At 65.4% G+C, this 57,671-nt stretch carries 45 protein-coding genes and 2 tRNA genes (2 of these 47 running past the window's edge); 22 read left to right on the plus strand and 25 right to left on the minus strand.

The genetic code is table 11. The features are described 5' to 3' along the window. A protein-coding gene (gene pknB / locus AC1D1W_RS01800) for a Stk1 family PASTA domain-containing Ser/Thr kinase (RefSeq protein WP_476942779.1) crosses the window boundary here: on the plus strand, positions 1–1,486 show its 3' portion. 500 nt of this gene lie to the left of the window's left edge; the window shows 1,486 of its 1,986 coding nt (coding positions 501–1,986); its start codon lies beyond the left edge, outside the window; the stop codon is at positions 1,484–1,486. 63 nt (positions 1,487–1,549) lie between these two features. Here pknB and AC1D1W_RS01805 read toward each other — a convergent pair whose 3' ends face one another. Together AC1D1W_RS01805 and AC1D1W_RS01810 are read right to left on the minus strand one after the other, a co-directional pair. Continuing rightward, positions 1,550–2,191 carry an anthranilate synthase component II gene (locus AC1D1W_RS01805; RefSeq protein ID WP_028278232.1) on the minus strand — a complete coding sequence of 214 codons (642 nt, stop codon included), beginning with the start codon at positions 2,189–2,191 and terminating at the stop codon, positions 1,550–1,552. Positions 2,192–2,361: 170 nt separating this feature from the next. Further along, on the minus strand, positions 2,362–3,111 hold the full coding sequence (locus tag AC1D1W_RS01810; RefSeq protein ID WP_476942818.1) for a class E sortase: 750 nt from the start codon (positions 3,109–3,111) through the stop codon (positions 2,362–2,364). Between the two features lie 197 nt (positions 3,112–3,308). Here AC1D1W_RS01810 and AC1D1W_RS01815 point away from each other — a divergent pair, with 197 nt between their 5' ends. Continuing rightward, the gene (locus AC1D1W_RS01815; protein ID WP_243178163.1) at positions 3,309–3,563 is read left to right on the plus strand and encodes a cell division protein CrgA; all 255 of its coding nucleotides are present in this window, start codon (positions 3,309–3,311) and stop codon (positions 3,561–3,563) included. 105 nt (positions 3,564–3,668) lie between these two features. After that, positions 3,669–4,274 (plus strand): DNA-3-methyladenine glycosylase I, encoded by a 606-nt coding sequence (locus AC1D1W_RS01820; protein ID WP_243178162.1) that lies wholly within the window; start codon positions 3,669–3,671, stop codon positions 4,272–4,274. Positions 4,275–5,422: 1,148 nt separating this feature from the next. Here the strand turns inward: AC1D1W_RS01820 and AC1D1W_RS01825 are convergent. Both AC1D1W_RS01825 and AC1D1W_RS01830 read right to left on the minus strand, forming a co-directional pair. Continuing rightward, positions 5,423–6,292, minus strand: coding sequence for a rhomboid family intramembrane serine protease (locus AC1D1W_RS01825; RefSeq protein ID WP_243178161.1), 870 nt, complete (start codon positions 6,290–6,292; stop codon positions 5,423–5,425). A gap of 9 nt (positions 6,293–6,301) precedes the next feature. Further along, complete coding sequence (locus tag AC1D1W_RS01830) at positions 6,302–6,847, minus strand: peptidylprolyl isomerase (protein WP_026538031.1); 546 nt, start codon at positions 6,845–6,847, stop codon at positions 6,302–6,304. Positions 6,848–7,002: 155 nt separating this feature from the next. On the opposite strand from AC1D1W_RS01830, the gene AC1D1W_RS01835 reads away from it, so the two are divergent. Both AC1D1W_RS01835 and AC1D1W_RS01840 read left to right on the plus strand, forming a co-directional pair. Further along, the gene (locus AC1D1W_RS01835; protein WP_476942780.1) at positions 7,003–8,001 is read left to right on the plus strand and encodes a hypothetical protein; all 999 of its coding nucleotides are present in this window, start codon (positions 7,003–7,005) and stop codon (positions 7,999–8,001) included. A 188-nt stretch (positions 8,002–8,189) separates the two neighbouring features. Continuing rightward, a complete protein-coding gene (locus AC1D1W_RS01840; RefSeq protein WP_243178159.1) occupies positions 8,190–9,062 on the plus strand; it encodes a glycosyltransferase family 2 protein in 873 nt (290 codons plus the stop codon). A gap of 54 nt (positions 9,063–9,116) precedes the next feature. Here the strand turns inward: AC1D1W_RS01840 and AC1D1W_RS01845 are convergent, their stop codons facing one another. Then, on the minus strand, positions 9,117–10,046 hold the full coding sequence (locus tag AC1D1W_RS01845; RefSeq protein WP_028275347.1) for a DMT family transporter: 930 nt from the start codon (positions 10,044–10,046) through the stop codon (positions 9,117–9,119). A gap of 131 nt (positions 10,047–10,177) precedes the next feature. Between AC1D1W_RS01845 and AC1D1W_RS01850 the strand changes: the two genes are divergently transcribed. Beyond that, complete coding sequence (locus tag AC1D1W_RS01850; RefSeq protein ID WP_243178158.1) at positions 10,178–10,546, plus strand: cupin domain-containing protein; 369 nt, start codon at positions 10,178–10,180, stop codon at positions 10,544–10,546. 58 nt (positions 10,547–10,604) lie between these two features. Here AC1D1W_RS01850 and AC1D1W_RS01855 read toward each other — a convergent pair. From AC1D1W_RS01855 to dnaA, 11 genes are all read right to left on the minus strand, one after another. Continuing rightward, positions 10,605–10,680, minus strand: a tRNA-Ala gene (locus AC1D1W_RS01855). 72 nt (positions 10,681–10,752) lie between these two features. Next, positions 10,753–10,875 carry a DLW-39 family protein gene (locus tag AC1D1W_RS01860; protein ID WP_306292825.1) on the minus strand — a complete coding sequence of 41 codons (123 nt, stop codon included), beginning with the start codon at positions 10,873–10,875 and terminating at the stop codon, positions 10,753–10,755. Between the two features lie 63 nt (positions 10,876–10,938). Next, positions 10,939–11,012, minus strand: a tRNA-Ile gene (locus AC1D1W_RS01865). Positions 11,013–11,110: 98 nt separating this feature from the next. Continuing rightward, entirely contained in the window at positions 11,111–11,743 is a 633-nt protein-coding gene (locus tag AC1D1W_RS01870; RefSeq protein ID WP_243178157.1) for a DUF3566 domain-containing protein, read from the minus strand. Next, on the minus strand, positions 11,740–14,478 hold the full coding sequence (gene gyrA, locus AC1D1W_RS01875; protein WP_476942781.1) for a DNA gyrase subunit A: 2,739 nt from the start codon (positions 14,476–14,478) through the stop codon (positions 11,740–11,742). The genes AC1D1W_RS01870 and gyrA overlap by 4 nt, the downstream gene beginning before the upstream one ends. A gap of 61 nt (positions 14,479–14,539) precedes the next feature. Continuing rightward, complete coding sequence (gyrB, locus tag AC1D1W_RS01880) at positions 14,540–16,639, minus strand: DNA topoisomerase (ATP-hydrolyzing) subunit B (protein ID WP_439954088.1); 2,100 nt, start codon at positions 16,637–16,639, stop codon at positions 14,540–14,542. Between the two features lie 413 nt (positions 16,640–17,052). Further along, the gene (locus AC1D1W_RS01885; RefSeq protein WP_476942782.1) at positions 17,053–17,613 is read right to left on the minus strand and encodes a DciA family protein; all 561 of its coding nucleotides are present in this window, start codon (positions 17,611–17,613) and stop codon (positions 17,053–17,055) included. Beyond that, on the minus strand, positions 17,610–18,836 hold the full coding sequence (gene recF / locus AC1D1W_RS01890) for a DNA replication/repair protein RecF (RefSeq protein ID WP_476942783.1): 1,227 nt from the start codon (positions 18,834–18,836) through the stop codon (positions 17,610–17,612). The genes AC1D1W_RS01885 and recF overlap by 4 nt, the downstream gene beginning before the upstream one ends. 46 nt (positions 18,837–18,882) lie before the next feature. Then, positions 18,883–19,767 (minus strand): phosphogluconate dehydrogenase (NAD(+)-dependent, decarboxylating), encoded by an 885-nt coding sequence (gene gnd / locus AC1D1W_RS01895; protein WP_476942784.1) that lies wholly within the window; start codon positions 19,765–19,767, stop codon positions 18,883–18,885. A gap of 99 nt (positions 19,768–19,866) precedes the next feature. After that, on the minus strand, positions 19,867–20,991 hold the full coding sequence (gene dnaN / locus AC1D1W_RS01900; protein ID WP_018775670.1) for a DNA polymerase III subunit beta: 1,125 nt from the start codon (positions 20,989–20,991) through the stop codon (positions 19,867–19,869). A 585-nt stretch (positions 20,992–21,576) separates the two neighbouring features. After that, entirely contained in the window at positions 21,577–22,998 is a 1,422-nt protein-coding gene (gene dnaA / locus AC1D1W_RS01905; RefSeq protein WP_018775671.1) for a chromosomal replication initiator protein DnaA, read from the minus strand. A 463-nt stretch (positions 22,999–23,461) separates the two neighbouring features. On the opposite strand from dnaA, the gene rpmH reads away from it, so the two are divergent. The 8 genes from rpmH to AC1D1W_RS01945 all read left to right on the plus strand — a co-directional run bounded on the left by rpmH (position 23,462) and on the right by AC1D1W_RS01945 (position 29,141). Next, entirely contained in the window at positions 23,462–23,599 is a 138-nt protein-coding gene (rpmH, locus tag AC1D1W_RS01910) for a 50S ribosomal protein L34 (protein ID WP_003800212.1), read from the plus strand. 41 nt (positions 23,600–23,640) lie between these two features. Then, positions 23,641–24,051, plus strand: a complete 411-nt coding sequence (gene rnpA, locus AC1D1W_RS01915; RefSeq protein WP_028275301.1) for a ribonuclease P protein component — start codon at positions 23,641–23,643, stop codon at positions 24,049–24,051. Beyond that, entirely contained in the window at positions 24,044–24,439 is a 396-nt protein-coding gene (gene yidD, locus AC1D1W_RS01920) for a membrane protein insertion efficiency factor YidD (protein WP_439954087.1), read from the plus strand. The genes rnpA and yidD overlap by 8 nt, the downstream gene beginning before the upstream one ends. Before the next feature lie 15 nt (positions 24,440–24,454). Beyond that, on the plus strand, positions 24,455–25,429 hold the full coding sequence (yidC, locus tag AC1D1W_RS01925) for a membrane protein insertase YidC (RefSeq protein WP_243178152.1): 975 nt from the start codon (positions 24,455–24,457) through the stop codon (positions 25,427–25,429). Next, the gene (locus tag AC1D1W_RS01930) at positions 25,429–26,019 is read left to right on the plus strand and encodes a Jag family protein (RefSeq protein ID WP_028277976.1); all 591 of its coding nucleotides are present in this window, start codon (positions 25,429–25,431) and stop codon (positions 26,017–26,019) included. The genes yidC and AC1D1W_RS01930 overlap by 1 nt, the downstream gene beginning before the upstream one ends. Positions 26,020–26,035: 16 nt before the next feature. Beyond that, a complete protein-coding gene (gene rsmG, locus AC1D1W_RS01935; protein ID WP_018775676.1) occupies positions 26,036–26,686 on the plus strand; it encodes a 16S rRNA (guanine(527)-N(7))-methyltransferase RsmG in 651 nt (216 codons plus the stop codon). An 87-nt stretch (positions 26,687–26,773) separates the two neighbouring features. After that, positions 26,774–27,841, plus strand: coding sequence for a ParA family protein (locus tag AC1D1W_RS01940; RefSeq protein WP_476942785.1), 1,068 nt, complete (start codon positions 26,774–26,776; stop codon positions 27,839–27,841). Positions 27,842–27,908: 67 nt separating this feature from the next. Further along, on the plus strand, positions 27,909–29,141 hold the full coding sequence (locus AC1D1W_RS01945) for a ParB/RepB/Spo0J family partition protein (protein WP_476942786.1): 1,233 nt from the start codon (positions 27,909–27,911) through the stop codon (positions 29,139–29,141). A gap of 6,319 nt (positions 29,142–35,460) precedes the next feature. Here AC1D1W_RS01945 and trxA read toward each other — a convergent pair. The 5 genes from trxA to AC1D1W_RS01970 form a co-directional block, all read right to left on the minus strand. Next, positions 35,461–35,787: a thioredoxin gene (trxA, locus tag AC1D1W_RS01950; protein WP_476942787.1), complete on the minus strand. Its 327-nt coding sequence runs from the start codon at positions 35,785–35,787 to the stop codon at positions 35,461–35,463. Between the two features lie 37 nt (positions 35,788–35,824). After that, positions 35,825–36,781 (minus strand): thioredoxin-disulfide reductase, encoded by a 957-nt coding sequence (gene trxB / locus AC1D1W_RS01955; protein WP_243178148.1) that lies wholly within the window; start codon positions 36,779–36,781, stop codon positions 35,825–35,827. 292 nt (positions 36,782–37,073) lie between these two features. Continuing rightward, complete coding sequence (locus tag AC1D1W_RS01960) at positions 37,074–38,633, minus strand: protein kinase family protein (protein ID WP_243178147.1); 1,560 nt, start codon at positions 38,631–38,633, stop codon at positions 37,074–37,076. A gap of 171 nt (positions 38,634–38,804) precedes the next feature. Next, complete coding sequence (gene murJ / locus AC1D1W_RS01965) at positions 38,805–40,871, minus strand: murein biosynthesis integral membrane protein MurJ (protein WP_243178146.1); 2,067 nt, start codon at positions 40,869–40,871, stop codon at positions 38,805–38,807. 62 nt (positions 40,872–40,933) lie between these two features. After that, complete coding sequence (locus tag AC1D1W_RS01970) at positions 40,934–41,482, minus strand: NUDIX hydrolase (RefSeq protein WP_243178145.1); 549 nt, start codon at positions 41,480–41,482, stop codon at positions 40,934–40,936. 171 nt (positions 41,483–41,653) lie between these two features. Here AC1D1W_RS01970 and AC1D1W_RS01975 point away from each other — a divergent pair, with 171 nt between their 5' ends. The 4 genes from AC1D1W_RS01975 (at position 41,654) to AC1D1W_RS01990 (ending at position 47,804) form a co-directional block, all read left to right on the plus strand. Further along, positions 41,654–43,132, plus strand: a complete 1,479-nt coding sequence (locus AC1D1W_RS01975; protein ID WP_476942788.1) for a CCA tRNA nucleotidyltransferase — start codon at positions 41,654–41,656, stop codon at positions 43,130–43,132. Continuing rightward, on the plus strand, positions 43,133–43,717 hold the full coding sequence (locus tag AC1D1W_RS01980) for a histidine phosphatase family protein (RefSeq protein ID WP_028277661.1): 585 nt from the start codon (positions 43,133–43,135) through the stop codon (positions 43,715–43,717). A 1,163-nt stretch (positions 43,718–44,880) separates the two neighbouring features. Further along, positions 44,881–46,359: a glycosyltransferase family 87 protein gene (locus AC1D1W_RS01985; RefSeq protein WP_476942789.1), complete on the plus strand. Its 1,479-nt coding sequence runs from the start codon at positions 44,881–44,883 to the stop codon at positions 46,357–46,359. Next, positions 46,356–47,804 carry a phytoene desaturase family protein gene (locus tag AC1D1W_RS01990; RefSeq protein WP_476942790.1) on the plus strand — a complete coding sequence of 483 codons (1,449 nt, stop codon included), beginning with the start codon at positions 46,356–46,358 and terminating at the stop codon, positions 47,802–47,804. The genes AC1D1W_RS01985 and AC1D1W_RS01990 overlap by 4 nt, the downstream gene beginning before the upstream one ends. A 3-nt stretch (positions 47,805–47,807) precedes the next feature. On the opposite strand, the gene AC1D1W_RS01995 is transcribed toward AC1D1W_RS01990, so the two are convergent. Both AC1D1W_RS01995 and AC1D1W_RS02000 read right to left on the minus strand, forming a co-directional pair. Beyond that, complete coding sequence (locus tag AC1D1W_RS01995) at positions 47,808–48,536, minus strand: ABC transporter ATP-binding protein (RefSeq protein WP_243178141.1); 729 nt, start codon at positions 48,534–48,536, stop codon at positions 47,808–47,810. Positions 48,537–48,579: 43 nt separating this feature from the next. Continuing rightward, positions 48,580–49,680 (minus strand): FtsX-like permease family protein, encoded by a 1,101-nt coding sequence (locus tag AC1D1W_RS02000; RefSeq protein ID WP_476942819.1) that lies wholly within the window; start codon positions 49,678–49,680, stop codon positions 48,580–48,582. Positions 49,681–49,876: 196 nt separating this feature from the next. Here AC1D1W_RS02000 and AC1D1W_RS02005 point away from each other — a divergent pair, with 196 nt between their 5' ends. The 3 genes from AC1D1W_RS02005 (at position 49,877) to AC1D1W_RS02015 (ending at position 54,061) form a co-directional block, all read left to right on the plus strand. Further along, positions 49,877–51,286 carry a sensor histidine kinase gene (locus tag AC1D1W_RS02005; protein WP_476942791.1) on the plus strand — a complete coding sequence of 470 codons (1,410 nt, stop codon included), beginning with the start codon at positions 49,877–49,879 and terminating at the stop codon, positions 51,284–51,286. After that, on the plus strand, positions 51,283–51,939 hold the full coding sequence (locus AC1D1W_RS02010) for a response regulator (protein WP_243178139.1): 657 nt from the start codon (positions 51,283–51,285) through the stop codon (positions 51,937–51,939). Before AC1D1W_RS02005 ends, AC1D1W_RS02010 begins: the two co-directional genes overlap by 4 nt. A gap of 103 nt (positions 51,940–52,042) precedes the next feature. After that, positions 52,043–54,061, plus strand: a complete 2,019-nt coding sequence (locus tag AC1D1W_RS02015; protein WP_476942792.1) for a penicillin-binding transpeptidase domain-containing protein — start codon at positions 52,043–52,045, stop codon at positions 54,059–54,061. A gap of 110 nt (positions 54,062–54,171) precedes the next feature. On the opposite strand, the gene AC1D1W_RS02020 is transcribed toward AC1D1W_RS02015, so the two are convergent. Both AC1D1W_RS02020 and AC1D1W_RS02025 read right to left on the minus strand, forming a co-directional pair. Then, positions 54,172–55,545, minus strand: coding sequence for an aminotransferase class III-fold pyridoxal phosphate-dependent enzyme (locus AC1D1W_RS02020; RefSeq protein WP_476942793.1), 1,374 nt, complete (start codon positions 55,543–55,545; stop codon positions 54,172–54,174). Between the two features lie 27 nt (positions 55,546–55,572). Further along, the gene (locus tag AC1D1W_RS02025) at positions 55,573–57,060 is read right to left on the minus strand and encodes a CoA-acylating methylmalonate-semialdehyde dehydrogenase (RefSeq protein WP_476942794.1); all 1,488 of its coding nucleotides are present in this window, start codon (positions 57,058–57,060) and stop codon (positions 55,573–55,575) included. Between the two features lie 113 nt (positions 57,061–57,173). On the opposite strand from AC1D1W_RS02025, the gene AC1D1W_RS02030 reads away from it, so the two are divergent. Beyond that, positions 57,174–57,671, plus strand: partial view of a PucR family transcriptional regulator gene (locus AC1D1W_RS02030; RefSeq protein WP_476942795.1) — the start only. It continues 1,182 nt past the right edge of the window; 498 of the gene's 1,680 nt are visible here — the first part of the coding sequence; its start codon is at positions 57,174–57,176; its stop codon lies beyond the right edge, outside the window.

Genomic DNA, 57,671 nt, shown 5'->3' on the forward strand with positions numbered 1-57,671 from the left:
CGATTCAAACAGCGTCAAGGTCATGGACTTCGGAATCGCCCGCGCCATTGCGGATTCGTCCGCCACCATGACGCAGACGCAGGCCGTCGTCGGCACGGCGCAGTACCTGTCCCCGGAACAGGCCCGGGGCGAAGCCGTCGACGCGCGCAGCGACCTGTACTCCGCCGGATGCCTTCTCTACGAGATGCTGACCGGCCGGCCGCCGTTCATCGGCGACAGCCCCGTCTCCGTGGCCTACCAGCACGTTCGTGAGATCCCCGAGCCCGCCAGCAGCCTCAATCCCGACGTCTCCGCCGCGCTGGACAGCGTGTTGATGAAGGCCCTGCAGAAGAACCGCGCCGACCGTTTCCAGGACGCCGCCGCCTTCCGCCGCGCCCTGCGGGCCGCGCGCAGCGGCGTTCCGGTCACGGCGCCTTCCGCCAGCGAGGCCCCCACCGACCCCACCAACGAGGTTCCCCGGCACGACCCCCTGGCGGCCACGGCAGCTTTCTCCCTGACCGGTGCCAAGTTCCTCGACGATTCCCCCGGGGGCCGGCTGCGGCCCGCCGAAGAAGCACCCGACGACGAGGAAGTGCTGCAGCCGGCGGGCACCGAACTCTATGGCATTGCGGACACCGGCAGCCTGCCGCTGGCGCTGCCGGTCGAACGCGAGCACACCCCGCGCCAGAAGACGCGCCGCCGCACCTGGATCGCAACGCTCGTAGTCCTCACACTGCTGGTGCTGGCCGGCGGCGGCCTCTGGCTGTACAACCTCATGAATCAGGCCCCGCCACAGGCAACCAAGGTACTGGTTCCCACTGTCACGTCCCTGACGGAATCAGAGGCCCTGCAAAGGCTGTACAACGCAGGTTTCAAGCCACAGCTCCAACGGCTGCAGCACGAGAGCATTCCCAAAGGCACCGCGATTGGCACCGTGCCGACGTCGGGGAGTTCCATGGCCGCCAACTCGGACATCATCCTCAACATCTCCGAGGGCCCCAGCGCGATTACCATCCCGACGGACCTGCCCGGCCGGACCGAGGCGGCAGCCCGCGATCTTCTCCACCAAACGGGGCTGACTGGCGCCCTCACCACCAAGATGTCCAACAACCCCACGGTTCCGGTCGGCATTGTCATCACCACCAACCCGGCCCCGGGCCAGGTTGTGGCCGTGGCGGACGCGGTCGAAATCGTCGTCTCCACCGGCAAGGTGGCTGTGCCGCAGCTGATCGGGCTGCCGCTGGCGGAGGCGGAGGCGAGACTGAAGGAACAGGGCCTGGTGCTCAAGGCCACCGAAGTGGAGAACACCCAGGTGGCTCCGGGCAAGGTGACAGGCCAGGCCGATGCCGCGGATTCGCTCGTCGAACAGGGCAAGACCATCACCGTGACCGTGGCGAAGGCACCGGCTCCGCCGCCGCCCCCGCCGTCGCCCACGCCCACGCCGACGCCGACGCCGACCAAGAGCGCGTCCAAAGAGGACGCGGCCCTGGGCGGCCTGTTCCCCTAACCCGGTCGGGAAAAACCTAGGGTGCCGGCTGCCGCCGCGCCGGCGCATTCAACGCCTGGCGGGTCAGTGCTTGATGAGCGGGCTCAGGTCTGCTGCCCGTTCGGCAGCGCCCGCCATGCCCAGTGACTCCAGCCAGTTGCCTAGCATCTGGTAGCCGCCTTCGGTCAGGACGGATTCCGGGTGGAACTGGACGCCGCACAGCGGGGCGGTACGGTGCTGCAGGCCCATCACCACACCGGTGCCCGTCTCCGCGGTGATCTCCAATACCTCCGGGATGCTCTCGCGGACAGCGGCCAGCGAATGGTAGCGGGTGGCCGTGAGGGGCGAGGGGAGCCCCGCAAAGACGCTGGTTCCATGGTGTTCGACGAGGGAAGTCTTGCCGTGCATCAGTTCGGGAGCGTGCGTCACGGTTCCGCCGTAGGCCTCCGCCAGCGCCTGGTGCCCCAGGCAGACACCCAGCATGGGCTTGTCGTGGCTGCCGCACCACTTGATCAGCTCAATGCAGACGCCGGCCCCGGCTGGATTCCCCGGACCGGGAGAGATGAGGACCCCGTCCCTCGCCTCGGCCATTTCGATCGCCTCGGCAAGCGTGACGTCGTCGTTGCGGACTACGGTGGTCTCCGCACCGAGCTCCTGGAGATAGCCGACCAGGGTGTAGACAAAGCTGTCGTAGTTGTCTACGACCAGGATCTTGGTTGTGCTCATGGGTGCCTTGCTGAACCAATCGTTGAATCTGTTAACTGGGTGAATTGCGCCAGCCAGGGAAAAAGGAACTGAACCATCAATACCAGTGCTCCGGCCGCCAGCACCAGCGCGGTCGCAATCCTGAGCCACAAGGGCCCGGGAAGGCGGCGGAAAAGCCAGCCATACATTCGTCAGCTTTCCCCGGCCGCGCGGGCCGCCCGGGAAATTTCAGCCGGCGGTCCAGCCGAAAGAGACTGCCACCGCTCCAGCAGGGCGTAGGCCACAAAGCGTTCCTCGGAGCCAAACCGCGGGTTGCAGCTCGTCATGGTCAGGTAGCTCTGCGTCGGCGCGGCGCCCGGCAGCATCGGCACCGGCAACAGCACATCGGTCCGCGAGGGAAGGACTGTCTGGCTGTTCCGGAACACGTAGACATAGTAGCCCTCACGGGTCTGGACGTAGATCCGGTCCCCGGGCACCAGGGCGTCGATATGGTCCACGACGGCGCCGTGGAACTGCCGGTGCCCTGCCACGGCGAAGTTTCCCGCAGCCCCCGGCATGGCCGTGCCCTGATAGTGCCCGATGCCCAGAGTGTCCAACACCGCCGGAGTGGTTCCCTGAACCATTGGACGCGTGTATCCGGCGCCGAAACGGGGAACGTACAGGATGCCGATGGTCGCGCCCTCGGCCGGTTCGGGCGCGACGGCGGGTTCCGGGGCAACAGCCGACGACGGCAGAGGCGGCGCTGCGGGAGCGGCGGTTCCAATCCCGCGGGCAAAGTCGTGCACCGCCTCGCGCTGCCGGGCGTCGGAGGCCACATTCGTCCACCACAACTGCCAGGCCACAAAGAGCAGGACAATGACGCCCGCGGTCAGAAGCAGCTCGCCCGCGACGTGGATGGTGCGCTGAGCAGCCCGCGGCGGCTGCGGGCCGTCCGGCCGGATCCCTGCTCCAACTCCAGCACTGCGGGTTCTCCTCCAAGACGGTTGCGGGGGTCCACGGCGTGGCCGGAACTACAGCTAGAATTGTGCGACACAAGAATTCAAGCTCGACCAAGAGCACGTTGGCCGGCAGGGGCTCGCTTCCTGCAGGATACCAAGCCACGTTGGCCGCTCTTGTTCCAGCCCGCCAAGGAGGATCAGTGCCCGAGTCGAAGCCGCGTAAAAGGACTGCCCCTGTGGCCCCGCAGACTTCTGCCGCGGAGGCCTACAAACCCAATCCGGTCTGGTTCAAGCCCGTCATGTTTGGCCTGATGATCATTGGCCTGCTGTGGATCATCACGTTCTACATCACCGAGGGCGCCTTCCCGGTTCAGGCTTGGGGCTCGTTGAACATCGTCGCCGGCTTCGGAATCGCGATCATCGGCTTCCTGATGACCACACGCTGGCGTTCCTGACACCAGGCCCGCGCGGCGCACATCCCTGACGGGCCGGTACACACAGTGTGCCGGCCCGCCGCCGTTAATCCACAGCATTAATCCCGGCCCAGCGAAGGAATCCAGATGACCCCGGCAGTAAACGGCTCGACCATTGGCGACGACGGACTGGCGCGGCCTGTGTGGGCCTCCGTGGATCCCATGCTGCGCGAGTATTACGACTCCGAGTGGGGCATGCCCGTCCGGGACGAACAGGGCCTCTACGAACGCATCAGCCTCGAGGGATTCCAGGCGGGGCTTTCATGGGCGACGATCCTGCGTAAGCGGCCCGCTTTCCGCGCGGCGTTCAAGGACTTCGACCCGGAACTGGTGGCCCGCTTCACGGACGCCGATGTGGAGCGGCTCATGCTCGATGCCGGGATCGTCCGGAACCGGCTGAAGATCCAGGCAACCATCACCAATGCCCGCGCTACTCTGGCGTTGAGGGACGACGGCGGCCTGGTTGACTTCGTATGGGCGTTCCAGCCGGCCGTCACACCCCGGCCGGACTCCCTCGATGAGGTCCCTACTACCTCGGCCGAGTCCGTCGCGCTTTCCAAGGCGCTGCGCAAGAAGGGCTTCGCCTTCGTGGGGCCCACCACGATGTTCGCGCTCATGGAGGCCATCGGAATGGTGGACACCCATCTGCTGGACAGCCACCGGCGCGGGTCATCGGGCGTCTGGTCGCAGTGACCCGACGGTGACCCGGCGAGGTCCCGCCTCCTTATCCACAGCTGTGCACAAGTCTGGGGAAACTTATCCACACTGTTTATAAGTTTCCGGGTCTTCATGCGGTTCAGCCGGGTTCAGCGGCCACAGCGGGGCGCAATGCCACTGATGAGATCCCCGGCCTACCCTGAATTACACAGCTGTAAGTTATTAACACTGTGGATTTCCTGTGGACAAGTTCCCTGACCCCGCAACAGGCCGCGGATGGCACCGCGGTTCCGCCGCACGGCCGGCTCACGGCAGCCTCGGGGCCGCCTTGGGGCCAGCCGGCCGCCCGACGTTGTTGTCCGTCCCGACAACAGCTGCAACGAGCAAGTTATCCACTTAACAACAGGCCACTACCCACAAGTTATCCACAGCTGGGGATAACAGCCGGTCGATAGGAGCCGCAACCCCCTCTGCCGGGCCATGAGCCGGGTTGAATCCCGCGGATGCTCAGACCATCAAGTTATTAACACTGTGAATAACCCTGTTGAAACACGCACCGCGGCCGTCCCACGGCCCGTCGTGACCTGCCGCCGACGCGGGCGGGGCCAGTGGGGGGCGACGGCGCTGGGAGTGCGGCGTGGTGACGCGGCGCCGCCTGGAGGTCCTGAGGTACCGGTCCCCGGCGTGCCCGCGGCACCGTTCTGTGGAGTACTCTCTGGAGTGCCCGCGGCGCAGGGCCTGCATAGGGCCGGGACAGGGCTGGTGCCGCCCGGCGCCAGGCAACAGGGCCTGCGCGGGCAAAGTTGTCCACTTACTCACAGGGCAACCCACAGAAGTTATCCACAGGTGTGGAGATCAGGTCGGCAGCATCGCCTGCAAGCTGGATAATCGCCAGCCCGGGCGGCCAGAGCCGGGTCGTCACAGTGAACTACACGCTTGTAAGTTATTAACAATGTGGATAACCGCTGTGGAAAACTCTCGGATCCGCACCTGTGAATTCAGGTGCGGGGGCTCGGCCCGGGGGTACAGGGGGAAAGGTCCATAAAATGGAGGGAACAGCCAAGGAACCCCAGCGAGAGAAACACTGGTAAAGAGTGAAGGGGGCCGGGCGCTAAATGCGTTCAATTACGGCCGAATGCGGCCGAATTGCGGGCGATTGCGGCCGGGGCTTCGGCAGGAGCGGGCTAAGCGCTGGCGCCGGTCATCCGCACGACGGACACGGCGGTCACCAAGGCCAGGACCACGGCGAGGCCGATGGCCTGCAGCAGGGTCTGCCGCGGGCCGCGGGGGGTGTAGGCAATGACAGCGGCGCTCAGGGCGCCGGTGACGAGGCCGCCGAGATGGGCCTGCCAGGCGATCTGCGGGACCATGAAGCCGATGACGCCGTTGATTGCAATAAGGACCAGGAGCTGGCGGACTTCGCCGCCGCGCTGGCGCTGGACCACCAGCAGGGCGCCGAACAGGCCAAAGATGGCGCCGGAGGCGCCGACGAGGCCCACTGGGCCGTTCACCGGATACACCGGGGTCAGCAGGAGGAAGCCGACGGAGCCGCCGACGGCCGAGAGCAGGTAGATGGCCAGGAAGCGGGCGTGGCCCAGCAGCGGCTCAAGGATCTGGCCGAATATCCACAGCGTGTACATGTTCAGGACGATGTGGAGCAGGAATCCCTGCGAGTGCAGGAACGCCGAAGTGAGCATCCGCCACGGTTCAACGCCGGTCAGGGCGGGAGCGTAGGCCAGTTGCTGGTAAATCCCGTCGTTGGGGACAATCCACTGCAGCGCATAGACAAGGGCACACAGCGCGATGATCACGTAAGTGACCACGGGTTTGCCGGCGGTCACGGCGCCGCCGTAGACGGTCCTGACGGCCGGCGTCGTGCGCTTGGTTTCGTTGACACAGTCAACGCATTGGAATCCGACGGCGGCCGCCCGCTGGCAGTCGGGGCACGCAGGGCGCCCGCACCGCTGGCAACGCACATAGGCGGGCCGGTCCGGGTGTCTGGGGCATACCGGGACCTCTGCGGACGGCTCTGCCGCCGGAATTCCGTAGCTCATGGTGGTGGGTTAGAGCTTTTCGATGTCAATGCTGTTGATGGTGACATCCTCGACGGGGCGGTCGCCCATGCCGGTGCGGACGCCTTCGATCGCGTCGACGACCTTCTTGGATTCGTCATCGGCGACCTCACCGAAGATGCTGTGCTTGCCCTGCAGCCAGCCGGTGGGGATGGTGGTGATGAAGAACTGCGAACCGTTGGTGCCGCGGCCCATCTGGACGCCGGCGTTGGCCATGGCCAGCTTGTACGGCTCGTTGAAAGTCAGTTCCGGGTGGATCTCATCGTCGAATTTGTAGCCCGGTCCACCGGTGCCGCGGCCCAGGGGATCGCCGGCCTGGATCATGAAGTCCTTGATGATGCGGTGGAAGATGGTGCCGTTGTAGAGCGGCGTGCCGGTCTTGTCCTCGCCCGTTTCCGGGTGGGTCCAGGCCTTCTCACCGGTGGCCAGCCCGACGAAGTTGTCGACGGTCTTCGGCGCGTGGTTGCCAAAGAGGTTGACGACGATGTCGCCGAGGCTCGTGTGGATAGTGGCTTTTGCGGTTGCGTTGGCAGTCATAGGGCCCATTCTTCCATGACGGCTCCGCCCGCATAGGGCCGCACAGTCAGTTCCGCGCTGGGTGAAATCCACTGGAAATCGGCCTGAAGAATAGCCGGTGCGTTCATAGACACGTAGGCTAACTGCAGAACCGTCACATTAATCGGGAGGTAGTTGTGAAGAAAACGGATCGTATTGCCCGTGACCTGGAGCAGTCAGTAAGCACCGGAGTAGACAGCGCCAAGGATTGGGCGGCCCCGCGGGTTGAGGCTGCCGTGAACTGGGCTGTTCCCCGCCTGCAGCACGGACTGGACACCGCCTCTCCCAAGATCCAGGAGGGCCTCAAGTCGGCGGCCCACAATCTGGCCGGCGGCGTTGCCACTGTCACTCCCCGCCTTCAGGATGGCCTGGCCCAGCTGGCGCCGAGGATCCACGATGCCGCGGACAGCGCGACCCCGCGCCTGCACGAAGCTGTGGACAAGGCAGCCCCGGTCATCGCCAATGCACGCGACCGGGTTGTTGTCGAGTACCTGCCCAGGCTTTCCGACCAGATCGGGCAGGCTTCCGTGGTCGTCCACCGCACGTTGGAAAACGCCCCGGCCCACGTGGACGCCGTCGCACAGAAGCTTGTTGATTCCGGTGTTGTCACCGGCGTTCAGACGCAGGCCCAGGCCGTCAAGGGACACGCCAAGAAGGCAGGCAAGAACGCCAGCAAGAACATCAAAGCGGCCGCCACCGAGGTCACCAAGACGGCTAATGCCAAGCTCGCCAAGCAGCAGAAGCCCAAGCACCGCGGCCTGCTGATCTTCGGCATCATCGCTGCCGCCGTTGCAGCCGGTGTCGCCGCCTGGCGGGCGTCCAGGCCGGTGGAGGACCCTTGGAAGGTACCGACGCCGGTAAAGCCCGCCCCCACGGCCGCCCCGGCCGGCGAATCGCTGAAGGACGCCGCCGACAAGGCCGGTTCCGCGACTGTAGCGGCAGCGGACTCCGCGGCTGAGGCATCCAAGGAGGCTTCCGATTCCGCAACCACCGCGGCGGACAAAGCCACGGAAACGGCCAAGGACGCCGCCGGCAACGCCGCTGACGCCGCCGACAAGGTTGCCACCGACGCCAAAACGGCCGTACGCAACATCGCGGCCAGCCTGAACAACGGCACAGACAAGCCCGGCAAGTAGAACCTGGCCGGCACAGGCCGGCTGAGTCGAGACCCTGCGCCGGGCAGTCCGGCTGCCGGCAGGTGTCCTGCACTCTCCCAAGGAGGGATTCCGCCACAGTGCGGGATCCCTCCTTTTGTTTGACGCGGGCTCCGCAGGCACGTCACGGTCCGGCTTCAAACGCCAGGCTTGATGCTAAATTTGTGGTGATGTCACCCCATAGATCACCCCAGGATGCCTTGCTCCTTGCTCCACCGCCGGCTGTGTCTATCGTCATCCCGGCGTACAACGAGGAAAGCGTCATCCGGCAGTGTCTGATCGCCGCGGTCTACCAGTCGGTGCCCGCCCACGAAATCATTGTGGTGGACAACCTGTCCACGGACCGCACGGCGGAAATCGTGCGGCAGATGCAACTGGAGTATCCGGAGAGCCCGATCATCCTGCTCAGCCAGGACCGCGACCAGGGGCTCATTCCCACACGCAACTTCGGTCTGGACCACGCCACGGGCGATATCCTCGGCCGGATCGACGCCGATTCCGTGCTGGAACCGGACTGGGTGGAGCAGGTGCAGAAAGCCTTCGCCGACGAGTCTGTGCACGCTGCGACGGGTCCGGTGGTCTATTACGACATGCCCATGCGCCGGTTCGGGCTCAAGGCCGACGACAAGATGCGCCAACTGATGCTCAGGCTTGCCAAGCACCAGTATCATTTCCTCTTCGGGTCCAACATGGCACTGCGCCGCTCGGCCTGGGAGACCATCCGCACAGAAGCCTGCCGCGACGAGCGGGACGAGATGCACGAGGACATTGATCTGTCGCTGCACCTGGCCGACCACGAGCTCCGGATCCAGTACTGGCCGCAGATGATCTCGGGCATGTCGGCCCGGCGGCTGGAGGACTCGCCGCGGGATTACCGCTACTACGTGACGCGCTTTGACCGCACCTACAAGGCCCACAACGTCAAGAAGATGGCACTGAAGGCGCCCATGGTGGTCTTCTTCTCGGTCTACTTCCCGGCGAAATTGCTCCGTGCCATCCACACGGTCAACGTTGCCCAGCCGGCCCGCCGCGGCGGCCAATAGCGGCCAATGGCGGCGGCCACGCGGCCGCCGGGAGATGCGGCCGCCGGGAGAGGCCTAGTCGGTGCCGAGCTCCGCCAGCCGCTCTTCACCGGCTCCCTCGCCCGTTCTCCGGGCGGAGCGTGAGCCTCGCTGCCCCAGGACCACGACGGCGAGCCCCACCAGGATCATCGCCAGCCCCACGTAGGTCCCGGCCGGCAGCGTCTCGTCCAGGAAGGCTGCGGCCAGGAGCGCCGCTCCGGGGATTTCCAGCAGGATGATCATGGACACCAGCAGCGGGCTCATGGTCGCCAGCAGATAGTTGAACGCGGTGTGCCCCACCAGCTGTGCGCACACGGTAATGGCGAGGATCCCCAGCCAGCCGGTGGCTTCGAACCCTGCCAGCGGCTGTCCGGCCAACAGCGCCATCCCCGCCACAATCGCGGCGCACATGCCGTAGCACAGGGTCGTATAGACGCCGGTGCCCATGCTCTGCCGCGCCTTGCCTCCGGCGAGCGTGTAGATGCCCGCCAGGGCGCCGCCGGCGACGGCCAGGAGATCGCCCACAAGCGCCTCGGGCGAGGAGCCCATATCAAAACCGGTGATTGTCACGACACCGCCGAAGGCGAGCCCCAGCCCTACCAGGACCGGCCAGCGGAGCCGGACTCCCCGGAAGAGCTGGAAGATCGCGATCCAGCCTGACTGAAGGCACACCAGCGCAGTCGCCGCCGCGACCGACGTCAGCTGCAGGGAGGTAATGAAACACGCGAAGTGCAGGGCCAGGGCGACGGCAGCGGCGAGCGACCAGCGGAACTCGGCTCCGGTCACCTTTCCGAACTGACGGGGGTTGCGGACCACAACCGGACCGGCCATCACGACTGCTCCAATGGCGTTGCGCCAGAAAGCGATGGCGAGGGCACTGACCGACGTGGCGCCCAGCGTGGCGGCAATAAGGGGCCCCGACGAGGCCACACCCAGCACACCTACGGCCGCAAGTAAGAAGTTCACGCTCCAACACTAATGGGACGGACAGCAGGGGCCCTTACGGCCGCTGCTCCTTGACGGGTGCATACCGCGGTGCCAACCTTAAGGCGCGGTCTCACGTTCCGGTCTCGCCATCATCGAAGAAGGAGACCATCATGGCGTCAATGATCCGCAAGAGCCTGGACAATCCCGAAGAGACGCGCCCCGTTGCCGAGGGCATGGGTCAGGTGGAGCTCGTCAACCTCGAGGCCGGCCCGGTTGGACGGGCCACCTTCCTTCCGGGCTGGAAGTGGTCAGACCACGTCAAGCCGATCGCCAAAACTGACAGCTGCATGGCCAGCCATACCGGCTACACGATTTCCGGCCGCATCAAAGTCGTCATGGACGACGGCGAAGAACTCGAATTCGGGCCCGGCGACTTCGGTGTGATTCCGCCGGGCCACGACGCCTGGGTGCTCGGCGACGAGCCCTACGTGTATATCGACTGGCAAGGGATGGCGGACTACGCCAAGCCGAAGGAGTGAGTGGGGAAGGCATGAAAAAAGCCCCGGACAGCGTTTCCGCTGTCCGGGGCTTTTCCTATGGTGGAGGCACGGGGACTCGAACCCCGAACCCCCTGCTTGCAAAGCAGGTGCGCTACCAATTGCGCCATGCCCCCATAAGAAGCAACCCGACAATCATACCCTAGGTCCGGAGAGCTGATTTCCAGCTTCCATCCCCGGGTTCCGGGCTAGTCAACCGTATCGGTTGAATTGCTCCAGATCACTTTCCGGGCTTCGGATTCCTGCACTTTCCTGTAGAGGAGGACGCCTGCGACCGTGGCTGCGATAACCAGCAACTTCTTCACATGCACCCCGTTCCGGTTCTGTCATGGACGAACCTTCACTAACCTCTGCCAGAACCAGTACAGGTTCCGTGGGCGTACCAGGACTTGAACCTGGGACCTCTTCGTTATCAGCGAAGCGCTCTAACCGCCTGAGCTATACGCCCCGATGCCTCATCGGGCCGAGATATGACTGTACAGCACATCCCGGCCCGATCTCAAATCGAGGCCTTTTTCCGCGGGAATCCGCGGAAAAGTAAGGGCATTAGTCGTCCGTGAGGGTCACGCCGATGCCGCCGACGAGCGTCGCGGCAATGTTGTAGAGCACCGCCGAAAGCATCGACAGCGCCGTCAGCAGCACCACATTGATTACGGCGATGATGGTGGCAAATGAGGCCACCTGACCCAAGGATGCCACCTTCTTCAACTCGAAGCCGCCGCCTTCGGAGCCGGCGAGGGTCCCGAGCAGGCTGTCCACCTGGTCAAAGATCCCGGTCAGGTCCAGGACGGTCCAGAGCACGATCGCCGCCACGACGGTGACGATTCCCAGCGCCACGGAGAGCAGGAAGGCCATTTTCAGCACGGACCAGGGGTCAACCTTGCTGACCAGCAGCCTGGCACGGCGCACCTTGGCCTTGGGAGCGGGCTTGATCAGCCCGGCAGTGCCTTGCCCGCCGGACTGGGCGGGGCGCTGACCCGGGACGGCGGGGCGCTGTCCGGGGACCGTGGGGCGCTGGCCGGGTGCGGCGGGCCGCTGGCCCGTTCCCGTGGCTGCGCCGGACACCCCGGGGCGCTGCTGCGGACGCGAGGGGGCACCTACGCGTGGTGCGGCGGCGGGCTGCCGCACTCCGCTCGGCACGCCGCTGCTCGGCTTGGGATATGAGTCGGAATTACTCACTCGTTACCTCCGGTATTGTCTTCGTCCAGCTCGGCATTGCCTGATGACTCATCTGACTCCGGGGCCGGTACTGATTCTGCCGCTGCGGACTCCTCATGCAGTCCGCCATCTTCAGCCAACGTTACGTCATCGGGCGTGGATGCCCGATTTTCGGCCACGTCTCCGGCATTTTCACCGGTGTCTTCACCGGCATCTTGACCTTCGGCCGGTTCCTCGACTTCGAGCCCGCGTTCGCTGTTGCGCGCGACGGCGATGATGCGGTCGTTCTTGTCCGGCTTGGCAAAGATCACGCCCATGGTGTCGCGGCCCTTGGCCGGCACGCCGCTGACCGACGAGCGGACCACCTTGCCGCCTTCCATGACCACCAGGACTTCGTCTTCCTCGTTGACAATGAGGGCCCCGACGAGGTGGCCACGTTCTTCCTGGTACTTGCCCACCTTGATGCCAAGGCCGCCGCGGCCCTGGAGGCGGTATTCCTCCACTGCGGTCCGCTTGGCGAAGCCGCCTTCGGTGACAATGAAGACAAACGAACCGTCCTGCACGACGTCGGCCGCCAGCAGTTCGTCGTCCTCGCGGAACTTCATGCCGGTCACGCCCGAGGTGGCACGGCCCATCGGGCGCAGCGCATCGTCCGTCGCGGTGAAGCGGACGGACTGGCCCTTGCGGGAGACCAGCATGAGGTCATCGGTCTCGGACACCAGCTGGGCCGAGACAAGCTCATCGCCGTCGCGCAGGTTGATGGCGATGACGCCGGCGGACCGGTTGGTGTCGTAGTCCTCCAGACGGGTCTTTTTGACGAGGCCGCGTTTGGTGGCGAGCACCAGGTAAGGGGCGTGCTGGTAGTCGCGCAGGTCCAGCACCTGGGCGATGTGCTCGTCCGGCTGGAACGCCATCAGGTTTGCCACGTGCTGGCCCTTGGCGTCGCGGCCGGCTTCCACGAGCTCGTACGCCTTGGCGCGGTAGACCCGGCCCAGGTTGGTGAAGAAGAGCAGCCAGTGGTGGGTGGTGGTGACGAAGAAGTGTTCGACGACGTCGTCGCCGCGCAGCTGCGCGCCCTTGATGCCCTTGCCGCCGCGCTGCTGCGAGCGGTAGTTGTCGCTGCGGGTGCGCTTGACGTAGCCGCCGCGGGTAATGGTGACGACCATTTCCTCCTCGGGGATCAGATCCTCGATGGACATGTCGCCGTCGTAGCCCAGCAGGACCTTGGTGCGGCGGTCATCGCCGTGCTTGGCCACGATCTCTGAGAGTTCGGTGCTGATGATCTCGCGCTGGCGCTCCTCCGAGGCCAGGATCGAGTTGTATTCGACGATCAGGGCCTCAAGTTCGGCGTGCTTGTCCTGGATCTTCTGGCGTTCCAGTGCAGCGAGCCGGCGCAGCTGCATGTCCAGGATGGCCCGGGCCTGCACGTCGTCGATGTCCAGCAGCTCCATCAGCCCGTCGCGGGCCGCTTCGGTGGTGGTGGACGCACGGATCAGGGCAATGACCTCATCGAGCGCATCCAGCGCCTTGAGAAGGGCCCGCAGGATGTGCGCTTCCTCCTCCGCCTTCCGCAGCCGGTACCGGGTGCGGCGGGCAATGACGTCCATCTGGTGCGTGACCCAGTGCCGGATGAAGGCATCGAGACTGAGCGTGCGCGGCACCCCGTCGACGATCGCGAGCATGTTGGCGGCGAAGTTGTCCTGCAGCTGGGTGTGCTTGTAGAGGTTGTTCAGCACCACCTTGGCCACGGCGTCGCGCTTGAGCACGATCACCAGTCGCTGGCCGGTGCGGCCCGAGGTCTCGTCGCGGAGGTCGGCGATGCCGGAGATCTTGCCGTCCTTGACGAGTTCGGCGATCTTGATGGCCAGGTTGTCCGGGTTGGCCTGGTAAGGCAGCTCGGTGACCACCAGGCACGTGCGGCCCTGGAGTTCCTCGACGTTGACCACGGCGCGCATCGTGATGGAGCCACGGCCCGTGCGGTAGGCGTCCTCGATGCCCTTGTGGCCCAGAATCGTGGCGCCGGTCGGGAAGTCCGGTCCCTTGACGCGCTGGATCAGCTCTTCGAGCAGCTCTTCGCGGCTGGCGGTCGGGTTGGCCAAGTACCACTGCACACCGTCAGCGACCTCGCGGAGGTTGTGAGGCGGGATGTTGGTGGCCATGCCGACGGCGATGCCGGAGGACCCGTTCACCAGGAGGTTCGGGAACCGCGCCGGCAGGATGGTCGGTTCCTGGTTCTTGCCGTCGTAGTTGTCCTGGAAGTCGACGGTTTCCTCGTCGATGTCCCGGACCATTTCCATGGCCAGCGGCGCCATCTTGGTTTCGGTATACCGCGGAGCCGCGGCGCCGTCGTTGCCGGGCGAGCCGAAGTTGCCCTGGCCCAGCGCCAGCGGGTAGCGCATGGTCCAGTCCTGGATCAGGCGGACCAGGGCGTCGTAGATAGCGGTGTCGCCGTGCGGGTGGTACTGGCCCATGACTTCGCCCACCACGCGGGCACACTTGTTGAAGGAGCGTTCCGGGCGGTAGCCGCCGTCGAACATCGCGTAGAGCACGCGGCGGTGGACGGGCTTGAGGCCGTCGCGGACATCCGGCAGGGCACGGCCCACGATCACGGCCATGGCGTAATCGAGGTAGGAGCGTTGCATTTCGGTCTGCAGGTCCACCTGCTCGACGCGGTCGGTCAGTACGTCGCCATCGAGGATGGCGCCTTCAAGGACGGGCTCGGAGCCGGCCGGCACCTCTGGTGTTTCGTCACTCATTATCTATATTTTCCGTTTCAGGTATATATCAGTCCGGGCATATTCGGGGCTTGGCTGCCCTCTAGATGTCCAGGAACCGAACGTCCTTGGCGTTCTGCTGAATGAAGTTTCGGCGCGATTCAACGTCCTCGCCCATCAGGACCGAGAAGATCTGGTCCGCCGCCAGGGCATCGTCCATCGTCACCTGCAGCAGCGTCCGGTGGTCCGGGTCCATAGTGGTGTCCCACAGTTCCGTGTAGTCCATTTCACCAAGGCCCTTGTAGCGTTGGATGCCGTTGTCCTTGGGGATGCGGCGGCCGGCGGCCTGGCCCGAGACCAGCTTCGCGTCGCGTTCCCGGTCGCTGTAGACGTAGTCGTGCGGGGCATTGGACCACTTGATCCGGTACAGCGGCGGCTGTGCGAGGTAGACGTAGCCGTTTTCGATCAGCGGGCGCATGTAGCGGAACAGCAGCGTCATCAGCAGCGTCGTGATGTGCTGGCCGTCGACGTCGGCATCGGCCATGAGCACGATCTTGTGGTAGCGCAGCTTGGCGATGTCGAAGTCCTCGCCAATGCCGGTGCCGAAGGCGGTGATCATGGACTGGACCTCGGCATTGCCGAGCGCCTTGTCCAGCCGGGCACGCTCGACGTTCAGGATCTTGCCGCGCAGCGGCAGGATGGCCTGGGTCTCCGGGTTGCGGCCGCGCTTGGCGGAACCGCCGGCCGAGTCACCCTCCACGATGTAGACCTCGCACCTCTCCGGGTTCTTCGAGGAGCAGTCGGACAGCTTGCCGGGCATGCCGAAGGATTCCAGCGGGCTCTTGCGGCGGGCGTTGTCCCGGGCCTTTCGGGCGGCCATGCGCGCCTGGGCTGCGGAGATCGCCTTGCGGATGACGTCCCGGGCGGGACCGGGGTTGCGCTCGAGCCAGTCGCCCAGGCCGTCGGTGACAACGCGCTGGACAAAGCCCTTGACCTCGGAGTTGCCGAGCTTGGTCTTGGTCTGGCCCTCGAACTGCGGCTCCGAGAGCTTCACGGAAATGACTGCCGTCAGGCCCTCGCGGATGTCGTCCCCGGTGAGGTTGTCTTCCTTTTCCTTGATGATGTTCTTCTCCCGCGCATAGCGGTTGATGAGTGAAGTCATCGCGGCGCGGAAACCCTCTTCGTGGGTGCCGCCCTCGTGCGTGTTGATCGTGTTGGCGTAGGTGTGGACACTTTCGGAGTACGCGTTGGTCCACTGCATCGCCATTTCCAGGGCAATGTGCCGTTCCGTGTCCTCGGTTTCGAAGGCGATGACGTCCTCGTGGACCACATCAACCTTCTTGCCGGAGTTCAGGTGCTTGACGTAGTCCAGCAGGCCGTCGTCGTACTGGTAGACCACTGTGTGGAATTCCGCGGCGATCTCACCTTCGGTGGGGACGGTGTCCAGGTCCAGGTCGTCGTCCTCGGACGATTCCCCCGGAGCGCGGCGCTCGTCCGTCAACGTGATGCGCAGGCCCTTGTTGAGGAATGCCATCTGCTGGAAGCGGGCCCGCAGTGTTTCGAAGTCGAAGTCGGTGCTCTCGAAGATGCTGGCATCGGGGTAGAACGTCTGGGTGGTGCCGGTCTCGGTGGTTTCCTCGCCCTGGATCAGGCCGCCTTGCGGCTTGCCGCCGTCGGCGAAAGACATCCGCCAGACGTGTCCCTGGCGGCGGACCTCTGTGTCGACCCGGCTGGAGAGTGCGTTGACCACCGAAATGCCGACGCCGTGCAGGCCGCCGGAGACGGCATATCCGCCGCCGCCGAACTTGCCGCCGGCGTGCAGGATCGTCATGACGACTTCCACGGTGGGCTTGTGCTCGGTGGGGTGCATGTCCACGGGGATGCCGCGGCCGTTGTCGACCACCTTGACCCCGCCGTCGGCCTGCAGCACGATTTCGATGTGCGTGCAGTAGCCGGCCAGGGCCTCGTCCACCGAGTTGTCCACCACTTCATAGACGAGGTGGTGCAAACCGCGGGGGCCGGTGGAGCCGATGTACATGCCGGGACGTTTCCGGACAGCTTCCAGGCCTTCAAGTACGGTGATGTCGCTGGCGCCGTATTCGCGCGATGTCGCGGTCCCCGACGGCGCCGCTGCCGCAGCCTCTTGTTCCACCGCTTCCGCTACGTCTTCCACTGCCGGGATCTCTGCATTGTCGTTAGCCACAGGCGCTTTCGACTCCTCTATGTTCGTTGAAGGCCGGCGGTTGCCCCTTCCGTGGAAAAGGCTCCTGCCAACAGGCACGTCACTGACGACGCCGGGTGTTTCCGTTGACTTGGGGATCCCGTCCGCCGCACGCTGAAATTGCGTCGGAAACGGACTCAGTCAACGCTTCACCGGCGCCCAGTTATCTACACCGATTCTATCGTGTTATAGGGGCCAAACCTGCATTCCAGGGCGCCAAACGGGCGGGAAAGTGCCGCTGGGAGGGCGCTGGCTCCCCCTGCAAGGCATTCGGGGTCCAGCCCTAGGGTTCCTATACGACTCCGGGAGGTTCAAGCGCCCTACACGCCGCTTGCGGATTTTTCAAGGGCTTTTGCAAGAAGTGCTTCAGATCCGGTGCCCGCCAGGGGCCGGGGCTATCCGTACGTGTCGCGGGGACCCCGGCCGTTGACCGTCCGGAGGCCCTTGCGCCAGCTCGGGGCGGCGGGTCCGAGCACCTGGATGCTGGTGACGACGCCATCGCCAAGCTCGGTCCGGAATTTTTCCAGCAGGCTGCTGCTGAGCAGCCGCAGCTGGGTTGCCCAAGCCGTGGAATCGGTCCGCACATGCAAGGTGGTGTCGGTAAAACTCTCGGGAGTGCAGTGCGCCGAGATCTCCGGGCCCACCAGCACGGCCCACTGCGCCATGACGGAGCCGACGGCCACCGGCGAGCTCCAGCCGCGTTCGGCCACGAGGCGTCCCACGACTTTTCCGAGGCCCAGCGGATCCCTGCCGGTGCCGTGGAATTGGGAGAACCCGCGGGTTCCCCGGGCCGCGCGGCCGGGTTTTTGGCTGGCGGCACCGGAGCGCGGGACCGCCCGCCGGATTTCGCCCCGGGCCGCGGCGGCGTCGCGCATCCGGTTCAAGGCGGCCTGCGCGGCATCGATATCGTCGGGGTCACGGCCGGGCTGCAGGCCGCCGTCGGTATCCTTATTCATCGATTTTCCTGCTCATCGATTCCTCCCGGGATGACCTTCACCCGCCGTCCGGTCAGCTCCGCCGGGATATCGTCCTCGACGGCGGCAGTGACCAGCACTTGCTCGGCGCCGGATACTATTGCCGCCAGTTTACGCCGCCGCTGGACGTCGAGTTCGGCAAAGACATCGTCCAGAATCAGGATCGGGGGCGAGCCACCCGTGCGGGCATCGTCGAGCATGACGTAGTAGGAGGCCAGGCGCAGGGACAGGCACATGGACCAGGTTTCCCCGTGGGAGGCGTAGCCCTTGGCCGGCGCCGACCCAAGCACGAGCTCAAGTTCGTCGCGGTGTGGCCCGACCAGCGAGATTCCCCGTTCCAGTTCCTTGCGCCGGGCTGCGGCGAAGGCCTGGATGTAGCGGACGGTGAGCTGCTCGACGGAGAGCAGGCGCAGGTCTTCCGCCGGCGCGGCCTCATCGGCAGCAGTTCCGTCCGCAGGTCTGGAATCCGCTGGTCTTGAGGTGCCGCCGTCGTCGTCCAGGCTGTCCTGCAGCGTGGAACGGTACACCGCAGTGGCCAACTTGGAGCCATCGGTCAGCTGCGCGTAGGCGTTTTTCAGGTGCGGTTGCAGCCGGTCCACCAGCTCCAGGCGCGCGTGCAGCAGCTCAGCCCCGGCCCGGGCCATGTGCTGGTCCCAGACATCGAGCGTTGCCTCGTGGCCCGTGCTGAATTTTCCGGCGCGGGCCGACTTGAGCAGCGCGTTGCGCTGCTTCAGGACCCGGTCATAGTCGCTCCTGGTCGCGGCGTGGCGCGGCATGAGGCTGACCAGGAGCTCATCCAGGAACCGGCGGCGGCTGGACGGATCGCCCTTGACCAGCGCCAGGTCCTCCGGCGCGAAGAGCACCGTCTGGCAGATCCCGAGCAGGTCCCGGGCACGGACCGGGTTGCTCCGGTTGATCCGTCCGCGGTTGGCCCGGCCCGCGTTGATTTCCAGCTCCAGCACGGTGGACTGCTCGCCACGGACCAGCTTGGCCCGGATCATGGCCCGCTCGGCACCAAACCGCAACAGCGGCGCGTCCGTGCTGACCCGGTGCGAGGTGAGCGTGGCCAGATACCCGATCGCTTCCATCAGATTGGTCTTGCCGATGCCGTTGGAACCCACCAGGACGGTGACTCCGGGCTCAAGGCTGAGATCGACCTGGGCGTAGCTGCGGAAATCGGTGAGCGAGAGTTTTTCTAGGTACACGCGGGATTCAGGACTTCACAGGCAGGATCAAGTGGCCGGGGCAGGATTATTTGGCCGGCCGGGTCGCGTGGCCGCCGAACTGGTGGCGCAGCGCCGAGACCATCTTCATGGCCGGCGAATTGTCCTCGCGGGAAGAGAACCTGGCGAACAAAGCAGCCGTGATCGCCGGGGCCGGCACCGCGTTGGCTATGGCCTCCTCGACGGTCCAGCGGCCTTCGCCCGAATCCTCGACGTAGTCGGAGATCGATTCCAGTCCGGGATCCTCGTCAAGGGCCTTGACCATGAGGTCCAGAAGCCAGGAGCGGACAACCGTCCCCTTCTGCCAGGCCCGGAATGTCCCGGGAAGATCGGCGACGATCTCCTTGGCGGCCAGGAGCTCGTACCCCTCGGCGTAAGCCTGCATCAGGCCATATTCGATCCCGTTGTGGACCATTTTGGCGTAGTGGCCGGCGCCGACGCCGCCGACGTGCACAAAGCTGTCGGCCCGCTCACCTGCGGGACGGAGCGCGTCGAAGACGGGGAGTGCCCGTTCGATGTCCGCGGCATCGCCGCCCGCCATCAGGCCGTAACCGTTCTGGAGGCCCCAGACCCCGCCGGACACGCCGCAGTCCGCAAAGCGGATTCCCTTTTCGGCCAGCGCGGCACCGTGCTTCTGGTCTTCGGTGAACCGGGAGTTGCCGCCGTCGATCACGAGGTCACCGGCGTCGAGCTTGGTGCCCAGTTCGGTGATCACGGCGTCGGTAATCTCGCCCGAGGGGACCATGACCCAGATCAGGCGCGGCGCCGGGACGGCGGCGATGAGTTCGTCCAGGGTGGTGACGTCGGCAACGTCGGGGTTGCGGTCAAACCCGGTGACCTCGATCCCGCCCTTGCGCAGCCGTTCACGCATGTTGAAGCCCATTTTTCCAAGGCCGATTAGTCCGATGTGCACGGGGATGAACTCTTTTCTGCGCTGGGGTGCTTCGTTGGGGACGGCCGTGATGGCCCGCAGGTGCCGTGCTCCGGAGGTCCGGGGCACGGCAGTGACGGGCTAGTTGGGCAGCCGGACGGGCATGACGAGGTAGCGGTAGTCGCCCTGGTCCTCGCCCTCGGCGTCCTGCTGGGCCGTGATCATGGCCGGCTTGGGGGCGGTGGTGAAGGAGAAGCGCACGAACTTGGTTTCGATGACGCTCAGGCCCTCGATCAGGTAGTGCGGGTTGAAGGCCACGGTGATGTCTTCACCGGACAGCTGGGCTTCGAGCTCCTCGGAGGCCTGGGCGTCCTCGCCGGTGCCGGCGTCCAGGTGCAGCTGGCCCTGGGTGAAAGCGAGCCGGACAGGCGTGTTGCGTTCGGCCACGAGCGAGACGCGGCGCACGGCTTCGACCAGTTCCTGGGTCTGTACGGTGGCGTGGATGGGGGTCGAATCCGGGAAGAGCGAACGGATCTTCGGGTAGTCGCCGTCGACCAGGAGTGAGGTGGTGGTCCGGCCGCCGCTCTCGAAGCCGATCAGCCGGCTGTCGTCGTCGGCGAGGGCGATGTTGATGTCGCCGCTGCTGCCCAGGGTCTTCGCCACTTCGTTGAGGGTCTTGGCCTTGACCAGAGCGCTCGTGGAGATGCCCGGCGTCGCAGGCTTCCACGGGACTTCACGCATCGCCAGGCGATAGCGGTCGGTGGCCAGGAGGGTGATGAGGTCGTCCTCGATTTCCATCCGCACGCCGGTCAGGATCGGCAGGGTGTCGTCCTTGCTGGCCGCGATGATCACCTGGGATACGGCCTGGGCGAACGAATCGCCGGGCACGGTGCCGCTGATCGTCGGCAGGGCCGGCAGCGGCGGGTATTCGGCCTCGGGCATCGTGGCCAGGTGGAAGCTGCTTCGGCGGCAGGTGAGCGTCACTTTGTTGCCGTCGGTTTCGACCTCGACGGGGGCGGACGGCAGGCTGCGGCAGATGTCCGCGAGCAGGCGTCCCGATACCAGGATGGTGCCCTCGGCGCTGATGTCAGCGGGGATTTCGAGCCTTGCGGAGGTCTCGTAGTCGAAACTCGACAGGCTGACGGTACCGGCTTCAGCCTTCAGGAGCAGGCCCGAAAGTACGGGAACGGGCGGCCGCGGAGACAACGACCGGGCGGTCCATGTCACGGCTTCTGCCAGGACGTCCCGTTCGACTCTGAACTTCACGGAAGGGTGCCGCCTTTCATTGCTGCTGTTAGTGCTGAAAATCGCTGAAACTGCTCAAGCTGCGGTGGACCTCGGCAGGGACGCCGAATTCCGTCAACAAGGGAATCGTCCGCCCACCCGGGCCCCATGGCCCCGTAGGAACCACAAAAGATGTCCGGGACGGACGCACTGCAGACAGCTTAGCCCCAAGGTGCGCGTTTCTCCCATCCCCGGGTTACATCGGTGTTGTTCGCGGGGCCGGTCTCCTGCGCCGGTCCGGAACGGGCCTGGGCGCTGCTCGGAGGTCGGAAGGAGATTGTTGTTTGAGGGAATTTCATTTTCTTGGGATTAGTAGTGTTAATAACTGCTGTGGAAACTGTGGATAACTCGATCCTGCCGTGCGAATCCGCGGTTAAGCCCTGTTCATGGACTGTGGGCGGAGCAGGTTTTAAACAGGGTGTGGATGGGGACAAGATTTTTGGCCGACTGGCCAATCCACAGGCGCCTTAAGGGTTTTAAGCCCATTAACCGCGGTTGTCCCCTTAACTATCCACAGGGTTGTCCACAGGGCCCTGTTAATAAGGTAAGAGTGCGCCGGCCGATGGCTCAGGAATTGCGCTGCTGTTGCTTGATCCGGTTGGTCAGCTCGGTCACCTGGTTGTAGATGACCCGGCGCTCGGCCATGAGTTCGCGGATCTTGCGGTCGGCGTGGATCACGGTGGTGTGGTCGCGGCCGCCCAGCTCCTGTCCGATCTTGGGCAGGGACATGTCTGTCAGCTCCCGGCACAGGTACATCGCGATCTGCCGGGCGGTCACCAGTGTGCGGGTGCGCGACTTGCTGCAGAGTTCTTCCATGCTGAGCTTGAAGTAGTCGGCTGTCTGGGTGAGGATCTGCGCCGAGGTGATTTCCTGGGCACCGTCGTCGGTGATCAGGTCCTTGAGCACCATCTCGGCCAGGGCCACATCCACCGGCTGCCGGTTCAGGCTGGCGAACGCCGTGACACGGATAAGGGCTCCCTCAAGTTCGCGGATGTTGCTGGAAATCTTGGAGGCGATGTATTCGAGCGCATCGTCCGGTGCGGAAAGGCCCTCGCTGAGGGCCTTCTTCCGGAGGATCGCGATGCGGGTCTCGAGTTCGGGCGGCTGGATGTCGGTCAGCAGGCCCCATTCGAAGCGCGACTTCATCCGGTCCTCGAAGCCGGCGAGTAGTTTCGGCGGCTGGTCCGAGGTGATGACCACCTGCTTGTTGTTGTTGTGCAGGGCGTTGAACGTGTGGAAGAACTCCTCCAGCGTCCGGTCCTTGCCGGCCAGGAACTGGATGTCGTCGATCAGCAGCACATCCACGTTGCGGTACGTGGTCTTGAAGCTGGTGCCTTCATCGTCGCGGATGGAGTTGATGAAGTCGTTGGTGAATTCCTCGGAATTGACGTAGCGGACCCGGATCCCGCTGTAGAGCCGGCGCGCGTAGTGGCCGATCGCGTGAAGCAGGTGGGTCTTGCCGAGTCCGGAGTCGCCGTAGATGAACAGCGGGTTGTAGGCCTTTGCCGGCGCCTCGGCTACTGCCACGGCGGCTGCGTGGGCGAACCGGTTGGAGGAACCGATCACGAAGGTGTCGAAGACGTACTTCGGGTTCAGCCGGCCGAATTCGTGCGAGGTGCTCGGCAGCATCGGCTGCGGCTTCAACTCCACGGTCGGGTCGGCGGCCAGGGAAAGTTCGACGGCGGGTTCGGGTTCTGTGTGCAGCGGCACCAGATCCGTGTCGACGTCGATCGCGCAGCGGATTTCGTCGGAGAACACGCTGCGGAGCGCGTCGTCAAGGGCTTCCTTGACCTGGGTCTGCAGCACTTCGCGGGTGAGCTCATTCGGAACTGCCACCAGCAGGGTGGAACCGATGAGCCCCTGCGCTTGGGCGAGGATGACGAAGCCGCGCTGCCGGGGAGAGACACGGTGGTCGTTCTCCAGGAGGCTCACTACCCGCCGCCAGGAACTTCCGACAGTGTTGGCTTGGTTGGCTTCGTCTACTGTCATCAATCAGTTCCTCAAACTTGCTGGCCTGCATTACGTGCATCCACGCGGTCCGGAGCTGTCCACCGGCCGGCTCAATCCACAGGGTTATGCACAGTCCGTGGATAAGGGGTTACTGAGACACTGTAGGGGATGAAAACGCCAGAAGATAGCTGGGTTCAGTCCTGTGGATAATTACACCGTTGTGGTTCTGAAATGGGGCGCGTGACGCACTTCATCCACAGGCTGCGGGAGCAGTTAGCCACAGCTGGGGATAGCCTGCGGAGCGGTCCCCGGTTTGACTCGGGAGGTTGGCAAGCCCTAACGTTGTGAAGTCCCATGTGTACGCTTTTCGCCTCATCTGCATCTTTCCTGACGCCCCGCGTCGTGTGAGATACGAGGGAAGCGGCACATACCAAAACTTAGCGTCGGCCAGTTCTTCCCCTTGATCGGGTGGGCGCACCTTTGATCCACTGGAGTAACTAACGTGAGCAAGCGGACTTTTCAGCCGAATAACCGCCGTCGAGCCAAGAAGCACGGCTTCCGCCTTCGTATGCGTACCCGTGCCGGCCGTGCCATCCTGGCAGCCCGTCGTGGCAAGGGCCGCACCGAACTGTCGGCCTAAATAACTGACTCGTCGGTCCATATCCCTGTGCGAGTTGAACGGTGCTAGCCACCAGGAACCGTCTGCGGACATCAACCGATTTTTCAACAACTGTACGTTCCGGTGTCCGCAATGGACGCCGGAACGTAGTGTTATATGCGGCAGCTCTCGCTGCCGATGAACCAAGCCGGATCGGATTCATCGTTTCCAAGAGTGTCGGGAACGCTGTTGTCAGGAACCTCGTTAAGAGGAGACTGAGAGAAGCCGGTGCTTTGTCGTTGCAGAAATACGGCAGCGGGTTCGCCATTGTGGTCCGGGCCCTGCCCGCCGCGGCGGGAGCCAGCTGGGACCAGCTGCTCGCCGACTATGACGCCGCTTTGGAGACGACCATGAAAAGGCTGGGCAACCGCCTTTCGCAGGCTGCTTCACGAGGTTCTAACGAGACGACACAGGAAGGGACCCCGCGTGCGTAACTCAACTGCCGCCGACGTCCCTCCTGCAAAATCCGCAGCAGCATGGTTGGCCCGGGCAGTCTGGAACTTGCCGCGCAATGTCCTCATCCTGTTGCTCCTGGCGTACCGCAAGGTGATCTCACCGCTCTACGGCCAGGTATGCCGCTTTTTCCCCAGCTGCTCGGCCTATGCCCTTGAAGCGATCACCGTCCACGGCGCGGTGAAAGGAAGCTGGCTCGCAGCGAGGCGCCTGTTGCGCTGCCATCCATGGAATCCCGGCGGTGTGGACCATGTCCCCGCCGGGCATCGGGAATGGCCGGCGGGCCGCACCCCCACAATTGTTGTGCTGAACAATCCGGATATCTACCTGGCTGCTCAGCCTGATGGAGAAGGCCGCTCTGCGGCCTGACGAATAGGGAATCGTATGGACATCTTTGAAACAATTTTGGCCCCGTTCAAATGGCTGGTCTCAGCCATCATGGTCGGCTTCCATGACGGACTCAGCGCCATCGGCATGTCGGCGGCCAGCGGCTGGACCTGGACCCTGGCCATCATCGGGCTGGTGCTGGTCATCCGCGCCGCCCTGATTCCCGTCTTCGTCAAGCAGATCAAGGCCCAGCGCGGGATGCAGCTGCTGCAGCCGGACCTGAAGAAAATGCAGGACAAGTACAAGGGCAAGACGGACCAGCTCTCCCGCCAGGCCATGGCGCAGGAACAGATGGCGCTGTACAAGAAGCACGGCACCAACCCGTTCTCCGCCTGCCTGCCCATGCTGATCCAGATGCCCTTCTTCTTCGCGCTCTTCCAGGTGCTCTCCGGCATCAGCTCGGCCAAATCCAGCGGGCATGGCATCGGCGCGATGAGCGCCGAACAGGTCAAGCAGTTCGATGAATCCACCATCTTCGGTGCCCCGCTCTCCGCCTCCCTGCTCCACGGCGGCGGCGGGAACCAGATGTCGGTATGGATCCTCTCCATCGTGATGATCCTGGCCATGACGGCCTCGCAGTTCATCACGCAAAAGCAGATTATGGCCAAGAACATGTCCGAAGAGGCCCTGGCCAGCCCGTTCATGCGCCAGCAGAAAATGATGCTCTACATCCTGCCGGTCGTCTTCGGTGTGGGCGGTATTAACTTCCCCATCGGCGTCCTGATCTACTGGACCACCACAAACCTGTGGACCATGGGACAGCAGTTCTTCGTGATCCGCCGGATGCCTACGCCGGGATCTCCGGCGGCCAAGGCTCTCGCCGAGCGCCGGGCAGCCAAGGGCCTGCCCGCCCTGCCCCTTTTGGGCGGCAAGAAGGTCGACGCCGAGGCAGCCGAAGCCTCCGCCGCGGCCGCCGTCGAAGCCAAGACCCAGCGCGTCCAGCCGCAACGTAAGAACAGGAAGAGGAAGTAATGTCCGCCGAGAGCACCGAACACGCTATTTCCGCCGAGTTTGACGAGGACCGGGACGACGCCCTGAGCGCGGCCGACGACTCGTCACAGGGTGCGGACGCCGGCACCGGCAAGAGTGTTTCCGCCAGCCGCCTCGAAGAAGAAGGCGACGTCGCTGCGGACTACCTCGAGGAACTGCTGGATATTGCGGACATTGATGGCGACATCGACATCGAGGTCCGCAACGGCCGCACGTACATCTCGATCGTCGCCGAAGAGGAAGCCGCCGGGCTGGACAGCCTGGTGGGCCGTGACGGCGAAGTCCTTGAGGCCCTCCAGGAGCTCACGCGGCTCGCGGTCCTCTCCGCGACGGAGAACCGCTCCCGGCTGGTGCTGGATATCAACGGCTACCGTGCCGAGCGTGCCGGCGACCTGCAGAAGATCGCTGAAGACGCCGTCGCTGCTGTGAAGGATTCCGGTGAGGCAGTTGCCCTGGCTCCGATGAGCGCCTACGAGCGCAAGATCGTGCACGACGCCGTCGCTGATTTGGGACTCGTGAGCGAGTCCGAAGGCGAAGGCGCCGACCGGCACATCGTTGTCTCCGCAGACTGAACCGTTGACTAGCTTGATGGTTGAAATTACCGCCCCGGAACTCAAGGCAGCAGAGTCCATCTTCGGCGACCGCCTGGAACTGGCGAAACGCTATGTCGAGCACCTGGCGACGTCCGGGACCGAACGGGGCCTGATCGGGCCCCGCGAGGTGCCCCGGCTTTGGAGCCGGCACGTGCTTAACTGCGCCGTCATCGAGAGCCAGATTGCCCATGGAAGCCATGTCGCCGACGTCGGCAGCGGCGCCGGCCTGCCTGGCCTGTGCCTGGCCATTGCGCGGCCGGATCTGGAACTGACGCTGATCGAACCACTGGAGCGCCGCGTCATCTGGCTCCAGGAGGTAGTGGATGATCTTGGCCTCGAGAACGTCACGATCATGCGCACCCGCGCGGAACTCGCAGTGGGACTCGTGAACGCCGACGTCGTGACTGCCCGCGCCGTATCCGCGCTTTCCAATCTCGCCGGGCTGACCATTCCGCTCCTGGCCGGCAAGGGCGAAGTCGTCGCCATCAAGGGACGGAGCGCCGGCGAGGAAATCGAAAAAGCCGCCAAGGTTATCCGCAAACTGGGCGGCATTCAGACGTCCGTGGTGGTGGTGGGCGAAGACCTGCTTGAGGAACCCACCACCGTTGTGCGAATCGTAGTGAATAAGCCTCAAAAGATTACCTAGCACCGGCCCCGGTGCCCGGGGAGTCTGAGGGGAAGAGGTTAGGCTAGTAACCGGCAGTAAGAGCCGAATGAGAGTGAGCGTGTCATAGTGAGCAGTAGCGAAGCCTCCACACAACGGATCCCGCCGTTTGTGTCCCTGGGGTCCGCACGGGCGTTTACGGCTCCTGCAGTAGCTTTTGACTACTCCGGAAATCACACGGCTTCGGTTGCGAAGACGACCGGGATGGCCGGTGTTTCACGTGAAACATCCCTTCCGCACACGGGGAACGTGCTGGATTCCATCGATGATTCCAGTCCCATCGCCCGCGAACTCGCGCACGAAAACAAGCGCCGCGAGCGGTTGCTCGGCCGGCAGCTCCCCAAACCGGAGAAAACCCGGATCTTCACCGTTTCCAACCAGAAGGGCGGCGTCGGCAAGACCACGACGACCGTGAACATCGCCGCCGCGCTGGCGGCCGCTGGCCTGAACGTGCTCGTCATCGACATCGATCCCCAGGGCAACGCTTCCACCGCCCTGGGAATCGAGCACCACGCCGATGTCGACAGCATCTACGATGTGCTGATCAATGATGTCCCGCTGAAGGACGTCGTGGCCCCGTGCCCCGACATCGACAACCTGATCTGTGCGCCCGCCACCATCCACCTTGCCGGTGCCGAAATTGAACTCGTTAGCCTGGTGGCCCGCGAGCAGCGGTTGCGCCGCGCAATCGATGTGTACTCCAAGGAGCGCGCCAAGAATGGCGAGGAGCGGCTGGACTACATCTTCATCGACTGCCCGCCGAGCCTCGGGCTCCTGACGGTAAATGCGTTCTGTGCGGCAGGCGAAGTCCTTATCCCGATCCAGTGCGAGTACTACGCCCTCGAAGGCCTCAGCCAGCTCCTGAAGAACATCGAGATGATCCAGAAGCACCTGAACGCTGACCTGGTTGTTTCCACTATTTTGCTGACCATGTATGACGGCCGCACCAACCTCGCCGCCCAGGTGGCAGCCGRGGTCCGGGAGCACTTCCCGAAGCAGGTGCTCGGCGCTGTGGTGCCGAGGTCGGTCCGTATTTCCGAGGCGCCGAGCTACCAGCAAACTGTCATGACGTATGATCCTTCTTCCAGCGGTGCCCTGTCCTACCTGGAAGCCGCCGCGGAAATCGCGGAACGTTAGAATCTTTCAAGAATTGCACTAACCAGAGCCAGGTGAATCCCGGCTCTTCCACTGGAGGGATTTATCCATGAGCGATAAGCGACGCGGCCTCGGCCGTGGACTTGGCGCACTCATTCCAAGTTCCGCCGCGGCAAACGCCTCCGGAAACGGCGCTGCCCCATCCCGGCCCGTGGACCTCTTCTTCCCTGAAGCCCGAAAAAAGACCTCCGACGCCGAGCCGCAACCGGACGCCACTGCCGCACGGGACAAGGAGCCGAAGTCCACACCGTTCAAGGCCGACGATTCCGCTGATCTCACGGTTGACACCACTGAAACCGGCAGCGCTGCTGCCGCCGTCACCAAGAAAGCTCCCGCCCGAAAGTCGGCTGCTTCCAAGCCGGCCCCCGCTGCTGCCAAGGCGACTGCGTCCGACGCCGGCGAACAGCTGACGTTTGATTCCTCGCCCGAGCACGGCGACGAGGGTACTGTTGACCTCGTCGAGGTGCCCGGCGTCAGGTTTGCCGAAATCCCGGTTACTGACATCCACCCCAACCGCAAGCAACCCCGCTCGGTCTTCGATGAAGATGACATGGCGGAGCTGGTGCACTCCGTGCGGGAAATTGGCGTCCTCCAGCCAATTGTGGTCCGTACCTCAACCGAAGAGGGTGGCGAACCCTATGAGCTCGTCATGGGTGAGCGACGATGGCGTGCAGTACAGGCCGCGGGCCTGGAAACTATCCCGGCGATTGTCCGTGACACCACCGATGACGACCTCCTTCGCGACGCGCTGCTGGAGAACCTGCACCGCAGCCAGCTGAATCCGCTCGAAGAGGCGGCGGCCTACCAGCAGCTGCTCGAGGACTTCGGCACCACGCACGAGCAGCTGGCGGACCGGATCGGGCGTTCGCGGCCCCAGGTTTCCAACACCCTGCGCCTGCTGAAGCTGCCCCCGCTGGTGCAGCGCCGGGTCGCGGCAAATGTCATCTCCGCAGGGCATGCCCGAGCACTCCTGGCACTTCCTGACGCCGCGGCCATGGAACGCCTGGCGCAGAAGATTGTTTCAGAGGGCATGTCGGTCCGAGCGACCGAAGAAGCCGTGACCCTGTATCAGAGCCCCGCCTCGCCGGCCAAGAACAACATCCCGCGGGCGGGAGCGCGCCACGAGCGACTGGACTACCTGGCGTCGTCGCTGTCTGACCGCCTCGATACTAATGTCAAGATTTCGCTTGGTGCCCGCAAGGGGCGTGTCAGCATTGAGTTCGCCAGCGTTGAGGACCTGAACCGCATCATGGATGTCCTCACGCCGGGAGCGCCAAGCTAGGTCGCGACTCGCTGAGTTCTCCGGGAGGGTCTGTTTCACGTGAAACAGACCCTCCCTTTTTTGTCTCTACCGATGCTGCCGGTGCCGGCCAATTCGGTTCCGGCGGATTCGGTGGTGTCGGGTTCGGCGCTGTCGTGTTCGCGGCTGCGGGAGTGGGGCCGACGCAGCGCCGTGGTCCTTCTGTGGAAATTGTCAGTATTGCCGGATCTACTTCGGCGAGACTGAGGCACACGTGCGGAACGACGGGCTGGTGCTGGGCAGGCGGATGTCCCAGACTGGGACGGAGCTTCCTGCTGAGCATCCTGTTGTGGAGTCGATGGGCTTCCGGTGGCCGTACCGTCCACTCTGTTGCGCTTCGTGGGTGGAGCTTCTGATTCCATGGAACGGCTACGCCGAGTGAAATGGCGGCTGTACATACAGTTCTCCTTTATGCGGAAGGGGCCCCTCCCTGTCGATGCCGCTGCGATCGCGCTTTTCAGCGACAGCCATCTTCGCCACCTTCCAGAGCTCAATGAAGAGCTGAGAGGGAGCGGTCCATCAATGTTTCACGTGAAACGGGGCCGCGAATCTGCGCCTTGCCCCATCGAACGCCTTGCTGGCTGGTCGCCCAGGTGAGGACGCAAAAGGGCAGAAGAATCCGGCCACCGGCTGGAGACCGATGCGCTGTCGTCACTCCGGCAGCTGGACTGCGTCCCCGTCCATGGTCATGGCAATGCCGGTGGACTGGGATGCCGAGCGAATGCCGTCGTTTCGACCAAGGGTCCACCGTCTGCGTCATGACGGTTCAGCCTCCCCTTGAAGGGGGTCGGCCCGCAGCTATGGGCCACCTTTTCCTGGCGGCCGGGCCGGCCGCGGGTGCGCTATGCGACCACATTCATCCATGCCGATGCGAAGCAGGGGAAGCGACTCACTACGGCGCGGCTGCTGCTTGGCGGCGGTGCAAGCTCGCCGCAGCCACAGCCGAACCTCGGAGCGACTGTTGTACCGTTGCCAGTCTCTGCGGGGTCACCCGCTCCTGTGCGCCGCTGAAAGTGCCATACGGCGCCGCTGCTGCGTTGTGTGGCCGCGTGGTTGACTGAGGGAAGGCGAAGCCGACTGGAGCGCAGCTGAAGCCTTGCACGCCTTGAGATGCCCTGATGCGGCACTGTCCGCTCCTGGCAGAGGCCCGCGGCACTCTCCCGCTGCTTACGATCACGGGCCGTGAAGGCACCCTCCGTGAAGGAAAATTGAAGTGGGTGAACCCTGAGTTCGTGCAGAGGCCGGCAGGCTGGTCAGCTACGTGCTTCGTCGGGTTCGGCGATGGATTTGTAGGCCGTTCCGGTGGTTACGGTTGAAGTAGGCGTCCGACACGCGCCTCGAAACGAACCCTGGACAGAGGTATCGATGCGGGCGTGGACGAAGGTCGGGACAAGGGCGACGGTGCAGACCTGGACGCCGAGCTTGGCGTGCAGATCGGGACGAGGGCGACGGTGCAGGCCGGACGCCGACCTTGGCGCGGGAATGGACGCGGGCCGTGTTAGGGAGGGTGATCTGGCGTCGGTGCCGCAGAAAGTAGGTGGTCTCGATCGCGCGGGCAGAGGCCTCTCGTGGGACTGTGACAGCGGAAGCTGACCGGAGTTGCCTCCCTTTTGCGAATGTCTGCGTCCTTCGACTCCCCCGCCGGTTTGCTGTTCACCCCCCTTTCACTGGGTTGCCCCCGCGTCCTAGGTTCGGCATTCAATACTTGATTGTGCCCGTCAGTTTGCCGGGACCCGGGCAACCGGAACCGGGGCCCTGACACGCATCCTCCCCACCCCGGTATCCGGGTGCCATGACCGCCAACGTACTGCTGCAGTCCCGTCGCCGCATCCAGCCGTAACCATGCGCCATGTGGCATGTTGGTGTGCGAGGCATGCCTGATCTCCCTGAGGGCCCCGGCGGGCGTACTGGTCCTGTCGCATTCTTCAGCTTCCTCCGGCGAGCCGGACGCCTTATCCAATGGCCGAGATGGCCCTGTGTGGGGCTTTCCCGGCACCCCGGACACGGCACCCCTCATCCGGAATCGCGCACCGGACACCTAGGGCCCCCCACACTTTGCCGCTGCCGGCGCCTGCCGGCTTGCCGGTACCCGCTTGATGAGAGTGCAGCGCAGGTCCTGTACTGCTGCACATCGGCTGACCCTGCTGCAGAGTGGTTGGAAGGAGTCCTCCAGCAGGAGCTCAGGCCACGCGACGCACCCGCGAGAAGGGAAGCGGAGCCCACGTGAAGTAGGGCCGGGGTCGTACCGATCAGTCCCAGGCGTCAATCACGCCTTCCCTGCGGATTCAGCCTGGCCGGAACTGTCGGGGTGGTTCTTGTGTGGGCATCCAGCCGACACCAGAGGGAAGCTGCCGAGCTGCTGCATGTCCAACTACACGGCTACCCGGGCCGGGTCCGCTCCCCCGGACCAGCGTGTTTCGGGCGGCCAGGTTCGTCGCCCCCGGGCATCAGGGCGCAGTTGCCTTTAGGATCCAATCCGCTGACCGCGCCGGACCCGTAAGTTGGTGCAGCAACCGGAGGGATTCAAACCGCAAAGAAGGGAAGGCAGGCATCAGGGCCAGTCTGATTGGGTTCGGGACTTGTGCTTGCGCGTGTCAACTGTGCCGGCACGACCGGGCCGACCGCTTTTTGCAGTCCGGCGCCTCCCTCATGCGAATCCCCAAGTCGACCGGCAATGCTTCAGTCGGAACAGGACCAGTGCTGTCCCAGTGCAAACAACGTATGGCAAACACACGGTCGACGAGCCTCTTCGTGTCTGCATCGGCCAACGGACACATCGGGTCCGCGGACCGGCGTGGAAGGATGATCGAGCAGACAGACGCAGCGAGGGTGTGAGGCCCGCCAAGGTCTCCGTACTCACAGAATGTGAGCTGCCCGGCAAAGTTCGTCGGGTCCTCGGGTGTCGTCGTGGCATCTTGGCACGGCAGAGAGATCCCCTGGACGTGGGATGGAGGAGTTCCTTGGGACAGTGGCTCCGCTCCCCTGGTTCTCTTGAGTTCCGCCTGGCGCTGTGGAACAAGCTGGCTTCGGCCGGCGCGTCGGGCGATGCAATGGCACGCTGGCGGTCTCGGCGCGCGACGGGTTTGTTCGCCCCACGTGGATTGCAGTTCCCGGCCGCCTTGGTATGACACGTCCGGAGAGCACTTCACTGCAGGTCAAGGGTGCATCCAGGTGGGATTCGTGTGGCCGTTCCCCGCTCGGATTTTAGCCAGCGGCCGGTGGATGGGGCGGTGGATAGAGCGGTGGATATTGCTGTGGATAACTTTGTGGATTAGTGACTGATTGCAGCCCGTTCGTGTCGCCAGATTCTTGGGCGAGTTGTCGTCGTGACAACGGCGCCGAACGTCCTTTCAGGGCTCCCAGTCCGTTTCACGTGAAACATGATCATGGTGTGCAGCGACGATGGTCGAAGCATTCGCGAAGATGTACTAAATCGACGTTCTATGGTTAATTTTTCGGCGATATACGCTCTCCGCCGTGATTRCGAGCCGGAGTTCTTAATCGGGGTCCAGGACATGTCTCTGGGACGGTGGGTGGCTGGTCAGACAGCCAGTTCGGAGGGGCGACCGCCCTCGGCGGCCCACTAGGAAAGGGCATGTGAATAATCTCTCAGCACCTGTGGATAACAGTGTGAATAACTTCTGTGGAGAAACTCGTGGATATCGAGTGAGCTCCGGATTCTGTGGCCGCTGGACGGGCCGGGAATGCGCTTGTATCGGCCGCCGCTGACCTTCGCCTAGCGCCCAGGATGCCGGTCGTGAAGCTCGTGTATTGACAGTCGGAAGGCATTCACGGTGTCACCATGAGTGTGGCGATTTGCGGACAGATGCCGAGGGCTCGAAGCACATCCATAAAGGGCAGCGGCGGTCGCGGCGCCTGCAGGGGCGGGGGCAGGTTCGTGGCTGGACCTGGGTGTCCTTGGTCTGGCCGCCATGGAGTCGAACCTGCTGCGCCGCGACTGGCAGGGCAGGGGTCCAACCTTCATGAGAACAAGCCTTCATGAGAACAGGCGCGCGATCTTCTTGTTCCGCGAATATCGAATTGGCCCACCTCGGGGATACAGGAGCCGGCTCAATCCGCTCCCCCCTAGAGCGGAATAGGGCGCCCGGCTGCAGCCAGCACATGAGTTTGGGCAAGCCTTAATGTAGCTTGAGTGGTGCCTTAGACCGAAGCGGCCCGGGGCGGAGAGCGTGGGCATTGTTCAGCTGGGACATGATCATGCCGCGCGCCGAACGGGGATGGTGTTTGATGAACCGATCAGCCCACGAACTGTGAACAGGCACTGCGCGTTTGACCCTGGCTGCCGCCGGAGGGTCCATGGACAGGAACCCTGGGGAAGACGAGCGGAGCCTCGGGCAAGGCGAATTGGACGCGGACCGGAGGCGCAGAGACGCAGAGGAGCAACTGTCGAGACGCGCCATGAATTGAATATAGTGGGGGCCTAACCGGTGGAATCGCCTCAGGGCCGGGCCCTGTGTTTGGTCGGTTGCCCCATGGAAAGCAGGTCCGGTCCGTGCGTCCTACGCCACGCAGAGTGCGGGAACTGCGCCGGCGGTAACGGCGGCGGGGCGTGTTCATTCGCTGACTGACTGCCGCAGCGATCCGAAATTGATCGTCGGTTCGCTCTAAAATCAGACAACATAGGCCCTTGGTCGTAGGCGTGGGGCAGAGCGCACATGAGCACTCTGCCCCACGCTCCGGGCTGAGCTCAAGCAAGTTCCCCGCCCGTTCTGGGGCGTACGGCGCGCCGCTTCATAGGCACCTAGGTTCGCATGTCCACACACGCGGCGGCTCGCAGAGGCCTGAAGGGGCTGGCGGCGGTTCCCCCATCGTGGGCTACGGACGTGAATCTGGGTCTGCCTCGCTGGAGACTTTTACTGGTCCGCTGACATGTTTCACGTGAAACCGAGCGTTCTGGAGATGCCGGGACGGGGTGGGATTCGGTGGTCTGCGCGAAATCCCGTCTGTTGTGCGGAACTGTGGTCGCAGCCGGCGGTGCCGCATCGAGCGTTGGGCGAGGAATGTTGGCGTCCACGGGCACGGGCCACCGTCCTGGGGCCGCTCGGCCAACGTTGTGCCTGGCCCTTCCAGCAGGGAGGCGCAGACCATCGAGCGCATCTTTGCGTCCGTCACACCGGCCCCAATTCACGTGGAAATGGGTAAGCTGAGCCGATGGCCCCATTGGTTTATCTAAGAGCCAACTATCATGTCGTCCTCATGTGCGATTTATGGTTGGGACCAAGGGCGTTTCACGTGAAACATTGGTGCGGCGCCGGTGGGTGGAAGTATTCGGCGCTCTCGTGATGAGCCTTCCAGTTTCACGTGAAACGTAGGGACCCCGGAGGTGGGCGGGACAATTCGGAGGCCTGCGACGTACACACTGTTTCACGTGAAACAATGTCCGAACCGGCCGGTCGCTACACCTGGTAATGACTGGCAGGCGCTGATCGCCGTTCCTGGAAAAATGGACGAATATGTGTCGGTGGGACAGTCAAGTGCAGTCGTGGTCATCCGTCGCCCAGTACTATTTCGCCGCGGACCCTGGCGGCCCCCACCCCTCCCAGACCCATGGCGGACGTGCAGGAGTAGTCATGGCGTGTTGCGCTGACGCGGGGCTGCCCGATCTCGGGGCGGCAGTGGGGGTACTACGCCGCCCTTACGGCAGTATCGGTGGATGCCTTCCCGTCAGAAGACCGGGCTCCTGGTATGAGCGCGGCCTCCACCCTCGACTCCCCTGCGGTGGACAAAGAATGTTTGGAGCGCATCTAGAGTCCGGACTCATTCCCAAAGCCGCGTCAAATTTGCTGACCCTTCAAGAATTGGATGTTTCACGTGAAACATCATTGTGTGACGGTCACCCACTCTGGAATATTGGCGACACGACGCCCGGCCGTGACCACGAAGGCAACGGAAATCGAGTGGGATGTCCCTACCGGAAACCGTTCTCTTCTATGCGCGGGCGCACACGGCGCAGCAACTGCTAGGTGGATCGTCGCGACCACCATGTTTCACGTGAAACAAGGCGGTGGTGTCCCCTGCGCAACGGCCAAACACCTTCCGTGCGTGTCAGCACGAATAGCAGTTCGCCGGCCGAATGATGGCCCATTCCACAAGCCGGCAGCAGCCAAGAGAATTGTCAGCCAGCAGACAAAAAACAATGCCGATAGACAGCCACCCAAGGTTGTAACAACGGTTATGGCAGATCTATGGTGTGTCCGCCTAGTCCTACTCCCCGACCGATGGCCTTGGAGCACAACAAAAAAGTGGCCCCCGCCAGAAGCGGGGGCCACTCTCGGTCGGCCTAGGACAGGACGTCCGCAAATTCCTTTTCGAAGAACTGCTTGGGCCGGGCGCCGATCACGGTGCCCTTGACCTCGCCGCCCTGGAACAGGTAGACGGCAGGGATGGAGGTGATGCCGTACTCGGCAGCGATGGCCGGGTTGTCGTCAACGTTCACCTTGACCACGTCAACCTTCTCGCTGTACTCGACGGAAATCTCGTCAAGAATCGGACCCAGCTTGCGGCAGGGGCCGCACCATTCGGCCCAGAAATCGACAATGACGGACTTCTCGGAGGCCAGTACATCAGTGCTGAAGCTGGCGTCCGTTACGTCTTTTGCGTTGCTCATAACCTTTGTCTCTCTTCCGTTGGTTGCTGCGCGCCGATTAGGCGTGGAAATCTGCGAGGTAGTGCTCGACGTCGAGGGCCGCCACACATCCGGAACCGGAGGCGGTGATGGCCTGGCGGTAGGTCGGATCAATGACGTCGCCGGCAGCGAAGACGCCCTGGACGCTGGTCTTCGAGGTGCGGCCGTCCACGGCGATGGTTCCCTCTGCGGTCAGCTCGAGTTTGCCCTTGACCAGATCGGTGCGGGGATCGTTTCCGATTGCCACGAACACTCCGGTTACGGCCAGTTCGGATTCCGTGCCGTCCACCAGGTTCTTCAACCGCAATGCGGTGACTTTGTCCTGTCCCAACACGTCTTCCACGCCGGTGTTCCACACAAAGTTGATCTTCTCGTGGGCCAAGGCGCGGTCAGCCATGATCTTTGAAGCGCGGAGGGCATCGCGGCGGTGGACCACCGTGACGGACTTGGCGAACTTGGTGAGGAACAGGGCCTCTTCCATGGCGGAGTCGCCGCCGCCGATAACGGCAATGTCCTGATCCTTGAAGAAGAAACCGTCGCAGGTTGCACACCAGCTCACACCGTGGCCCGAAAGCCTCTTCTCGTTCTGCAAGCCGAGCTCGCGGTAGGCCGAGCCGGTGGAAAGAATGATAGAACGGGCCTTGAAGGTCTCCCCCGTGCCGATGGTGACCGTCTTGACGTCGCCGTCGAGGTCCAAATCGGTGACGTCCTCAAACTGGATCTCCGTGCCGAAACGGGCGGCCTGCTTCTCGAAGTTCTCCATCAGGTCCGGGCCCATGATGCCGTCGGGGAACCCTGGGTAGTTCTCCACGTCCGTAGTATTCATCAGTTCGCCGCCGGCCGTAACCGAGCCTGCCAGGAGCAGCGGCTTCAGGTTCGCGCGCGCCGTGTACACCGCTGCGGTGTAGCCCGCCGGGCCGGAGCCGACGATGATGACATCACGTACTTCGGAGGCAGTGTTTTCTGCGTTGCTCACTGAACGGTGAACCTCTTCCTTTGTCGATGCGCCCGCCTCGATGGCCGGCCACATGGCACAACTATTGCCGGGCATTGAATATTCCGGCCGAAATGGGCGTCACGGAGCAACACCACTACTCAGGGTACCGGTTTGCCGGGGCCGGGGCCGGAGACGACCCAGGATTACCGGCCCGCCGGCGGGCACGACCGCCGCCGCACGACCGCAGCCTTAGAGCGCAGCCGCGGCCTTACAGCGCAGCTGCAGAGCCTACGCCGCAGCCTTACAGCGCAACGGCGGCCGCGCAGGGCCGCTACTGGACTTTGATTTCGGCCAGGCGCAGGCCGTACCCATAGCGGGTCTTGGGTGCGGCCAGCTTCGGAAGCTTCTTGATGGACACGATCACGTACTGCGCCGTGACGGGTTCAGACAGCGGCATGGTCAGGTCCGGTGACGTAAAGCTGTTGCTGCCAATCTGCTTTGCACCGTCCAGGGTCGGCTTGTCATTGGTGAAGACGCTGATGTTGCCCCCGGAGGCCCCCAACTGGCTCAGAGTGACTGAGGAGACCTTGGAAGGGTCCTTCAGCTTGACCACGAGCGGAACTTCGGAGGCGAGTCCGCCCCAGTCGTCCGTCGCGAATTCCATGTCTGACCAGAAGCTCGCGCCGTTCCCGTCAAAGGTCTTGACGAGGTCGGAGTCGTAATTTCCGGCGAAATCGAAGTTGCCGAGTCGCGTCACGTCTTCGATGACGGGCGGTCCGGCCGCCGGCGCCTCGGTGGCGGTCGACGACGGCTGCGCGGTGGACGGTTCCGGTGCGCTGGAGGAGGCGGAGGTTGCGGCGTTGGTCTGCGGGCTGCTCTTGAAGAGGCTGCCAAGGTTGGTGACCGCGAAGATCAGGCCCACCACCAGCACGGCAGCCAGGAGCCCGCCCACCAGCCAGCGCATGGAACGCGGCTCCCGGTTGGGCTCGTCCTCGTCTTCGTACTCGTACTCGTCTTCATCCTGGTCGACGGCGGCACGGGCGGAGGCGGGGAAGTTGCCCGGAGCCCGATCCGCGGAGTCGAAGCCGGCAGCAGCCACTCCGGCAGCCGTGGCTGCGCCGCCGTGGTGCTCTCCGCCGTGCTGATCGTCACCGGTGTAGTCGTCGTCGGACCACAAGGAAACTTTTGGTGCCGAGGCGGTTGCCGGCTGCTGCGCTGCCGGTTCGGCCTGGCGGGGCGCGCCGCCGTTCTGGACGGGCTGCGGCGCCGTTGAATGCGCGGCCGTCTCCTGCGGTGCGGTTGTGGGGGCTTTGGGTGCCCTGGCGGCCGCCCCGGCTGCTGCCGCGACGCCTGCCGCGGCAGCAGGAGCGGCCGCGGGCCGCGACGGTACTCCCGCGGGGGGCGCCGCCGGGGAAACCGGCGGCTGTGCGTTTGCGCCCTGGGCCTGGCCATAGTTGATGTACCCGGCGTCGACTTCCTCGTCGTCGTAAAGCCCGTCGTAGGTTTCGGGTTCGTGGGAGCGGGCCTGCCCAAAGATCTCGCTGCCCAGCGTGTCCGTGAAGAAGGGTTCGACGTACGGCGGGTTGGAAGAGACTACAAGATCCAGCAGATCCGCCGCCGAGGTGTGGTTGGTGATCAGGTACGTGGTGGCATCGCTGACGCCAAGATCGAGGATCTGCACGTTGCCGGGGCGTTCGCCCGTGGCCACTTCACGGGCGCTCTGGGCCACCTGATCGGCGTTGCCCGGGCCTGCGACGAGGATGCTCACGGGGCGGTTGAGCACCTGGTCCACACCGTCCAGCACCAGATCCTGGTCATGTGAGGTCAGTACGGTGGCAGTGACCTTGTAGCGGCCACCGAGTACTGATCCGACATCGATCGGGTGGGACACGGGCTCCTCCTAGACTGTCCGGGACCTGCCGACGTGGTCACTCCGAGAGCGACCGTGTGCCCTCCGGTAAGCCGGTTGACCGCTGGTCCGCAACTTCCCTTGTTAGTCTTCGATCCTAGCCGATGCTCTGTCCAGGCCGCGTGAGCACGGCAGTTCGAAACGGAGCCGGGATCATTTTTTCTTTTTCCCGCCAAACGGGAAGTAGGGGTTGTGGCCGGCCGGGCCCTGGTAGGTGCGGCGGCCCGGCAAGGGAACATCGCCCTTGCCCAAGCCGCCCTGCGCGGTGCTGGGGAGGTCTTCCGCCGGCAGGTAACCGCCCTCCGGGCCCGCGGGACGGCCGTAAGGGAACGAGTCCTCTTCCCGGATGTCGGGACCGGCACGGAACGACTCGGCGTCGAACTCGCCGGAAATTCGCGGAATCAGGCCCGTATCCACCGAGACGGTGGCCCGCTCCGGTGCCCTCCGGACCTCCGCCGCGCCGCCTGCCTGCGGCCCCGTGCCGGGCCCTGCGGCGGCCCTGCGCCGGAGCCGCCCAAGGAGCGGCGCCAGGAGGTCCTGCAGCTCGGTGACCCGGAAGAGCTTCAGCAGCAGGAAATAGGCGGCCAGCATGACGGGACCGACGACGACGATTGTCACCAGGGCGGCGATCCGGTCGCTCCAGGCGTAGCCGTCCGGGTTGTAGCTGCCCAGCAGCCACAACGCCACAGCTCCGGCGAGGGCGGAACCCAGGGCCGCATACCCCATGCGGATGTAGGAGCTGGCGATGCGGGGCCCGTCGAGGTGGCCCAGGAGCCGGCGCAGGAAGGTCGCGCTGACTATCACGGAGAGGATATTGCCGGCCGTGTAGAGGATCGCGATGGCGAAAATGATCTGATCGAACGGCAGGAACTGGATCGCGAACGCGGCCGCCAGGTTGACCAGCGCCAGGACCAACTGGATGAAGAACGGCGTCCGGGCGTCCTCATTGGCGTAGAACACCCGCGACATCATGAAGTTGGCGCTCATGAACGGGGTGCTGAGGGCCAGGATCGTGAGGGTTTGGGCCAGCATGACGCCGTCCTGGCGCTGCCCGCCCGAGAAGAACATGCCCAGCGGTCCGGCCAGCGCAAAGAGCGCCAGCGCGCCGAAAACGGTTGCCACGGCCATGGTCCGCAGCCCGTGGGAGAGCGCGTTTCGCAGGGCGGCCCGGTCTCCGTCCTGGGACGCCCGGGTCATCCGGTTGAACAGCACGGTGGCCAGGGACAGGGCAATGATGGAGTGCGGCAGCAGGTACAGCTGGCTGGCCACCTCCAGCACCGCGTTGCCCGGAATGTTGCCGGCCGCGGCGGTGTCCCCCGCCTGCTGAAGGCGGAGCCGTTCCGCGCCCGGGATCGTCGCGATGCGCATGACGTAAAGGAAGGCGAACTGCCCGACGGCGGCCGTCGCCAGGGTCCAGACGCTCAGCTTCGCGGCATGGCCCAGACCGACCCCGCGCCAGCCGAAGCGCGGCCGCAGCCCGAGCCGGAGCCTGAACACGGGGATGAGCAGCACGGCGGTCTGGGTGGCGACGCCTATTGTGGAGAACCCGGCGACGAGGATGGTCTGGAACGGGCCCCAGTTGTCGATCGTGTGCGGGTTGGTGGCGTTGGCCCCCATGATGCCGATGAACATGCCCAGCCCGGCGATCGCCACGACGTTGTTGATGATTGGCGCCCACATCGCGGGTCCAAAGGCCCCATGGGCGTTGAGGACCTGGGTCAGCAGGGCGTACAGGCCGTAGAAGAAGATCTGCGGAAGGCACCAGAACGCGAACGACACCGCGAGGGCCTTCTGCTGCGGCGAGTAGCCCTGGGTGGTCAGCTGAATGACTGACGGCGCCAGCAGCGTGACCAGCAGCGTGAGAACGAGCAGCACCAGCACCGCCAGCGTCAGCAGCCGGCTGATGTAGTCCGCTCCCTTGTCCGGCGCCTTGCTGGCTTTGATGATCTGCGGCACCAGAACAGCATTGAACACCCCGCCGGCCACCAGCAGGAAGATCAGGTTGGGAAGGTTGTTGGCGTTGATGAAAGTGTCGTTGACCGTCGAGCCCAGGCCCAGGGCGGCGGCCAGCATCCAGGTCTTGGCGAAGCCCAGGAAACGCGAAACGAGGGTTCCGGCGGCCATGACGGCGCTGGAACGGGCTTCTCCGGATTGGGCAGCTTTGGAATCGGCGGGGCCGGAGGGTACGGGGGCGGGTTTGGCTGATGACATCGTCTTCATCGTCTCACCCGCGCGGGGCATTAGTCGCTATCCGTGGACGTGACCGGCCGCACCGGCGGTCTTCAGCGGTCTTCCGGCAGGACTTCTTTGGCCAGATCCGCGATGCGGCGTTCGTTGGGGAAGGACAGCTTGCGCGCCAGCTCCTGGATCGGAACCCACGCGACGTCCACGGCTTCCTTGTCCGGATCGTTTTCGATGGTGAGTTCCCCGCCGGTGGCCCGCAACAGGTAGTGGTGCACGGTCTTGTGGACGCGGTGCCCGCTCACGGTGAACCAGTAGTCGATGCTTCCCAGCGGTGCCAGGATCTTGCCTTCGATCCCGGTTTCCTCGGCGATCTCGCGGACCGCGGCTTCCTCGTTGCTTTCCTTGCCTTCCGGGTGGCCCTTCGGCAGGCACCACTCGAGACGTCCGCCGCGGTTCAGGCGCGCGATGATCGCTACCCGCAGGTCGGCATCGGACATGTCCACCACGACGCCGCCGGCGGAGATTTCCTCCACGGTGGGCAGGGAGGCCTGGCCCGTGTGCTGGACAGGCGCGACGTTGGCACCTATTGCCGACGGCAACGGTGCGTTTGTCCTCCTGCCGGGAGCGCTCGGTACGGGATGGGCCATGAGGTCCACTCTAACGACTCTTGCCCGCTGTTGATGACCTAAACATGGCCGGAAAGTAGACGGCCGGGAAAGTCGGCCCTGAGCGGTTCGTGCGCAATCGTGACGAACCCGCCGGATCCTTGTGGGTTCCGGTGTGGTGCTGGCGCGGTTTTCTGACAAGCTTAAGTAACTATGGCGCACGCACATCACAAGACTGACTCCCACACCGTTTCTTTCCAGGTGGATCCGGTGGTTCTGGAGCTCGGGCAGCGCTTCGTCGACGCCGGCCACGAGCTGTCCCTCGTGGGCGGGCCCGTCCGTGACCTTTTTCTTGGCCGGGTCTCGCCCGACCTGGACTTCACCACTGACGCCACTCCGGACCAGACGGTTGCCCTGATCAAGAAATGGGCGGACAACTACTGGGAGATCGGGCGCGCCTTCGGCACCATCGGGATGCGCAAGGGCGACTTCCAGATCGAAATCACCACCTACCGGGCCGACGCCTACGATCCGGAGTCCCGCAAGCCGATAGTGGCCTTCGGAACATCCCTGACGGATGACCTGCTGCGGCGGGACTTCACGATCAACGCCATGGCCCTGCGGCTGCCCATGCTGGAGCTCGTCGATCCTTTCGGCGGCGTCCGCGACCTGCACGCCTCGATCCTCAACACGCCCGGGCCGCCGGAAACGTCCTTCTCCGACGACCCCCTGCGCATGATGCGCGCCGCGAGGTTCGCGGCCCAACTGGGGGTGTCGCTGCACGCCGACGTCCGCGAGGCCATGGTCCGGATGGCGGAACGGATCAGCATCATCTCGGCCGAACGCGTGCGCGATGAACTGATCAAGCTCATCTGCGCCGCGCAGCCGCGGGCCGGCGTGGACCTGCTGGTCGATACCGGGCTCGCGGACCTGGTCCTGCCGGAAGTCTCGGCCCTGCGCCTGGAAGCCGATGAACACCACCGCCACAAGGACGTCTACCAGCACTCGCTGCAGGTCCTGGAACAGGCAGCAGCGCTGGAGTCGAAGGCGGACGGCCCGGTTCCCGGCCCGGACTTTGTGTTGCGGTTCGCTGCCCTCATGCACGACGTCGGCAAGCCGGCCACGCGCCGCTTTGAACCGGGCGGCGCAGTGAGCTTCCGCCACCACGACATGGTGGGCGCCAAGCTGACCGCCAAGCGCATGAAGGCGCTGCGCTTCGACAACGACACCATCAAGGCCGTGGCCAGGCTGGTGGAGCTGCACATGCGCTTCTACGGCTACGGTGAGGCCGGCTGGAGCGATTCCGCGGTCCGCCGCTACATCACCGACGCCGGTCCCCTCCTGGAGCGCCTGCACCGGCTCACCCGCTCCGACGTCACCACCCGGAACCAGCGCAAGGCGGACCGGCTGTCCTTCGCCTACGACGACCTCGAGGACAGGATTGCGGCGCTGCGGGAGCAGGAGTCCCTCGACGCCGTCCGCCCGGACCTGGACGGCGGCCAGATTATGGCGCTGCTTGGCCTCAAGCCCGGTCCCGTGGTGGGCCGCGCCTACAAATTCCTGTTGGAAGAACGCATGGAGCACGGCCCGCTCGATCCCGCCGTCGCCGAATCCCGCCTGCGGGACTGGTGGGCGGCACAGCCCGAGGCGGCGCCCGCCGGCGCCGAACTTTCCACCACTGAGGAGTCCTAAGTGATCGCACCATCCAACGGCCCCCGCCCCCAACTGTGGATCCTGCGGCACGGTGAAACAGAGTGGTCTAAGAGCGGGCAGTACACCGGTCTCACGGACATGCCCCTCACGGTGGAAGGCGAGCAGCAGGCCGTGGAGGCGCGCAGGGTGCTCGAGACCGTCGACTTCGACCTCGTGCTGACCTCACCCCTGCGCCGCGCCCGCCGGACCGCCGAACTCGCCGGCTACCCCGACGCCCAGTTGGAGCCGCTGGCGGTGGAATGGGACTACGGCGACTATGAGGGCATCAGCTCGGACCTCATCCGCAAGGACAACCCCGAATACCTGATCTGGACGCACGGCGTGCCCAATGGTGAAGCGCTCGACGACGTCGCCGCCCGCGCGGACAAGATCGTGGCCCGGGTGCTCGAATCGGGCCTGGACAATGTGCTGATCGTCGCGCACGGGCATTTCTCCCGCATCCTGACCGCCCGGTGGCTCGGGTTGGACCCCCGCGAGGGCCGGCATTTCGTATTGGGGACCGCCAAAGTCTGCACACTGGGATGGGATAAGAAGACACCGGCAATCGTGCGCTGGGGACTCTAAAACCGGTTTTTAAAACAAAGTCAAAGAAAGTTTATGAATTCGGTAGGCAACGGCCGTATTCGTAGTGTATTTTTATTTCTGACCCCAAGGCGACTTGCCGGGGTCACGGCGCGCGTCGCCCGGCCAGTCAGCCGGAGCCACGGCAGAACAGAAAAGGAGGTTGGGAAAATGATGATTACTTTGACTAGCGGATGGATGTACTCCACCACCGCCAACCCGGCCTCGTTCGCTGAGCCGCGCCCAAATGTCGGACTGACTGTTTCCTGACCGCGTTCCCGTCCCAGGCAATGCAGCTTGGGGCCCGTGGCAGTTGGCCTTCCTCAACGGAAAGCCCAATGACGGCAGCCTGATCAGGCGGAACCACGCGGTTGCGCAGCCTCCCCATAGTTCGGAACCCAGCTTCTTGTTGGGGTTTCGGCGCTACCGCGTCAAGGGGCCATTCTCCATCGAATAACTTTTTCCTATCCGGAATTCCGGCCTAAATTAAGGCCGGGGATTTCCGGGCTAATTGCCACGCCCGGAACCGGCTATTCGAATTCCTTGCATCCAGGGCTCTATTTGTCGCGCCCAAAATGCGGCCGCCCGTTTCATCCGCCCATTCCTGCTGCCTCCAGGTCGCCCCATTGAGCCCAGGCGGCGCAATCCCCCACCAACGAAAGGTCCCTGTGACTACCGCAACCACCGCTCCAGCCCACCGCACAGCCCTGCCCGCCACCCGGGCACGCCGATCGAGTCCCCGAGGGGAGGTAAGAACCATGATGAACAAGCTCTATACGGTCCTGTTCCGAAAGCTGGCCCGCAGGGAGTCGACACGCTTCAACGGCCAACTCCTGGAGCAAAGGCGGGACGACACGTTCCTCGCCATGCATCAGRCCGGCCTGATTCGCTGACGCCCCGATCTGCTGACGGCCGGACACTTCCGCCACCGGCGCATGGACTAATCCCGTGCAGGGGCGACGCCCCTTACCGGCAGGACTGTCCGCAGCGAAGGAGGACCTGATGACTGACATTGGAACCGATCCCAGGGAGCCCGTGCGTCGCCGCACGGGCTCCCCCTTTTTAAGCGTCCCTTCATGGCCCGCCGTTGTGGCGGCCTCCGATACGACGTGCCAGCGAAGACCGCGGCGCGGCATGGGTCAATGTCCCCCGGTAAGCTCAAGGTCATGCAGGAGACAAAGCCGCCGGAGCGCAAACGGGTCCGATTGGTCATCCCGAGCCGCAGCGACCCTTTTCTCCGAAACTTCACGGAACTGGTAGGCGGTCCCTTGGGCCACCGCTCGGCGCCCGGGATCGTTTCGCCGGGATTCTTCACGGTGGAACGTGTTCTGGTGATCCTCACTGTCCTCGCCGCCCTGGCCGGGATCTTGCTCAAGAACTTCTGCCGCACCAACGGCTGGGAAACACCCGGGCAGTTCTACGCCACGTGCTACTCGGACTTTCCGGAGCTGTTCCGCAACCGCGGCCTCGGCGATGGCGCCTTCCCCTTCATTACCCCGGGAAGCCTCTTCGAGTACCCCGTGCTGATGGGGTTGATCGCGGGTGCCACCGCACTTCTGGTGCCCGGCGCCGGCACCGACGATCCCCGCGTCCTTGGCTACTTCGACGTCAACGCCACCCTGATCGCCGCCGTCTGGATCATCACCGTGCTGGCCACGGCACGGACGAACCGCCGGCGGTCCTGGGACGCGGCGATGGTTGCCCTCGCCCCCGGCATTGTCCTGGCGGGCGTCATTAACTGGGACATGTGGGCCGTGTGCATGCTGGCTCTTGGCATGTACTTCTTTGCGCGGAACAAGCTCGTCCTCGCCGGGATCTTCATCGGTCTGGGCACGGCCACCAAGCTCTACCCGCTGTTGATCCTCGGCGCCGTCCTGCTGCTGGCGCTCCGGAGCGGGCGTATCCGGGCGCTGCTGATCACGGCCGGTGCCGCAACCGCGGCCTGGCTGGCGGTCAACGTCCCGGTAGCCGCGGCAAATCCGGAAGGCTGGAAGTACTTCTACCAGTTCACGCAGGAGCGGCCGGCGGGCTACAGCTCACCCTGGTTCGCCTACAACCTGGTGGCCGCCCGGCTGGGCTGGAATCCGCTTGAGGCCGCGGCCATCAACTCCCTGGCACTGGACCTGTTTCTCCTGGCCTGCATCCTGATTGCGGTCCTTGCACTGACGGCACCCCGCCGGCCGAGGATCGCGCAGCTGGCGTTCCTGATCGTGGCCGCGTTCATCCTGACCAACAAGGTGTACTCCCCCCAGTTCGTGTTGTGGCTGATCCCCCTGATCGCCCTCGCCCGGCCCCGCTGGCGTGACTTCGTCATCTGGCAAGCCATCGAAGCGCTGCACTGGGGCGCCATCTGGATGTACCTGGGGCAGGCAACCAGCGGCGGCTCGACCCAGCACAACATCGACATGCCCTACTACGTCCTGGCCGTGGTTGCCCACATGCTCGCCACCGCATACCTGATGGCCCGTGTCGCCTGGGACATCTGGGATCCGTCCTGCGACGTGATCCGCCGCCACCGCATCGATGATCCGCATGGCGGCCCCTTCGACGGTGCCCCGGACTGGCTGCGGATTGATCTGCGCCGGCCCGCGGCGTCCCTGGTGCCGTGGCGGAAGAGTGCCGTGGCGGAAAGCCACAGCGCATGACTGACGTCGCCGTCGTCGGTTCCGGCCCCAACGGGCTGGCCGCGGCGGTGACCATGGCGCGGGCCGGACTCAAAGTCCACGTGTTCGAGGCGGCCGCCACACCCGGCGGCGGACTGCGCACCGCCGAACTGATGGAACCGGGCCACTTCCACGACGTCTGTTCGGCCGTGCACCCCATGGTTCTGGCCTCACCCTTTTTCCGCCGGTTCGAGCTGTCCAGGCGCGTGCCCCTGGAGGTGCCCGAGCTCTCGTACGGATCCCCGCTCGACGGCGGCCGCGCGGCGCTGGCCTACCGTTCCCTGGACCGCACCGTTGCGGAACTCGGGCGGGACGGCGCCGCCTACCGCCAGCTCATGGAGCCCCTCGTGCGGCGGGTGGAGGGCGTCGCGGACCTCACCCTGAACCAGCTGCTGCGGATTCCGGCAGATCCCCTGGCCGCCGCCGCGTTCGGCCTCCGGGCGCTCGAACAAGGCTCGACGCTGTGGAATGCGAGGTTCAGCCAGGACCTGGCTCCCGCACTGCTGAGCGGCGTCGCCGCGCATACCGTGGCGCCGCTGCCCTCGATCACCGCCGCCGGCGCCGGGCTGATGCTGGGCGCCCTGGGCCATGCCGGCGGCTGGCCGGTTCCGCGCGGCGGATCGGCCGCGATTGCCCAGGCGCTGACCGCTGACATCGAGGCCCATGGCGGGGTGGTCGAGACCGGCAGGCGGATCACATCGCTCGCGGAGCTGCCGCCGGCCCGGGCCACGCTGCTGGATGTGGCGCCCCCCGCGCTGCTACACCTGGCGGAGGGCCGGCTCCCGTCGCGCTATAGGAGCGCCCTGGCGTCCTTCCGCTTCGGGAACGCTTCCTGCAAGGTCGATTTCATCCTCTCCGGCCCGGTGCCGTGGGCGGCGGAAAGCCTCGCCGATGCCGGGACGGTGCACGTGGGCGGCACCAGGGCGGAAACCGCCGAAGCGGAGCGCCTGGTCGCCTCGGGACGGCATCCGGACCGGCCCTACGTGCTGGTATCCCAGCCCTCGCGTTTTGATGCCGGCCGCGCGCCGGCCGGCCGGCACATCCTGTGGACCTATTGCCACGTTCCGGCCGGTTCCACCGCGGACATGAGCGATGCGGTCATGGCGCAACTGGAGCGCTTCGCGCCCGGGTTCCGGGATGTGGTGGTGCAGTTCAAGGTGACCACGGCCGCAGGGCTGGCGGCGTACGACGAGAACTTCGTCGGTGGGGACTTCGGCGCAGGCCGCATGGACCTTTGGGGCATGTTGCGGCGGCCGGTGCTGAGCCCGGTGCCCTGGCGGACGCCGCTGCCAGGGGTGTACTTGTGCTCGTCGTCGACCCCGCCCGGTCCCGGCGTCACCGGCATGCCCGGCTTCCACGCCGCCCGGCATGCCCTCAAGGACATGTTCGGTCTCGGCGTCCCGGACCTCGGATACCTGGTCCCCTAGCCCCTAGCCCTGCCGCGGCGCCGCAGCGGCCGCCGTCGCCACCCTGGCGGACAGCCGTCCGTCGCGCATGCTCGCGACGGCGTCGGTGAGCGGCACGAAATCGGTGTCGTGGGTGACCATGACCGTTGCCACGCTGAATTCGTCGGTGACCTGCCGCAGCAGCCGGATGATCGCTTCGCTGCGCTGGTGGTCAAGGGCGGCCGTCGGCTCGTCCACCAGCAGCACGGCAGGGTTGCCCATGAGTGCCCGGGCAATGTTGACGCGCTGGCGCTGTCCGCCGGAGAGTTGGTGCGGCCGTTTCGCCAGGGCATGCCCGAGGCCGACAAGGTCCATCAGAGCCGCGGCGCGTTCCCCGGCCGCCCGCGCTGTCCCGCCGCGCAGGCGCTGGGTGATCACGAGCTGCTCCACCGCGGTGAGGGAGGGCAGGAGGTTGGGCTGCTGGAAGATGATGCCGATCTTGTCCCGCCGCAGTGCGGTGCGGCCGGAGTCGGGCAATCCGCCGGCGTCCTCGCCGTCGACCACCACCAGGCCGGCGGTGGGCCGGACCAGGGTGGCGGCGACGGCCAGCAGGGACGACTTGCCGGACCCCGAGGGGCCGATCAGGGACACGAATTCGCCTGCGTGCACCTTGAGGCTCACGGAGTCCAGGGCCTTGAGGGTGCCGTCTCCGTCCGGGTACTCCAGGGTGACGTTGACGAGGTTCAGGGCGGTGTTGTTCAGGGTTGAGTTCATGAGATATGCCTTTCTAGGAATATATGGGGCGGGCCGGGGCTGCTCAGTTGCCGCCGAGGGCGATGAGCGGATCGACGCGGGCGACGCTGCGGACCGCGAGGGCTGCGCCGGCCAGGCCCAGGAGCACGATTCCGGCGATGGGCAGCAGCGTTGTCCAGGGCGTGAGGAGGAACGGTGCCGCCTGCGACGCGAGGACTCCGCCGGCCACACCGGCCAGCCCCCCGGCCACCGCGCCGGCCAGCAGGACCAGGGCCGCCTGCGCCATGGCGTCCCGGAGGATGTAGCGGGCGGACCCGCCCAGTGCCTTCAGAACGGCGATGTCCCGGGTGCGCTGGACCGTCCAGACCGTCAGGAAGGCAACAATCACGAGGGCTGAGATGCCGTAGAGGAAGGCCTGCATGAGCAGCAGCGAGCCGTTCTCGCTCTTGTAGGAGCCGAGGGCCTGGAAGGACCCGTCGATCGTGGTGCTGACGGTTCCCGCGGCGGTGTTGGCGGCACCGAGATCCACCCCTGTTCCGGCGGTGGAGTCGAATGTCACGGCCAGCACCGTCGCGGCGTCCGCGTCTTGGATATGGGCCAGCTTCTGCCAGTCGGCCAGCGTGGTCCACACGACGCCGGTGTGGGAATACCACTGCTCCGGCACGACGGCCGTCACAACGAGGTCGGCGCCGCCCACCGAGGCGTGGCTGCCGATGCTGAGCTCCAGGTCCTCCGCCAGTCCGGCTCCGACGGCGATGGTTCCCTCTGTCAGCGGGGCAGGAGCAAGGCCTGCGCCGGGCTCGGTGCCGAAGACCGCAACGCTTGCCGTGTGTGCCGGCACGCCTTCGGCGCCGAGTGCCTGGAAGCGGCTCTGGCTGATCCCGACGGCGTCGGCTCGGGCGACGCCGTCGCGCGCCGACCACAGGCTCTGTTGGGCGCGCGTGACTTCGGATTCGGTAAACGAGGCCTTGGGTGCGCTCCCGGCCGGGGCGCCGAAGACCAGCTGGTCGGCCGGGAGGGCGGCGAGGGCCGACGTCGACTGGTTTCCGAGTCCGGCCGTCAGCCCGGAAAGCATGACGAGCAGGAGGGTGATGAGGGCGACGACCGCGCCCATCAGGGCGAACCGTCCCTTGGCAAAGCGGATATCGCGGATGGCGAGATACATGTTGTCCTTCTTGGTGTCGTTTGAGGCGCTTGTGGCGTTGCTTCCAGCCTTCCCTCCGCCGGGCTCCAGGGCATCGGCCGCCCGGTTGGACCGCCGCCACCGGTCGGACGGCCCTGCGATCAACCAAAAGGTTGATTCCGCCGGGGGCGGGCCGTTTTCCGCAGGAGCCCCGCCGCACCGGCACTACGCTGGAAGCATGGAGGGCGACGCCGGCAACACGGTCCACAACGGCACAGGACCCAGGGGCGCACCGCACGCCGGCGCCGGGCATGCCGGCGCGCCGCACGCGCCGGAGCCCACCGGGGCGGCCGTCATTCTGCGCGTCCTTCGCGTGAGCCTGCACGTCGGCTTTGCGGTGCTGCTCCTGGTGGCGCTGCTCCGGCTCCTGGCCGGCGGCATCACTGGGCAGGAGTGGATCACCCTGTTGCTGGCCGTGCTGCTCGCCGCCTTCTACCTCGTGGGCACCGTGCTGGAGAAACGGCACGCCGCCCGCCGGACCCGGTTCGATCCGCGGCCCTACTCGGCCTGGTGGCTGGGCGGCGTCTGCCTCCTCTGGCTGCTGCTGGTCTGGGCCAGTGCCGACTTCGTCTGGCTGGCCTTCCCGCTGTTCTTCCTGCAGTTGCACGTGCTCCGGCGCCGGCTGGCGCTGCCGGCGATCGCATTGAGTACCGGGTTTGTTATTGCGGCGCTCTGGTTCCACAACGGCGGTAGCGCGTCTCCCGATCTGGCCACTGCGGATCCGGCCAGCGTGGGGCTGCAGCTGCCCATGGTGCTCGGGCCCGTTTTCGGCGCAGCCTTCGCTGTGGTCACCGGACTGGCCTACCGGGCGCTGTTCCTGGAGGCGGAAAACCAGCGGCTGGCGGCCGAAGAGCTGCGCCGCACCCGTGCCGAACTCGCCCGGACCCAGCACAATGCCGGCACCCTGGCCGAGCGCACCCGGCTGGCCCGGGAAATCCATGACACTCTCGCCCAAGGCCTGTCCAGCATCGTGCTGATGGGGCGCGCGGCCGAGAAGGCCCTGGACGACGGCGAACCCGCCGTGGCACGGGACAGGCTGCGGATTGTCCGGGACACGGCCGCCGCCAACCTGGCAGAGGCCCGCAACTTCGTCCGGGCCCTGCAGTCCCCCGATCTCGAGGACGGCTCCCTCGTGGCCGGACTTCTCCGGCTGTGCGAAAAGACCGAAGCGGAGACCGCGGCGCGGGGTGCCGGGCTGCGGTGCCGCCTCGACGTCGAAGGTGTGCCGGTGGAACTCCCCGGCGCCCACCAGACGGTCCTGCTCCGGGCCGCGCAGGCGAGCCTGGCCAACGTGCGGGCGCATGCGCAGGCGGGCACCGCCGTCGTCACCCTTTCCTTCCTGGGCCCGGAGGTGGCCATGGACATCTACGACGACGGCGCCGGATTCGACCCCTCGGCCTTGCCGGCCCGTCCGGACGGGTCCGGCTATGGGCTGACGTCGTTGCGGGACCGCGTGGCCGCCCTCCACGGGCAGCTGGACATCGAGTCTGCCCCGGGTGAGGGAACCGTGGTGGCCATCCGGCTGCCACTGGGCCAAGCGCCCGGTTCCAACGCCGCGCCGGCGCCGGTCCGCGGGGACCGGAAATGAACAACATCCGGGTGTTCCTGGTGGACGACCACCCGGTGGTCCGGGCCGGTCTGCGGGCAATGCTGGGTGATCTGGAGGGCATCACGGTGGTGGCCGAGGCCGCCGACGGCGGCGCCGCGCTGGCCGGACTGGCCAGGCTCCACACCCTGGGTGAGCCCGCGGACGTGGTGCTCATGGACCTGCAGATGGGCGCGGGCATGGACGGCGTCACGGCCACCGGCCGGATCAAGGCAGGAGAGGCCGGCGAGCCGCCGCCGCCGGTGCTCATCCTGACCACCTATGACTCCGACGCCGACATCCTGGCCGCCGTCGAGGCCGGCGCCAGCGGCTACATGCTCAAGGATGCCCCGCCCGAGCAGATCCGCCAGGCGGTGCTCTCTGCCGCGGCCGGCGGCACCGCGCTGGCCCCCGAGGTCGCGGCCCGGCTGATGGGCCGGATCAGGAATCCGGAGCCTGCCCTGTCCGCCCGCGAGGTCCAGTTGCTCGGATTGCTGGCCACCGGGATGGGAAACCGGGCGATCGCGAAGCAGCTGTTCATTTCCGAGGCCACGGTCAAGACGCACCTGGTGCACATCTACGGCAAACTCGGCGTGGACAACCGCACCGCCGCGATCGCCGTGGCAGCGCAGCGCAGGATCATCCGGCGGCCCTAGGCGTTCCCGGCACCCGAAGTGAAGCCGGGGGGCGGGTGACGGTGCTAAGTGACGGTGTTATGTGACAACGGACTTGTCGGTGGCCCGGGGCATAATGGGCGCCATGGGGAACTCATCAAAACTTGCACTGGCCCTTGTGGGCCTTGTTCTTGGCGGCTCGCTGGTCGCCTGCGGCGACGGCCGTGAGGGCGCCGAAAGCGCTGCCAAACAGCTCGCCTCCGCGGTGTCCGCGCTCGACGTCGGATCCGTTGCCTTTGAGGGCAAGGACTCCGGTGCCGCTAAAGACCAGCTCAAGGAAATATTCAAGGGGCTTGACCCGGCCCGCCCTGCAGTGGAAAGCGGCCAACTGACGCTGGAGGCCGATAAGGCCACGGTCCCGCTCAACTACCGCTGGAAGATCGGCTCCGAAGAGTGGAAGTACACCACCTTCGCCGAGTTCAAGAAGTCTGGCGACAAGTGGCTGACGGTCTGGAACCCGGCCACCCTGGTCCCCGAGCTGGCCGAAGGCGAGCTCGTCGGCTCGGCAACCCATTCGCCGTCGCGCGCCGACATCCTGGGCGCCGGCGGGGTCCCGCTGGTCACGTACCGGCCCGTGGTCAATGTTGGCATCGACAAGCCGGCGCTCGGCGGTGCAGACGCCGCCGATTCCGCCACCAAGCTTGCCCAACTGGTGGGGGTCGACTCGGCGGCGTACGGGCAGCAGGTCGCGGCGGCCGGCCCCGAGGCGTTCGTTGCCGCCATCACTTTGCGTGAAGAAGGACGGACCATCACCGATGCTCAGATCGGCGAGATTCCCGGCGCCCGCGCCATCCGGGACTCCCTTCCGCTGGCACCAAACCGCACCTTCGCCCGCGCCCTGCTGGGCACCGCAGCGGAGGCGAATGCAGAACAGATCGAAAAATCGAACGGGGCACTCAAAGCCGGGGACACCACGGGCACCGGTGGCCTGCAACAGCAATACGACGCGCAGCTTCGCGGCAGCGACGGCATTCAGGTCTTCGCCGAGAAGGCAGGCCTCACCGCCGCAGAGAAGCAGGCTCTGCCCAATGCGGGACGCCGCGTACTTTTTCAAACTGAGATAAAAGAAGGCACCCCGCTGAAAACCACCCTGGACCCGAAGCTGCAGCAGCTCGCGGAAGACGTCCTCGGCAAGGTCGGCCCGGCGTCGGCCATTGTGGCGCTCCGGCCCTCCAGCGGCGCCGTCCTGGCAGCCGCCTCCGGGCCGGGCAGCAACGGCTACGACACCGCGATGCTGGGACAGTATGCCCCTGGATCGATCTTCAAGATGGTCGATTCCCTGGCCATGTTCCGCAACGGCATGACGCCCGACTCCAAGGTGGACTGCCCGCCCACCCTCACGGTGGACGGCCGCACCTTCAAGAACGCCGAGGGATACCCTGAGTCCTCCCTGGGGTCCGTGACGCTGCGCGACGCCTTTGCGCACTCCTGCAACACCGCGTTCATCAACGCCCGCGACACCGTCACCCAGGCACAGCTCGAATCCGCCGCGACCTCGCTGGGCGTGGCAGTTGAAGCACCCGCGCTCGGCGCGGCCGCATTCCTCGGCTCCGTCCCCGGGGATGCCGAAGGAACCGAACATGCCGCCTCCATGATCGGCCAGGGCAAAGTGCTCCTGTCCCCCCTGGCCGCCGCCGTCATGGCCGGCTCGGTGGCCAAGGGAGCCCCGGTGGCCGCCCAGCTGGTATTGAATCCGAACGAGGGCGCCAGTCCTCCAGATGCCCAAGGCGCCGCCCCCACAGGAACGGCTACCGCCGGCACGTCGCCGGCTGCCCCGGCCTCTGGTGACGCGACACCGTCGGCCCCCGCACCGGCCACGGCCGTCGAAAAGCCGGTGACTGCAGCGGAAGCCGCGGCGCTGGCTGACATGATGCGGGCCGTCGTCACCAGCGGACATGCCGGGTTCCTGGCCTCCGTCCCGGGCGAGCCCGTCGGGGCGAAGACCGGAACGGCCGAGTTCGGCAACGACACCCCGCCCAAGACCCACGCCTGGATCGTGGCCGTGCACGGTGACCTCGCCGTCGCCGTGTTCGTCGAGGACGGCGGACTCGGGGCCACCACGTCCGGGCCGCTGCTCAAGGAGTTCCTGACCCGGGCCGGCTGAGCGGACGGGAAAAGTCCGAGTCGCCGGAAATTCTGCGCCGAAATGGCGGATGCTCCCCCGCGTTGTGCGGGGGAGCATCCGTCTTTCGATGTCAATAGTGCGGGAGCGCCTCAGGCGGCAAAGCCGTCCGCGATGTCCAACACGGCGTCCAGTACCGCCAAGCCCTTCTGGGTGTCTTCCACGCTGGTGTTGCACGGCGGGACAACATGGATTCGGTTGAAGTTCGCGAACGGGAGCAGCCCGCGGGACTTGCAGGCCGCCACCAGCTGGTTCATTTCCGGGCTTGAGCCGCCGTACGGGGCCAGGGGCTCGCGGGTCTTCCGGTCCTTGACGAGTTCGATCGCCCAGAAGACGCCCTTGCCGCGGACTTCACCAACGGAGCGGTGGCGCTCGGTGAATCCACGCAGGGCCGGGCCGATTACCTTCTCGCCGAGGGCTGCCGCGTGCTGGACGATCTGTTCATTCTCCATCGCGTTGATGGTCGCGACGGCGGCAGCCGCCGCGAGCGGGTGGCCAGAATAGGTCAGGCCGCCGGGGTAGACACGCTTGCCGAACGTGGCTGCGATCTCCGGACTGATTGCCACTCCGCCCATCGGAACATAGCCGGAGTTCACGCCCTTGGCGAAGGTCAGCAGGTCCGGATCGACGTCGAAGTGCTCGACGGCGAACCAGGTTCCGGTGCGGCCGAAGCCGGACATAACTTCGTCGGCGATGAAGACGATGCCGTGCCGGGTGCAGAGCTCGCGGACGCCCTGCAAGTATCCCGGAGGCGGCACGTAGATCCCGGCCGTGCCCGGGATGCTTTCCAGGATGAGGGCGGCGATGGTGGACGGGCCTTCGAAGCTGATCAGCTGTTCCAAGTGTTCGAGGGCGCGCTGGCTTTCCTCCTCCTCGGTGGTGGAGTGGAAGGCGGTGCGGTACAGGTACGGCGGGAAGAAGTGGACGGTGCCGGTGCTGGCGGTGTCGCTGGGCCAGCGCCGGGGGTCGCCGGTGACGTTGATTGCCAGCTGGGTGCCGCCGTGGTACGAACGGTAGGCGGAGAGCACCTTGTGGCGGCCCGTGTGCAGACGGGCCATGCGGATGGCGTGCTCGTTGGCGTCGGCCCCGCCGTTGGTGAAGAAGATCTTGTTTAGTTCGCCGGGGGTGCGCCCGGCAATCAGGCGTGCAGCTTCGGAGCGCGCGTCGTTGACGTAACTCGGGGCGATCGTGCACAGCTTGGTGGCCTGTGCTGCGATGGCGGACACGACGGCGGGGTGCTGGTGGCCGATGTTGGTGTTGACCAGCTGCGAGGAGAAGTCCAGGTACTTGTTGCCGTCGCCGTCCCAGACGTGGGAGCCCTCGGCCGCGGAGATGACCATGGGATCGATGAGGTCCTGGGCGGACCAGGAGTGGAAGACGTGCTTGCGGTCCAGTTCATAGGCGCGGCGGGCGCCCTCGGCGGCCTCCTGCTGCGGGAGGGTTACGTTTTCAAGGGTCGAGGTCATGACAGCTGCCTTTCGGATTCGGGTGGCTTAGGCGTTCTGCGGGAAGCCGAGGTTGATGCCGCCGTGGCTTGGATCCAGCCAGCGGGAGGTGACCGCCTTGCCGCGGGTGAAGAAACCGACGCCCTCGGTGCCGTGGGCGTGGGTATCCCCGAACAGCGAGTTTTTCCAGCCGCCGAAGGAGTAGTAGGCCATGGGGACCGGAACGGGGACGTTGATGCCCACCATGCCCACCTCCACTTCGTTCTCGAAGCGCCGCGCCGCGCCGCCGTCGTTGGTGAAGATGGCGGTGCCGTTGCCGTATGGGTTGCCGTTGATCATCTCGAGCGCCTCGTCGTAGCTGTCAACGCGAAGCACGGACAGGACCGGACCGAAGATCTCGTCCTGATAGATGGACATGTCCGGAGTCACCTTGTCGAAAAGCGTGGGTCCGACGAAGAACCCGTCACCTTCCGCGTCGGCGGCGATGTTGCGGCCGTCGACGACGAGTTGGGCCCCGGCAGCTTCGCCGGCATCAATGTAGCCGGCAACCTTGTCCCGGTGCTGGGCCGTCACCAGCGGGCCCATGTCGCAGCCGCGCAGCCCGTCGCCGGTGCGCAGGGAAGCCGCACGTTGGGCAATCTTGTCCACCAGTTCATCAGCGATTTCGCCCACCGCGAGCAAGGCAGAGATGGCCATGCACCGTTCGCCCGCCGATCCGAATCCGGCATTGATGGCGGCGTCGGCGGCCAGGTCAAGATCGGCGTCGGGCAGCACGATCATGTGGTTCTTTGCTCCGCCAAGGGCCTGGACGCGCTTTCCGTTGGCCGTCGCGGTCTGATAGACGTACTTGGCGATCGGGGTGGAGCCGACGAAGGAGACGGCTTTGATGTCCGGGTGGTTGAGCAAGGCGTCAACGGCCACCTTGTCGCCGTGCAGGACGTTGAAGACGCCGTCCGGCAGGCCGGCTTCTTTCCAGAGTTCGGCCATCCAGTTCACGGCCGTGGGGTCCTTTTCGCTGGGCTTGACGACGACCGTGTTGCCGGCGGCGATGGCAAGCGGGAAGAACCACATCGGCACCATGGCCGGGAAGTTGAACGGGCTGATGACTGCGACCGGACCCAGGGCCTGGCGGATGGAGTGGACGTCCACGTTGGTGGACGCGTTCTCGGTGTAGCTGCCCTTGAGCAGGTGGGGAATGCCGCACGCGAACTCGACGACTTCCTGGCCTCTGGTGACTTCTCCGAGGGCATCATCCAGGACTTTTCCGTGCTCGGAGGTGATGATGGCGGCGAGTTCGCCCTTGCGGGAGTTGAGCAGTTCGCGAAAGGCGAAGAGGATCTGGGTGCGGCGGGCAATCGAGGTGTCTCGCCATGCGGGGAACGCGGCCTTGGCCGCGGCAATGGCGGCGTGGCTCTCGTCCTGGCTCGCGAGCGAAACCTGGCCTGTGACCTTGCCCGTGGCCGGGTTGGTCACCGGGGCCGTGCGCGCGCCGGCGGGGACGTAGCTGCCGTTGATCCAGTGCTCGATGATGTGCAAGGTTTCTCCTCATGCGGTATTCGGGGGTGCGTTGAGTCCAGTGTCCCTACCGGGAGACGGCACCATAAGTGCCAGTGTGTAAGGAGAATCACAGCCTCGTTTACACTATGTAAATGTTGCCCACCGTCGGCTCGATCCTTGACCTTCCCGTTCTCCGCGAGGCCGCGCCGCTCCTGCTCGGCGGCGCCGGGGCCCTCGACAACCCCGTGCGCTGGGTCCACGTGAGCGAATTGCTCGACATTTCCGGGCTGCTGTCGGGCGGGGAGCTGGTGCTTACCACCGGACTGGAGCTGGAAAAGGAACCCGGGCTTACGGCGTCGTTCATCAGATCCTTGGAAAAGGCGGCAGCGTCCGGCCTGATTGTTGAACTCGTCGGCGATAGGAAGCGCAGTATGGAAGCGCTGCGCGGGGCCGCACTGGCCGCGGCCATGCCCGTGATCGTGGTGGAACGCCGGGTGCGGTTCGTCCAGATCACCGAAATTGTGCACCGGATCATCGTCGCCGAGCAGCTGGAACGGGTGGAACGCGCCCGCGACGTCCACGAAGCCTTCACGGTGCTGAGCCTGGAAAGCGCCGGGACCGGGCAGGTCGTGGAGCAGGCAGCGGTCATG

This window comes from Arthrobacter sp. P1_B4 (assembly GCF_056406555.1).

Bases quoted from the DNA above. Each gene is read 5' to 3' on its own strand.
- AC1D1W_RS01805 (WP_028278232.1), bottom strand. From the start codon at position 2,191: ATGAGCACAACCAAGATCCTGGTCGTAGACAACTACGACAGCTTTGTC.
- AC1D1W_RS01820 (WP_243178162.1), top strand. From the start codon at position 3,669: ATGACCCCGGCAGTAAACGGCTCGACCATTGGCGACGACGGACTGGCG.
- AC1D1W_RS01825 (WP_243178161.1), bottom strand. From the start codon at position 6,292: ATGAGCTACGGAATTCCGGCGGCAGAGCCGTCCGCAGAGGTCCCGGTA.
- AC1D1W_RS01830 (WP_026538031.1), bottom strand. From the start codon at position 6,847: ATGACTGCCAACGCAACCGCAAAAGCCACTATCCACACGAGCCTCGGC.
- AC1D1W_RS01840 (WP_243178159.1), top strand. From the start codon at position 8,190: ATGTCACCCCATAGATCACCCCAGGATGCCTTGCTCCTTGCTCCACCG.
- AC1D1W_RS01850 (WP_243178158.1), top strand. From the start codon at position 10,178: ATGGCGTCAATGATCCGCAAGAGCCTGGACAATCCCGAAGAGACGCGC.
- gyrA (WP_476942781.1), bottom strand. From the start codon at position 14,478: ATGAGTGACGAAACACCAGAGGTGCCGGCCGGCTCCGAGCCCGTCCTT.
- AC1D1W_RS01885 (WP_476942782.1), bottom strand. From the start codon at position 17,613: ATGAATAAGGATACCGACGGCGGCCTGCAGCCCGGCCGTGACCCCGAC.
- dnaA (WP_018775671.1), bottom strand. From the start codon at position 22,998: ATGACAGTAGACGAAGCCAACCAAGCCAACACTGTCGGAAGTTCCTGG.
- yidC (WP_243178152.1), top strand. From the start codon at position 24,455: ATGGACATCTTTGAAACAATTTTGGCCCCGTTCAAATGGCTGGTCTCA.
- AC1D1W_RS01930 (WP_028277976.1), top strand. From the start codon at position 25,429: ATGTCCGCCGAGAGCACCGAACACGCTATTTCCGCCGAGTTTGACGAG.
- rsmG (WP_018775676.1), top strand. From the start codon at position 26,036: ATGGTTGAAATTACCGCCCCGGAACTCAAGGCAGCAGAGTCCATCTTC.
- AC1D1W_RS01945 (WP_476942786.1), top strand. From the start codon at position 27,909: ATGAGCGATAAGCGACGCGGCCTCGGCCGTGGACTTGGCGCACTCATT.
- trxA (WP_476942787.1), bottom strand. From the start codon at position 35,787: ATGAGCAACGCAAAAGACGTAACGGACGCCAGCTTCAGCACTGATGTA.
- murJ (WP_243178146.1), bottom strand. From the start codon at position 40,871: ATGAAGACGATGTCATCAGCCAAACCCGCCCCCGTACCCTCCGGCCCC.
- AC1D1W_RS01970 (WP_243178145.1), bottom strand. From the start codon at position 41,482: ATGGCCCATCCCGTACCGAGCGCTCCCGGCAGGAGGACAAACGCACCG.
- AC1D1W_RS01975 (WP_476942788.1), top strand. From the start codon at position 41,654: ATGGCGCACGCACATCACAAGACTGACTCCCACACCGTTTCTTTCCAG.
- AC1D1W_RS01985 (WP_476942789.1), top strand. From the start codon at position 44,881: ATGCAGGAGACAAAGCCGCCGGAGCGCAAACGGGTCCGATTGGTCATC.
- AC1D1W_RS01990 (WP_476942790.1), top strand. From the start codon at position 46,356: ATGACTGACGTCGCCGTCGTCGGTTCCGGCCCCAACGGGCTGGCCGCG.
- AC1D1W_RS01995 (WP_243178141.1), bottom strand. From the start codon at position 48,536: ATGAACTCAACCCTGAACAACACCGCCCTGAACCTCGTCAACGTCACC.
- AC1D1W_RS02000 (WP_476942819.1), bottom strand. From the start codon at position 49,680: ATGTATCTCGCCATCCGCGATATCCGCTTTGCCAAGGGACGGTTCGCC.
- AC1D1W_RS02005 (WP_476942791.1), top strand. From the start codon at position 49,877: ATGGAGGGCGACGCCGGCAACACGGTCCACAACGGCACAGGACCCAGG.
- AC1D1W_RS02010 (WP_243178139.1), top strand. From the start codon at position 51,283: ATGAACAACATCCGGGTGTTCCTGGTGGACGACCACCCGGTGGTCCGG.
- AC1D1W_RS02015 (WP_476942792.1), top strand. From the start codon at position 52,043: ATGGGGAACTCATCAAAACTTGCACTGGCCCTTGTGGGCCTTGTTCTT.
- AC1D1W_RS02020 (WP_476942793.1), bottom strand. From the start codon at position 55,545: ATGACCTCGACCCTTGAAAACGTAACCCTCCCGCAGCAGGAGGCCGCC.